Consider the following 55944-nt stretch of genomic DNA (forward strand, 5'->3'; position numbering starts at 1 on the left):
CTCACTCGGAGGTCTTCCTCATGTCATCGACCCACGCCGTCCGCCGTCACCAACGTCCGTGGTCAGTACACCTAGGCGTGGGCTTCGCGACGTCGGCGCCATCGCAGGGCCGCTAGCGTGCGAGCGTGACTTCGCCCGCCGAGGACTACGACTCCTACCTCGATGCAGTGCTCATCGGTGGGCGCGAATCGGCTTCCGTCGTCATCGCGGACCACGACGCGACCTGGCCCGAGCGGTTCGCGCAGTTGCAGCGGCGCGTCGAGCGCGCGTTGCCGACAACGGCGCTGTCCGTGGAGCACATCGGCAGCACGTCCGTCCCTGGACTGGCTGCGAAGCCCATCATCGACATGCTGCTGACCGTCCGCTCCGTCGACGACGAAGCCGCATACGTCGATGCGTTGGAGAAGGTCGGGTTCGTCCTGCGGGTACGCGAGCCGCGTCACCGCATGTTCCGGACGCCTGCGCGCGATGTGCACCTGCACGTCTACGAACCAGGCGGTCAAGCCGTCGCTGACTACCTGGACCTGCGGGACTGGCTACGGGAGTCAGGGTCGGACCGGGCGCTGTACGAGGCGACCAAGAGGGAGCTGGCGCGGCGGGAGTGGTCCGACATGAACCACTACGCGGACGCGAAGTCCGACGTCGTCCAGGTCATCCTCCGCAGGGCGAGGGCCTGGCGGAGTGGCACCGGGCGCTGAGGCCTCCCGGGCGGTCACGCCCCTCGCGACCGGCCTGCCCTCCGGTCACCGGCCGGGGTGGTCGCCGAGGATCTCGGTGCCGTGCTCGGCCGCCAGCTCGGCCAGTCGGTCCGGGTCCGCCGCCAGCCGTTCCTCGCCGGCGTCGACGACCGCCTGGAAGAACTGCTCCATCCCGGCGGGTGACACCAGCGTGAGCATCCGGACCGGGTCGTCGGTGAGCCGGCGCAGCGCGTGCGGGCGGCCGCGTGGCACCAGCAGGAAGGCGCCGGGGCCCGCCTCGGTCTCATGGCCGTCGAGCCAGACGGCCGCGCGCCCGGCCAGCACGTAGAAGGCCTCGTCCGCGGTGGTGTGGGTGTGCAGGGGTGTGGTGGCACCCCAGAACTCCTCCTCGACCAGCCAGTACGCCCCGCGGGTGGCGCCGCCGTCGGCCTTGGTGGTGTAGGTCGAGCCCAGCGCCGTCAGCCGCGCTCCGTCTCCCGGTCCCAGCAGGGTCATCGCGCACCTCCGTGCGGATCGGCGTCGTACCCACGGTCCCGGTCGGGACCGCACGGGTCAACGCCCCTCGGCACGACCGCGCAGGCATGTCGACAGGTCGACACGTCGACAGGTCGGCCTCTCGACGTGTCGACCCGTCGCTCAGGTGTGACGTCGACGAGCACCTTGCCGACGGCGCCGTCCTGCACCGCCTGGTGCGCGGCGGCGGTCTCGGCGAGGGGGTAGACGTGCAGGGGCAGGCCGGCCTCCTCGCCGACCCGGAGCGTGCCGTCGGCGACCGCGGTGGCGACGTCCTCGATGCCGAGCACCTTGGCGCGTTCGGGCTCGGTGTAGACGAGCACGAACTGCCAGCGGGCGTTGGGCCCCATCTGGAGCCGGACCGGCACGGTCACCTCCGCGCCTCCGTCGTCGGCGTACATCGCCACGGCGCCGTGCATGCCGATCACCTGCGCGTCGATGCCGGCGTTGACCGCAGCGGACACCTCGACGATGGCGTCCACGCCCTTGGGTGCGACCTTCCGGACCTCGGCGACGACGTCCTGCTGCCGGTAGTCGACGACGTGGTCGGCGCCGGCCGCGGCGGCCAGCTGGGCCTTGCGCGGGCTGCTGACCGTGGCGATCACGGTGGCGTCGGACCAGCGGGCCAGCTGGATGGCGGCGTTGCCGACGGCCCCCGCCCCGCCCTGCACCAGCACGGTGTGCCCGGTCAGCGCGCCGGGACCGAGCCGGTCGGGCAGCGACTCGGCGACGGTGAGGCAGCGGTGCGCGGTGAGGAACGGGATGCCGAGCGCGGCACCCAGCTCGAACGACGTGGCCTCGCCGAGCAGGACGACGTGCCGGGCCGGGACGACCGTGAACTCGGCGGCCGTGCCCCAGGGACGCTGCCAGGCGGCCTCCCACATCCACACCCGCTGGCCCAGCATCGCCGGCTCCACGCCCTGGCCGACGGCGTCCACGGTGCCCGCGCCGTCCTGGTTCGGCACCTGCCCGTCGGGGCCGGGCGGGGTCTTGCTGCGCGACTTCCAGTCGGTGGGGTTCACGCCGGAGAAGGCGACGCGGACGCGCACCTCGCCGGGGCCGGGCTCGGGGACGGGCCGCTCGACGAGCTGGAGGACGTCGGGACCGCCGGGGCTGCTGTAGGAGATCGCTCGCACGAAGGCCCCCTACCCGGCGCCGGTCACCTCACTCGGACGGCAGCGGGACCAGGGGAGCGCCGACGGTGACCTGGACACGGACGGCGTAGCTGCCGTCGGGCTGCGTCACAGGGGACCGGGAGGCGTCGAGGTCGAGCCACACGCCGGCCACGATCCCGGTGAACGGCTCCCCGGTGCGCCGCGCCTCGTCCACCCGTTGCTCCACGGCGGACCGGACCTCCGCGGTGAGGAAGGTGAGGCCCTGCGGAAAACCCCAGTCGGCGAGCGGTGGCATCCCGACGGCGCGGTCGACCACGCCACCGCCGATGCCGACCGAGGCGGTGAGGACGCGGTCGGTGCCGGCGAACGTCTCGTAGTCGATCTGCTGGTTGCCGGCGGGCCGGGTGCACGGCTGCTCGATATCCCCGTAGCAGTCGAAGCCGCCGGCCTCCAGCCCTGGCGCGGCCTCGACCGTGGTGCGCGCGTAGTGCTCGCTGCCGTAGGGCCAGCTGTGGTCCTCGACCAGCGGCGTGGTGACGGTGAGCTCCAGCGCCGGGTCGGCGTGCACCGCGCCGTGGCCGGGGACCTCGGCGACGACGTACTGCGCCGAATCCGTCCGGACGGTCCGCTGCTCCGGCGGTCGCGGATCGGTGGGGTCCCAGCCGGGGGAGCGGACCGCCGCCAGCTCGGCGACAGCATCACGCATGTCCTGGCCGTCCTCCGGCCACAGCCGGAACAGCGACGCGTCCAGGACGGCCAGCAACGCCTCGCCGGAGGGCTGCGGGACGACGGACGGGTCCAGCGGCTTCTCCGGCAGCTCCACGTGCGCGTACTGCAGCGCGCCCGCCGGCGTGGTCACCAGGTCCATGGTGGTCACCTCCGCGTCGGCCGCCGGCGGGGAGGCCGGGAGCCGGCGGAGGCACCGCACCTGGACGGCGGCGTCGTTGGCCCGCACCTGCGCGCAGAAGAAACCGGCCGCTGCCAGGCCGTCGGCGACCCGGGCGACGTCGCCCTTGGTCGACACCGGCCGGACGACGGAGTCCTCGTCCATCGGTGGGTGCTCGTAGGGCGCGGTCGGCGTCGCGGGCCAGGCCTGGCCGAGGACCGCCGTGCTGCAGCCGGGAAGGACCAGGCACGCGGCGAGCACGAGCGCCGCCGAGTGCCGGAAGCCAAGGGTCCTCACTCCGCGAACGGTACGGGGCGTTCCCGTATGAGCGGGTCAGCCGGGGGGTGCGTCGTCGTCGGTGGGCCACTCGGGGATCGGCAGCCCGGCGAGCAGCAGCAACCGCTCGACCGTCTGCTCGACGACCTCGTCGGTCGGCGGTACGCCGGCGGGCGGGGCCAGCAGGCCCCGGACGTCGGCCGGCTCGATCTCCGTGCCCACCGCGTCCCTGACCCACCGGGCGAAGCCCTCGGCCTCGGCGTCGGTGTCGACCGGCACGGAGGCGTCCGGCTCGTCGAAGTAGACCCGGGGCTCGTAGCCGAGGTAGAAGCGCCCGCCGCTGGCGTCCGCCGCCCGGTAGTCCACGGTGGCGATGTCGCTGTCGTGCACGTCGACCATGAGGAACGGCACCGCGGTCGGCCGTCCCGTGCGCCAGCGTCCCTCGCTGTAGACGAGCGTCCCGAAGTACCCCATGGCACCGAGGCTAGCGACGGGCTCCGACGGACCCGGCACCGCACGCTCCTTGCGGTGGTGGGTCGCCGCGGTGTCCGCGCGGACCGGCAGGCGGGATCATCGGCGGATGCTGCGCAGGGCGCTGGGAGCGGCGGTCGTCGTCGCCCTGGTGTGCACTGTCCTGGTGGGTCTGCTCTGGGTGTTGCAGCGCCACCTGATCTACCTGCCGGACTCCGGACCGGACCTGCCGGCGGCCCAGGCCGTCCCCGGCGCCCGGGACGTCACGCTCACGACGGAGGACGGGCTGCGGCTGGCCGCCTGGTTCGTCCCGGGCCGGACGTCGGACTCCCCGGCGGTGCTCGTGGCCAACGGCAACGGCGGGCACCGCGGCATGCGCGCGCCGCTGGCGCGGGCGCTGGCGGACGAGGGGCTCGCCGTCCTCCTCTTCGACTACCGCGGCTACGCCGGGAACCCGGGCAGCCCGAGCGAGGAGGGCCTGGCCCGGGACGCGCGGGCGGCCCGCGCGTTCCTGCTGGAGGAAGTCCGGGTGCCGGCGGACCGGCTCGTGTACTTCGGGGAGAGCCTCGGTGCGGCCGTGGCGACCGGGCTCGCCGCCGAGCACCCCCCGGCCGGGCTGGTGCTGCGCTCGCCCTTCGTCGACCTGGCGGCCGTGGGGAGCGAGCACTACCCGTTCCTGCCCGTTCGGGCGCTGCTGCGCGACCGCTATCCGGTGGCCGAGCAGGTCGGCACTATCGAGGTACCCACCATCGTCGTGTACGGCAGCGCCGACTCGATCGTGCCGCCGGCGCAGAGCCGGGCGGTGGCCGATGCCGCCGCCGGTCTGCACCGGGTCGTCGAGGTGCCCGGCGCCGATCACAACGACCTCGTCCTCCTCGACGGCGACGAGGTGGTCGGCGCAGTCGTCGCGCTGGCGCGGGCGGCCGGCTGAGCGCGCCCGGCCGGCCTCAGCGCGGGGTGATCGACAGGGTGAGCCGGGCGCGCCCCTCGTCGGAGCGGGCGGTGGCGATCCGCTCGGCCGACGGGGCGCCGTACTCCGTCGTCCGCTGACGGGCCGGCCGGCCGATCGCGGCGGCCATGGCCTCCAGCTCGGCGATGGTCTTGAGCGAGCCGTTCTCGCTGCCGGCCATCCGGCTGATCGTCTCCTCCATCAGCGTGCCGCCGAGGTCGTTGGCGCCGCCCTGCAGCACCGCTTTCGTCCCGGCGTCGGCGAGCTTCACCCACGAGGTCTGGATGTTGTCGATCCGGCCGTGCAGCAGCAGCCGGGCGACGGCGTGGATGGCCCGGTTCTCGCGCACCGTCGGCCCCGGGCGGGCGACGCCGGCCAGGTAGATGGGGGAGTTGTGGTGCACGAACGGCAGCAGCACGAACTCGGTGAAGCCGCCGGTCCGGTCCTGCAGCGCGGCCAGCGTCCGCAGGTGCCCGACCCAGTGCGCCGGAGTGTCCACGTGGCCGTACATCATCGTCGAGGTCGTCGGGATCCCGACCTCGTGCGCGGTGCCGATGATCTCCAGCCAGGTCGCCGTCGGCAGCTTGCCCTTGGTCAGCACCCAGCGGACGTCGTCGTCGAGGATCTCCGCCGCCGTGCCGGGGATCGAGTCCAGGCCGGCGGCCTTGAGCTCGGTGAGGAAGTCGCGGAACGACAGACCGGTGCGCGCCGCCCCGTTCACGATCTCCATGGGGCTGAACGCGTGCAGGTGGATGCCCGGCTGCCGCTTCTTCACCTCGCGGGCGAGGTCGAAGTAGGCCGTCCCGGGCAGGTCGGGGTGGATGCCGCCCTGCATGCAGATCTCGGTCGCCCCGGCCGCCCACGCCTCGTCCACGCGGTCGCCGACCTGCGCCATCGACAGCGTGTAGGCGTCGGCGTCGGTGCGCCGCTGGGCGAACGCGCAGAACCGGCAGCCGGTGTAGCAGACGTTGGTGAAGTTGATGTTCCGGTTCACGACGTAGGTGACGTCGTCACCGTTGACGTCGGCGCGCACCGCGTCGGCCAGCGCGCAGAGGTTCTCCAGGTCGGTGCCGTCCGCGCCCAGCAGGGCCAGGTACTCGGCGTCGGCCAGCCCGGCCGGGTCCTGCTCTGCGTGCAGCAGCGCGGCCAGCACCTCGCGGTCGCCGGCAGCGATCGCGGTGGAGGAACCGTCCCGCGCGGACTCGGTGCGCGAGCGGAGCTCGGACCAGTCGCCGTAGACGGCGTCGAAGTCGCTGCGCCGGTCATCCGTGCGCCCGACCGTGTCGACCTCGACGTGCAGGTCCACCCGCCCGGAGGACGTCCACGACTCGTCCGGCTCCTGCCACGGCAGGCCCACCGGCAGCCGTCCCTCGACGGCGAGCCCATCAGGTGCGGCCAGCGCCGAGACGTGCGGCCGCACCCGCGGGTCGAGCCACGGCTCCGGCTGCTGCACGTAGCCCGGCTGGGCCGCCAGCCGCTCGCGCAGCTCGAACCCCGCCTCGGCGGAGAGCGCCGCGAGCTTGTCGATGTTGGGCCACGGGCGCTCGGGGTTCACGTGGTCCGGGGTCAGCGGTGAGACGCCGCCCCAGTCGTCGACGCCGGCGCGCAGCAGCAGCCCCAGCTCGGTGGAGTCGGACAGGTTCGGCGGCGCCTGCACCCGCGCCTTGGGGCCGAGCAGCAGCCGGGTGACGGCGACGGCGGCGACGTACTCCTGCAGCTCCAGGTCGTCGTGCGCCTGCATCGCCGTCCGCGGCTTGGCCCGGAAGTTCTGGACGATGGTCTCCTGCACGTGCCCGTGCCGGAGCGCCGCGGCCCGGATCGCGCCGATGGCGTCCACCCGCTCGGCGTAGTCCTCGCCGATGCCCAGCAGCACGCCGGTGGTGAACGGGACCGCGGAGCGGCCGGCGTCCTCCAGGACCCGGAGCCGCAGCGCCGGCTCCTTGTCCGGCGAGCCGAAGTGCGGGCCGCCCGGTTCGGACCACAGCCGCGTCGCCGTCGTCTCCAGCATCATGCCCATCGAGGCCGAGACCGGCTTGAGCCGCTGGATCTCCTCCCACGACAGCACGCCGGGGTTGAGGTGGGGGAGCAGCCCCGTCTCCTCCAGCACCCGGATGGCCATCGCGCGCAGGTAGCCCAGCGTCGAGTCGAAGCCGTGCGCCTCGAGCCACTCGGCGGCGACCGGCCAGCGGTCCTCGGGCCGGTCGCCGAGGGTGAACAGCGCCTCCTTGCAGCCCATGGCGGCGCCGGCGCGGGCGATGTCGAGCACCTCGTCGGGGGAGAGGTAGGGCGCCTTGCCCTGCGCGCGCAGCTGCCCCGGCGTCGTCACGAAGGTGCAGTAGTGGCACCGGTCGCGGCACAGGTGGGTGAGCGGGATGAACACCTTGCGGCTGTAGGTCACCACGCCCGGGCGGCCGGCCGAGGCGAGGCCGGCGTCGCGCACCCGGCCGGCGGCGGTGAGCAGCCGGTCCAGCGCCTCGCCGTCGCCCAGCCCGCGGGCGTGCAGGAGCGTCTCGGCCTCGACCGCGTCGAGGCTCACCCCCCGCTCGGCTCGGGTGAGGGCTCGCCGCAGCGCGGACTCGGACGGGGCAGGCAGAGCGCTCATATCGGTATCGACGCTAGCCCCGGCCGGTCGCGCCTCGCCTTCCCACCCCGGTTCCGGGGCGCGAAGTCGCCGAAACCGGGGCATCGGCCGGTGCCGACACCGCGGTTCCCGCACACTCGCCGCTGCGGCGTCAGAGGTCCCGGCGCAGGTTCTCGGAGCGGTCCTCGACGGCGCCGTGGCGCACCAGGCTCGTGATGGCCAGTGCCAGGCCGCCCCAGATCACCAGCATCGCGACCACCATCATCACGATCGCTTCCGTGCTCATCGGGATCCTCCCTCGTCGGTCGCCGTCGCCGGGCGGGTGCCCGAGGTCTGGTCGGAGGCCGGCTGCAACGCCGGCGCCGGATCCGAGCCGGGCGGTGGCCCGTCCAGGTGGGTGCTGGTTCGCCACGGCATCCGGGCGAGCAGGAAGCCCACCACCGGAAGCCCCACGACCATGAGCCAGCCGAAGACCAGCAGGAGCCAGGTCGGGTAGTCCCCGTAGGACGCCTCGAGGTCGTCGAGCAGGCCGAACACGAGCACGAGGGCCAGGGCCAGCGGGGCGACGACGCCGACCAGCACCCGCCAGCCGGTGCCGACCCGGGGTCGGCCGTGGACGTTGAGGTGCTCGCCGAGCCGCGGCAGCGCCCGGACCGCCCAGGCGACGACGAGCATGCTGACCAGCGCGACGACGAGGATGCCGTACTGGTTGACGAAGTGGTCGACGACGTCGAGGACGTAGATGCCGCTGGTCGTGCTGAACAGCACCAGGCTGAGCACCGCGGCCGGGACGCCGACCGCCAGGGTCGCGGTCAGGCGGCTGGTGTCGAACTTGTCGCGGACCGCGGAGATGACCACCTCGATCACGCTGATCAGCGAGGTGATGCCGGCGATGACCAGCGACCCGAAGAACAGCACGCCGAGGAGGGCACCGGCCGGCGCCTCGCTGATGATCGTCGGGAAGGCGATGAAGGCCAGCCCGATCCCGCCGTCGGCGACCTCGTCGACGGTGACCCCGCCGGCCTGCGCCATGAAGCCGAGGGCCGCGAACACGCCGATGCCGGCGAGCAGCTCGAAGCTCGAGTTCGAGAAACCCACGACGAGGCCGGAGCCGACCATGTCCTCGCGCCGGCCGACGTACGAGGCGTACGTGATCATGATGCCGAAGCCGATCGACAGCGAGAAGAAGATCTGGCCGAACGCGGCGGCCCAGACCGAGGCCTCGGTGAGCGCCGACCAGTCGGGCGTGAAGAGCGCGTCGAGACCGTCGGTGGCGCCGTCGAGCAGCAGCGCCTGCACCACGAGGACGAGGAAGGCGACCACCAGCACCGGGATGAAGACCAGCGAGGTCACCCCGATCCCGCGCTGGACGCCGAGGGCCATGACCACGAGCACGGCCAGCCAGACGATCGCGAGGGGCACGAGGACCCCGGGCACCACGTCGGCGGTGACCGCGACGTCGCCGGCCTGGAGGAACTCGCCGAAGAAGAACGCCTCGGGGTTGGCGCCCCACGCCTCGTCCAGCGAGAAGAGCGTGTAGCGCAGCGCCCACGCGAGGACCGCCGCGTAGTAGACGGCGATGACGAAGCAGATGGCCACCTGCCACCAGCCGAGCCCCTCGGTGCCGCGGCGCAGCCGGGCGAACGACAGCGGCGCCGACCCGCGGTGGCGGTGGCCGATCGCGTAGTCCAGCAGCAGGAACGGGATGCCCGCGGTCAGCAGCGCGACGAGATAGGGCAGCAGGAAGGCGCCGCCGCCGTTCTCGTACGCGACGTAGGGGAACCGCCAGATGTTGCCGAGCCCGACGGCCGACCCGATCGCCGCCAGGATGAAGACCCGCCGGGAGCTGAACCCGCCGCGGCGGCGCTCCACGTCCGCCTGTCCCGCGGCGCCCTCCGCCGTCGTGCTCATGCGACCTCCTCCGTCGTGTTCCGCTGCGGAGAGGATGGCAGGACTCGGGCCCGAACGGCTCCCGGAGGCCACTGCCTCGGTGGCAACCGCGCGGCGAGGGTGCCGTCAGATGTCGCGGCGCTGGAAGGACAGCGCGGTCAGTCCCCAGACGACGGCGATCCAGACCGCGGCCCAGGCCAGGTAGGCGGGGGTGAGCGGGGCATCGCTGAGGAACGGGAAACCTGCCTCGCCCTGCCCCATCTGGGCGAGCGCGAACGGGTCCTGGAAGCCGTTCATCGCACCGCGCCACAGACCGTCGGTCGGCAGGATGACCCGGGACACCGAGCCCACCCGCTCGACGCCCTCGTTGCCCAGCGCCGCGCCGATCCCGCCGACGACGCCGGCCACCCAGGTCGCCCCGAAGAGCCCGACCGCGATGATCCCCGAGGCCATCGGCGAGACGACGCTGGACAGCAGCAGGGCCAGGGTCAGCAGCACGACGGTCTCCGCCGCGAGCAGCAGCAGCCCTATGGCGGGGTCGGGCGGCCAGTAACCGACGGCCCAGCGCACCACCAGCAGTTGCGCGAGCCCGGCCAGGATCACGTAGCCGCAGCCGAAGGTGAGCAGGCCCAGCCACTTGCCGAGCAGCACCGACGAGCGGCGGACCGGCCGGGCGAGCATCGCCAGCGCCTGCCCCGACTCCACCTCGCCGGACAGCGTCGGGCCGGCCAGGAACGCGGTGCCGATGGCCGCGATCAGGCTGAAGCCGAACATGATCAGGTTCAGCAGCACCGAGGCGATCAGCCGGGCCTCGCCGCTGGTCATCGTGCCGAGGTCGGTGTCCAGGCCGATCAGCCTGGAGAAGCCCCAGCCGCTGAGGACGAGCAGCACCACGGTCAGCACCAGCAGCGCCCAGACGACGCGGCGGCGGAAGGCCTCCCGCAGCGTCAGGCCGGCGACGGTCAGGGAGATCACGGCGTGGGCTCCTCGTGGCCGGGTTCCTCGTGACGGAGCACGGCGAGCAGACGCTCCTCGAGGCTGATCCGCACCGGCTCGACGGCGTGCACGCGCACCCCGAGCCCGACGAGGTCGCGGACCAGGTCGGGCACGGTGACGCCGTCGTCGTCGGAGGCGAGCTGCACGGTGAACCAGTCGCCGCTGCGGGTCAGCGCACCGGCCGCCCGCATGCGGTCCTCCGCCGGGCCGTCGGCGCCGGCCAGCCGCAGCCGGACCTCGCGCTGGCCGAGCAGCTCGGCCAGGGTGCCGGACGCGGCCACCCGGCCCTCGTCCAGGATCACCACCCGGTCGCAGACCCGCTCCACCTCACCGATCAGGTGCGAGTTGAGCAGGACGGCGACCCCGCGGGACTTCAGCGACAGCACGATGTCGCGGACGTCGACCCGGCCCAGGGGGTCCAGGGCGCTGGTCGGCTCGTCCAGGACGACGAGCTCGGGCCGGGCGACCAGCGCGACGGCGAGACCGAGGCGCTGCTGCATGCCCTTGGAGAACCCGCCGACCCGGTCACCGGCGCGCTCGGCCAGGCCCACCAGCGCCAGGCACTCGCGTCGCTCGGCGGGCGGGACGTCGGCACCGGCCAACTTCACGTGCAGGTCGAGCACCTCGGCGGCGGTGAGCCATGGCTGGTAGCGGAAGAGCTCGGGCAGGTACCCGACGGCGCTGCGGGACCGGGGATCGGTCGACGGCCGGCCGAGCAGCAGCACCTCGCCCGCGTCGGGCCGCACCAGGCCGAGCAGCATCTTGATGACGCTGGTCTTCCCGGCGCCGTTGGGGCCCAGCAGCCCGACCACCTCGCCGCGGCCCACGGTGAAGGAGACGTCGTCCACGGCGGTCCGGCGTCCGTACCGCTTGCGCAGTCCGGAGCACCAGACCGCCGGGGACGGCGGCAGGTCCGCGAGCCCGTCGGCGCCGGAGGTCACGCCCGCGACCGTAGCGGCGTCAGCGGAGGGCATGTCACCGGAGCCCGCGCGCCACCGACAGCAGCTCGTCGGCGCTGAGCGTGCCGGCGACACCGGTCATCACGCCGTCCTCCACCCACACCACGCCGGCGAACAGCCCGTTGCGGGAGGTGAGCACGGTGGCCTCGGTGCCGTCGACGTCGGCCGTGGAGCTGGTCACCAGCTCCGCGGGCACCGGCAGGGGCAGCGTCCCGGCGTCGGCGGAGAGGCTGCGCAGCTGCTGGGCCACCCCGTCGGGCAGCCCGGGCAGCGACAGCAGGTGGTCGCGGACCGTCTCGAACGGCACGCCCGAGGAGGCCACCGTCGGGGCGCCCACCCGGGCGACGACGAGCGTCGGCACCCCGGTCGGCTGTGCCCACATCGCCGCGACGCCCGGTCCGGCCTGGATCCGCAGGGTGCTGCCGTCCAGCCCGGCGGGCGAGGGCGGCAGGACCTCGCCCTCGGCGGCGGCGGCCTGCGCGGCCTTGTCGGCGGAGAAGGTGAAGGTGGCCTCGACGAGGCCGGCCGCCTGGTAGGTCGGGTCGCCGGTGACGCCCTCGGGCAGCTCGCCGACCTCGGGGACCTCGAGACCGGTCCGCTCCTGCGCGGCGGCGGCGTCGGCCACCTCCTCGGGCTCCGGCTCCCGGGTGATCTGCAGGTCGCCGTAGGCGGACAGATCGGGGATCTGCACCAGGTCGGCGCTGGTCACCTGGACCGGGTCGACCCGCTCGGCCTGGAAGATCGGCAGCCAGTCGTTGGCGGCGGCGACGCCGGCACCCGTCAGCAGGACCGTGGCGCCGAGTGCGGCGACCGCCGGCCGCCGGACGGCGGTGCGCCAGCGGTTGCGTGCGGCAGCGGGCGCCGGACGAAAGGCAGGGGTGCTCGCCGGCGTGGCGGGAGCCGCCGAGAACCGGGCCCAGGCGGCATCGGTGTCGACGGTGCCGGTGCCGGCCGAGGTGAGCGCGGCGCCGACGAGCTCGGCGTCGGCGCGGGCGTCGTCGAGCGCCCGCAGGCAGGAAGGGCAGGTGGCGACGTGGGCGCGGTCGGCGTCGGAGACCCCGGCGGGTTCGTCGACCAGCCGGCGCAGGACGCCCTCAGTCGGATGACGCATGGCGGTTCAGCTCCTTGCGAAGGGCGGATTCGGCGCGGCGGACGGTGGTGCCGACGCTGCCGGGGGACAGATCGAGTGCGGTGGCGACCTCGGCGTAGCTCAGGCCGCTGTGCCGGAGCACGAGCGCGGTCGCCTGCTTGGCGGGCAGCCGGGCCAGGGCGGCCCGGACACGGCTGCGGTCCTCGAGCGTGAGCACCGTGTCGGCCACGTCGGGGGTGGTGACGTCGGCGGTCGAGGCCACGGTCTCCTCGCGGGCGCTGCGGCGGCGCCCCGACCGGAGCAGGTTGAGCGCGGTGTGCGCCGCGGCAACCGACAGCCAGCCGCCGGCCTCACCGGCGGGCACCGCCGAGCGGCCGAAGGACAGGAAGACCTCCTGCGCGACGTCCTCGGCCTGGTCCCGCGAGCCGAGCACCCGGGCGGCGACGCCGACGACCCGCGCGTACTCCTGGCGGAAGACCGCCTCGAGGTCGGGCCGCACAGCGCCGCGGGTGGCTGATGCCGACACGCTGCCCTTCCCTCCGACCCGGCCCAGCGGTCCGGGCAGTGTCAGGACGGCGGCGGCTGCCGGTCGTCCGTGGCGTACGAGGTCCATGTACGGATAGCACCGCCGCGTCGCCGGATGTGACAACCGGCCCGGAGAACGTCGGAGGATCAGCCTCGTCCGGCCTGCGCACCGGTCTCGTCGACGAACCGCCCACGCAGCCGCAGCAGCGGGGGGGCCGTCGGGTTCAGCACCGGGACGTCCTCGACCCGCAGCAGGGCCAGCACGTGGTCACCGGCCTCCACCAGCCGCTCCAGCCGGCAGTCCAGGGCGACCGGGGCCTCGGCGAGGACGATGGCCCCGCTGCCCGCGGCGCGGGTCCAGGGCACCGTCTCCAGCAGGTGCCGAGCGCTCGGCCGCCCGGCCGAGGAGAACCGGGAGGCCACGATGGCGTGCGGGGCGGCCAGCACCGTCAGCGCGCAGGTGCCGACCGCCTCCAGCACCTCGGCCGGGTAGCCGTCGGCGTTCAGCCCGACGGCGACCAGCGGCGGCGCGGCCGACACGCTCATCACCGAGGTGACGGTCGTCCCGACGTCGTCGATGTCGTCCTTCACGGTGAGCAGGCAGACCCCGGCGGCGTACTGGCCCAGGGCGGCGGCGTACTCGCGGGCGTCGACCGGCATGGCGGCCAGTCGACCACACCGACAGGATGGGCCGGTGAGCCATGCGGAAGAGAAGACCTACGACGTCGTCGTCCTCGGGGCCGGGTCGACCGGGGAGAACGTGGCCGACATCGTCGTCCGCGGTGGGTTGACGGCGGTCGTCGTGGAGCCGGAGCTGGTCGGTGGCGAGTGCTCGTACTGGGCCTGCATGCCGAGCAAGGCGCTGCTGCGCGGGACCGAGGTGCTGGCCGAGGCGCGCTCGGTGGACGGCGCGAAGCAGGCCGTCACCGGCGAGCAGGACGTCGCCGCGACGCTGGCGCGCCGCGACTCCTTCACCTCGAACTGGGACGACGCCTCGCAGGTGCAGTGGCTGGACTCGGCCGGCATCGACCTGCTGCGGGGCAACGGGCGGCTGGACGGCGAGCGGACCGTCGTCGTCACCACGGCCGACGGCGGCACGGTGCGGCTGACCGCCCGGCACGCCGTCGCCGTCTGCACGGGGTCGAAGGCGTCCGTGCCGCCGGTCGACGGACTGGCCGACGTCGACCCGTGGGGCCCGCGGGAGGCGACCAGCGCCAAGGAGGCCCCGGCCCGGCTGCTGGTGCTCGGCGGTGGCTACGTCGGCTGCGAGATGGCCACCGCCTGGCAGGCGCTGGGCGCGCGGGTGACGCTGCTCCAGCGGGGCGGGCGGCTGCTGCCCGGGCTGGAGCCGCAGGCCGGTGAGGCGGTCGCCGCCGCGCTGCGCGACGCCGGGGTGGACGTGCGGCTGCACACCTCGGTCACCGGTGCCCGCCGCGACGGCGCCGAGGTCGTGCTGACCAGCGACGACGGGCAGGAGGTCCGCGGTGACGAGGTGCTGGTGGCGGTCGGCCGCGCGGCGCGCACCGACGACATCGGGGCCGAGAGCGTGGGCCTGGAGCCGGGGAAGTACCTCTCGGTCGACAGCACGCTGCGGGTCGAGGGCCTGCCCTGGATGTACGGCGTCGGCGACGTCAACGGCCGCCGCCAGCTCACGCACATGGGCAAGTACCAGGCGCGCCAGGCGGGTGCGGCGATCGTTGCCCGCGCCCGCGGCGAGGACGTGGACACCGCCGCGTGGTCGCCGTTCGTGGACACCGCCGACGACGTCGCCACCCCGTCGGTGGTGTTCACCTCCCCGCAGGTGGCCAGCGTGGGGCGCACCGCGGCGCAGGCCGAGGAGGCGGGGCTGCCGCATCGCGTCGTGGAGTACCCGATCGGCAGCGTCGCCGGCGCCTCGCTGTTCACCGACGGGTACGAGGGCACCGCGATCGCCGTCGTCGACACCGAGCGGGAGGTGCTGCTCGGGGTGACGTTCGTGGGGCCCGCCGTCGCCGAGCTGCTGCACGCGGCGACGATCGCCGTCGTGGGCGAGGTGCCGATCGGCCGGCTGTGGCATGCCGTGCCGGCCTACCCGACGATCAGCGAGATCTGGCTCCGGTTGCTGGAGACCTACCGCGGGTGAGCCCCCGTGCGGGCGGTGTCGCGCGCCGTGCTGGAGTGGTGGCGTGCAGCTCGACGCATCTCCCTGGCGCCGTTACATCGCTCTCGGCGACTCCTTCACCGAAGGGCTGAGCGACCCCGACCCGGCCCGCCCGGGCGAGTTCCGCGGCTGGGCCGACCGGCTCGCCGAGCACCTCGCCGCCGCCGTCCCGGACGGGGACGTCGAGTACGCCAACCTGGCCATCCGCGGCCGGCTGCTGCGCCAGGTCGTGGACGAGCAGGTGTCCGTCGCCCTGGACGCGAAGCCCGACCTGGTCAGCCTGGTCGCCGGCGGCAACGACCTGATGCGCCCCGGCTCCGACCCCGACGAGCTCGCCGCCGGCCTGGAGGCGGCGGTCGTCCGCTTGCGGGACGCCGGTGCGGACGTGCTGCTCGCGACCAGCGTCGACACCCGCAACACCCCGATCCTGCGCCGGGTGCGCGGCAAGATCGCGGTGTTCAACGCCAACATCTGGTCGGTCGCCGACCGCACCGGGGCCGCCGTGCTCGACCAGTGGGGCGCGGCCTGGGTGCAGGACTTCCGGCTGTGGGACACCGACCGGATCCACATGACCGACGAGGGGCACCGCCGGATGGCGCTCGCGGCCGCGGCGGCGCTGGGCCTGCCGGGTGCCGACGGCGAGGACTGGCGCACCCCGCTGCCGCCGCAGCCGCCACGGGCCGTCCGGGCGGCGCTCGCCGAGGAGGCGGCGTGGGTGCGCGGCTTCGTGGCGCCGTGGATCGGCCGGCGACTGCGCGGCCGGTCCTCGGGCGACGGACGTCAGGCCAAGCGCCCGGTTCCCCTGGTCCTGCCCCGGGCGTGAGGTGCTGGAACGGCCCTCTTGCAGGGCCCCGACGCGAGCCTGCGAACGTCGGGGGGCAGGAGGGCCCTTCAGTCGTCGTCGGCCAGGTCGTCGAAGAGCGTGCGGGAGGCGAACGGGCCGGTGTCGGCCAGGTCGTGGGCCTCGGGGCTCGAGGGGATCCGCGGCCGGGGCAGGGCCGGCGGCGCCGCCGGCTCGGGCAGCAGCTCGCCCGCGACGTCCTCGACCGGGGCCTGGGTGGCCTCGCTCATCAGCACCTCCGCCGGGCTGGGCAGCGGCGCCGGCCGGCCGAAGGCGTAGCCCTGGGCCATCGCGCAGCCGTGCCGCAGCAGCCAGTCGGCCTGGTCGAGGTCCTCGATGCCCTCGGCGATGACCTGCAGGCCCATGCCGCGGCCCAGCTGGAGCAGCCCGTGCACCAGCGCGGCGGTCGAGGGCTCGGTGACGACGTCGGCGACGAAGGACCGGTCGATCTTCACGGTGTGGATGGGCAGCCGGTGCAGCGCGGTGATCGCGGAGTAGCCGGTGCCGAAGTCGTCCAGCGCCAGGGTGACGCCGGCGTCGGTGACGACCGCGACCGCGTGCAGGGTGGCCTCGGCGGCGAACAGCGCCGTCGACTCGGTGATCTCCAGCTCCAGCCGGTGCGGGGGCAGCCCCGACTCCTCCAGCGCCGCGGCGACGAGCTCGCTGAACCCCTCCTCGGCCAGGTGGCGGGCGGAGATGTTCACGTGCACCCGCAGGTCCTCGGGCCAGGTCGCCGCGTCGAGGCAGGCCCGCCGGAGCACCCACGCGCCGAGCTTGGAGGTGAGCCGGTTGTTCTCGGCGGCGTCCAGGAAGGCGCCGGGCGGCAGCAGTCCGCGGGTGGGGTGCTGCCAGCGGATCAGCGCCTCGTAGCCCAGCAGCGTCTCGTCGGCCAGGTGCACGATCGGCTGGTAGAACAGCCGCAGCTCGTCGTGGTCGAGCGCGTGCCGGAGGTCGGTCTCCAGCTGCAGCGCGTCGACCTCGCTGTGGGTGAGCGCCCCCTCGTACACCTCGACGCGGGCGCGGCTGCCGTCGGCCTTGGCCTTGGTCAGCGCGCTCTGCGCCTGGCGCAGCAGGTCGTCGGGGGTCATCTCGGCGCCCAGGGTGAGGCCGACGCTGGCCGAGAGGGTGATCTCCCGGTCGCTGACCACGAACGGCTCGTCCAGGACGCTGAGCAGCCGGTCGGCGAGCGCGCGGAGCCCGTCGAGGTCCTCGACGTCCTCGGCCACCACGAGGAACTCGTCGGCGCCCAGGCGCACGGCGGTGTCCTCGACGCGGGTGCTCCAGCGGAGCCGGTCGGCGAACTGGCTGAGCAACAGGTCGCCGGCCTCGTGGCCGAGCGAGTCGTTGACCGCCTGGAAGCGGTCGATGTTCAGGTGCACCAGGCCGACGTGCAGCCCACGACGGCGGGAGAGTGCCACCGCGTGCCGGAGCCGGTCGGTGAGCGCGCGCCGGTTGGGCAGCCCGGTCAGCGGGTCGGTGTAGGCGCGGCGGACCGCGTCCTCCTCCGCCCGGCGGCGGTCGGTGACGTCGACCAGCGACAGGACGACGAACTGCGGCGTCCCGTTGTTCTGGCGGACCACCTCGTGGGACTGCACGACCCACAGCTCGCTGCCGTCGGAGCGGCGCAGCCGGCGCTCGCCGTCGTAGAGCAGGTTCGGGTCCAGGGGCGGCTCGCCGGGGGCGGGCTCGAGACCGAGGTCGCCGACCGGCGGGTCGTCGGGGTGGGCCAGCAGGTCGATGTGCCGGCCGGAGAGGCTCTCGGGGGTGCGGCCGGTGAGGGCGCACATGCGCGGGTTGGCGACCAGCACGTGCCCGTCGAGGTCGACGAGGGCCTTGGCGATCGGCGCGGAGAGGAACAGCGCCTGGAACAGCTGGCCCCGGTCGGCGAGCAGCGTGTCGATCGCCCGCAAGCGCTGCCCGGCTGCGCCGCCGGGCGTGCCCGGGGAGCGGGGCATGTCGGATGCGGGAAGGCTCACCGGGACAGCGTCACGCATCGCAGGCGAGAAGTGACGGAACCGGTGCACGGAGAGTCGTGATCACCCCGTCACAGTGCGTCGCAACTGGACTCACTCGTCCCACGGGTCGCGCCCGCTCCGGGTGATCTGCCATGCCGACCGGGAATCGGCGTGGTCCTCGGTGCGCTGATCCGGCAGACATCGACGAGAGGAAGAGTCGTGGAGAAGCGGATCGGGTTCCTGTCCTTCGGGCACTGGCAGCCCATCCCGGGGTCGCAGGTGCGCAGCGGCCGGGACGCCCTCGTGCAGAGCATCGAGTTGGCCGAGGCTGCCGAGGAGCTCGGCGTCGACGGCGCCTACGTGCGGGTGCACCACTTCGCCCGGCAGCTCGCGTCGCCCTTCCCGCTGCTGGCGGCGATGGCCGCCCGTACCTCGCGGATCGAGCTGGGCACCGGCGTGATCGACATGCGCTACGAGAACCCGCTCTACATGGCCGAGGAGGCCGCCGCCGCGGACCTGATCAGCGGCGGGCGGCTGCAGCTCGGCATCAGCCGGGGATCACCGGAGACGGCGCTGCGCGGTTCGGAGGCGTTCGGCTACGTGCCCGCGCCCGACGGCAGCGACGCCGACCTGGCCCGGCAGAAGGCGGGGCTGTTCCTCGCCGCGATCTCCGGTGCGCCGATGGCCGACGCCGACCCGCGGATGACCGGTGGGGCAGCGGGGAAGCTGGCGATCCAGCCGCAGTCGCCGGGTCTGGCCGACCGCATCTGGTGGGGCGCCGGGACCCGGGCCACGGGGGAGTGGGCGGCGCAGCAGAGCATGAACCTGATGAGCTCCACGCTCCTCAGCGAGGACACCGGCGTCCCCTTCGACGAGCTGCAGGCCGAGCAGATCGCCCGCTTCCGCGCGGCGTGGGACGAGGCCGGGCACCCGCGCCAGCCGCGGGTCTCGGTGAGCCGCAGCGTCGTCCCGCTCGTCAGCGACGAGGACCGTGCCTACTTCGGCAGCGAACGGTCCAGCCAGGACCAGGTGGGTCTGCTCGAGGGCGTGCGCTCGCGCTTCGGCCGGAGCTACGCCGCCGAGCCCGACGAGCTGGCCGAGCAGCTGGCCAAGGACGCCGCCGTGCGCGAGGCCGACACCCTGCTGATCACCGTGCCCAACATGCTCGGCGTCGAGTACAACGCCCGGCTGCTGGAGAACGTCGTCCGGTACGTCGCGCCGGCGATCGGCTGGGTGCACCCCGACCAGCGCGGCTGACGCCCACTGCTCTGGGGGCGTTTCCCCCGCTCTGCGGGTCCTGCAGGACTCACTGACCGCGCGGATCGCTCCCAGAGCGGTGGTCACCCGGACGGTGGAACGGGGTCGCCGCGCGGCCCCGGTCTCCCCAGGGTGGGCGCATGGACCACGACGGCGAGCGCTGGGCCGAGGCGCAGCGGATCCTCGACGGGCTGCCGTCCCAGGCGCTCGAGGCGCGGATCCGTCACCGCGTTCGGCTGAGCATCCTGCTGGGGACCGGTCTGGTCCTGCTCGCCGCCGGGGCGGCGTTCGCGCTGCTCGCCTGGCTCGGCGACGAGCCCGCCACGGCCGACGACGACCCGCGCTGGCGGACGATCGCCGGGCTCGTCCTCACCGCCGGAGCGTTCGTCCTGGTGATCGTGGGTGGGGTCACCCAGTGGCGCGCGAACCGCCGGCTGGGCGGTCTGCGGACCCCGCTGATGGTGCTCGACCGGCGCCAGCAGAAGCTGCTGCTCGACGAGTTGCGCGGCGTCGTGCCGCTCGACCAGGCGCACGTCGGCCTCGTCCGGCACCTGGCCGAACGTCAGACCGGTCAGCGGGCGCTGCTGTTGCTCCAGCTGGGCCTGCTGCTGATGTTCGTCGCGCAGTTCATCGGGTCGCCGTCGGCGTGGCGCCTCGCCATGGTTCTGGTCTTCGGCGCGGGTTTCGGCGTCCTCGCGCTGATGGTGCTCCGCAACGAGCGGCAGGCGCGTCGGTTCCTCGCCGAGCAACCTGGCTGACCCTGCTTGTCGGGTGTTCCTCGCGCTTCCCGAGTGGTGCAGCACCCCCTGAGCGCGAGAAACGCCCGAGAAGTGGTCGATCTCAGCGCAGGTCGAAGCCGAGGTCGAGCACCGGCGCGCTGTGGGTGAGGGCGCCGACGGCCAGGTAGTCGACCCCCGTCGCCGCGACCTCGGCCGCGCGCTCGAGCGAGAGCCCGCCGCTGGCCTCCAGCCGCACGCCCGTGCCGCGCACCAGGTCCACGGCGGTGCGCGTGTCGGCCAGCGAGAAGTTGTCCAGCAGCACCAGCTCGACGCCGACCGCCACCGCCTCCCGGACCTGGTCCAGGGTGTCGCACTCGACCTCGAGCGGAACCGTGGCCGAGTGCGCCCGCACGGCCTCGACCGCCGCGGTGATGCCACCGGCCGCCGCCACGTGGTTGTCCTTGACCAGCGCCGCGTCGCCGAGCGCCATCCGGTGGTTGACGCCGCCGCCGCACCGGACGGCGTACTTCTCCAGCGCCCGCAGGCCCGGGAGCGTCTTCCGGGTGTCGCGGACGGCGGCGCTGGTCCCGGCGACGGCGTCCACCCACCGGCGCGTTCCCGTGGCCACACCCGAGAGGTGGCCGATGAGGTTCAGCGCCGTGCGCTCCGCCGTCAGCAGGGACCGGGTCGGGCCCGTGACGCTCAGCACCGGTGCCTTGGGCCGAGCGGCCATGCCGTCGAGCGCGTGCAGCGTCACCTCGACGTCGGAGCCGCCGACCATCTCGAACACCGCGGCCGCGACCGGGACGCCGGCCAGCACCCCTGGCGAGCGCGGCACCACGTCACCGGTCGCGCGGGCATCGGCCGGCACCGTCGCGAGCGTCGTGACGTCGGGGCCGAAGGCGAGGTCCTCGTCGAGCGCGCGGCGGACCACCCGCTCCACGCCGACGGGGTCGAGGCCCGCAACGCGCAGCGCGTCGGTCAGCTCCGCGCGCAGCGGGAACCACTCGGTGCCGGTCATGCCACTCCCTGGGTCTGGTCGGTGCCCGGCGCGGTCAGCGGCACGGTGCGGGTGTGCAGGTGGCCCGAGGCGTCGATGCGGTGGGCGAGCCGCAGCTGCCACTCGGGACGGGTGCCGGATGCGTCTGCCCGCCGGTGGCACCCACGGCTCTCCGGCCGGGCGAGTGCCGCCGTCGCCAGCAGGGTGGCGACCGTGTGGACGGCGGTCGCCTCGACCGCGGCGAGGTCGAGGACGGTGGCCGCGTCCAGCCGCGCCGTGCCGGCGAGGGCGGCGGTGAGCTCGGTCAGCCCCGCGGCGTCGCGGACCACCCCGGCGTACCGGCTCAGCGCGACGCCCACCGTGCCCCGGGTGGCGGGATCCATCGCTCCGGCGCCGTCGACGGGCTCGGCCAGCGGGCTCGCCGGGGCGCCGGCCGGCAGCTCGGCTTCGAGCAGCGCCGCGCACCGGCGGGCGGCGACGAGGCCCTCGGTGATGGAGTTCGACGCCAGCCGGTTGGCCCCGTGCACGCCGGTGCAGGCGACCTCGCCGACGGCGTGGAGCCCGGCGACGCCGGTCCGCCCGTCGAGGTCGGCCAGCACCCCGCCGCAGGTGTAGTGCGCGCCCGGGGCGACCGGCACCGGCGCCGTCGTCAGTTCGTGCCCGGCGGCACGGCAGGCGCGGACGATGCCGGGGAAGCGCCGCTCCAGGAACTCCGCACCCAGCCCGGTCGCGTCCAGGAAGACGCAGTCCTCGCCGGTGGCGGCGAGGTGTGCGGCGATCGTGGCGGAGACGACGTCACGCGGGGCGAGGTCGGCCAGCGGGTGGGCGCCGACCATGATCCGCCGGCCCTCGGCGTCGACCAGGACCGCGCCCTCGCCGCGCACGGCCTCGCTGATCAGCACCTGCTGCCCGGTCGCGCCCGGACCCTGCCAGAGCACGGTGGGGTGGAACTGCACCATCTCGACGTCGGCGACCTCGGCGCCGGCGCGCAGCGCCAGCGCCAGCCCGTCGCCGGTGGCGCCGGCCGGGGAGGTGGCGGCGGCGTAGGCCTGGCCGTACCCGCCGGTGGCCAGGACGACGGCGTGCGCGCGGAGGTCCCCGGCGTCGGTCAGCGCGCCGTCGTCCCCGACCCGGGCCACCCGCAGGCCGACGACGTCGCCGCGGGCGGTGCGCAGCGCCTCCAGTGCGACGGTGTGCTCCAGCACCTCGACGCCGGCCCCGCGCAGGGCCCCGGCGAGGGTGCGGGTCACCTCCGCGCCGCTGGCGTCGCCGCCGGCGTGCACGATGCGGTCGCGGCTGTGCCCGCCCTCGCGGGTCAGCGCCGGACGACCGTGCGGGTCGGTGTCCAGTCGCGCCCCGAGCCGCTGGAGCAGGGTGATGGCCGCGGGTGCCTCCTCGACCAGCGTCGTCACGGCCGCCTCGTCGCAGAGCCCGGCGCCGGCGGTGAGCGTGTCCTGCACGTGCAGCGCGGCGTCGTCGTCGGCCCCGAGGACGGCGGCCAGCCCACCCTGCGCCCACCGGGTGCTGCCGTCGCCGAGCGCGCCCTTGGTGACGACGGCGACCCGGCGACCGGCGTCGGCGAGGGCGAGCGCCGTCATCAGCCCGGCGGCGCCGCTGCCCACGACGACGACGTCGACGGCGCGGGACCACCCGGCCGCGGGGAGGGGCAGCGCGGGGACGACGGCGGGGGCGACCGGCGCGGTGCGGCGGGGCCCCATGGTCACTCGCCGACCAGCGACGGGGTGCCGAGGGCGATCATCGCCTCGACGGCCGAGCGGGCCCGCGCGGCGATCTCAGGGTCGACGGTGACCTCGTCGCGGCCCTCGCGGAGCGCGCGCAGCAGCTTCTCCGGGGTCGACATCTTCATGTACGGGCACTCGGCGCGCGGGTTGACCGCCTCGAACGTCGCCGCCGGGTTGGCCTGGCGGAGCTGGTGCAGCATGCCGATCTCGGTGGCGACCAGCACCCGCTTCGCCGTGGTCCGCTTCGCCTGGTCGAGCATCGCGCCGGTGGACAGGACGTGCACCCGGTCCGACGGCAGGTCGCCCTGGCCGACCATCCAGAGGGCGCTGGTGGCGCAGCCGCACTCGGGGTGCACGAGCACCTCGGCGTCGGGGGCGTCCTCGATGCTCTGCCGCAGGTCGGTGGGGGAGATGCCGGCGTGCACGTGGCACTCGCCCATCCAGATGCGCATGTTCGTCCGGCCGGTGACCCGCTGGACGTGCGCGCCGAGGAACTGGTCGGGGAGGAAGAGCACCTCGCGGTCGGCGGGGATGGAGTCGACCACCTCGACGGCGTTGGAGGAGGTGCAGCAGATGTCGGTCTCGGCCTTCACCTCGGCGGTGGTGTTCACGTAGGAGACGACGGCGGCGCCGGGGTGCTCGGCCTTCCAGGCGCGCAGCTGGTCGGCGGTGATCGTGTCGGCCAGCGAGCACCCGGCGGCGGCGTCGGGCACCAGCACGGTCTTCTCGGGGCTGAGGATCTTCGCCGTCTCGGCCATGAAGTGGACGCCGGCGAACACGATCGTGCTCGCGGACGACGACGCGGCGATGCGGGACAGGGCCAGGGAGTCGCCCACGTGGTCGGCGACGTCCTGGATCTGCGCGGCCTGGTAGTTGTGCGCCAGGACGACGGCGTCGCGCTCGGCGGCGAGCCGGCGCACCTCGTCGCGCCAGTCCTGCCACTGCTCCGAGGTCCACGCAGCGGCGGTGGGGGCGGGGAGCGTTGCGGTCACCGTGACCTCCGGAGGAGTGGGTTTCAGACTGCGAGGCGAAAACCTCTGCCACGAAATCTAGCATGGGTTCCGTGACATCCGTGTGGTCCTCGCCCGAGCGACCGGCCTATCCGCACCAGGCCCTGGCGGTGGTGCTGCAGGTCAGGGATGCGCGGCTGCACGTGATGCTGTGGCGGCGCGCCGGGGAGCCGTTCACCGGCTGCTGGGCGCTGCCGGGTGGGCCGCTGCTCCCGGAGGAGACGCTGGGCGCGTCGGTCGGCCGTCAGCTGGCGTCCAAGGTGGAGGTGGCGCAGCTGGCGCACCTCGAGCAGCTGGAGACCCGCAGCGATCCGGACCGGGACCCGCGCAGCCGCACCGTGGCGACCGCCTACCTCGGCCTGATCCCCGGCGACCTGGACCCGGTGCTGCCGGAGGACACCGCCTGGCACCCGGTGGACGCGCTGCCGGAGACCGCGTTCGACCACGGCTCGATCGTCGGCTCGGGCCTGGAGCGGCTCCGGGCCAAGCTCTCCTACACCAACGTCGCCTTCGCCCTGGCCCCGCCGACGTTCTCCATCGCCGAGCTGCGCGAGGTCTACGTGGCGGCGCTGGGCTACGAGTTAACCGCCACCAACCTGCAGCGGGTGCTGCTGCGGCGCGGTGTGCTCGAGCCGACCGGGGAGATGGCCGCCTCCGGTCGGGCGGGCGGGCGGCCGGCGACGCTCTACCGGTTCGCCACGTCCGGCCTGGAGGTCACCGACCCGTTCGCCGTCCTCAAGCCGCCGTCCGCCCGCTGACCGCGCCGCTCACTTCGGGCAGAGCGGCAGGTCCGGCAGCAGCGGCAGTCCGAGCGCATCGGGCAGCGAGCAGGTGACGCCGGGGACCAGCTCCGCGACCGGTTCCGGCACCGACGGGACCGAACCGCTCGGCAGCTGGGGTGCCGGCAGCGGGACCTGCGGGAGCGGCACGCTGGGCACCGGGTTGGCCGGAGCCGGAGCCGGAGCGGGCTTCGGAGCCGGCGGGGGCGGCGGCGCCGGGGCGGCCGGTGCCGGCGCGGGCCGGCCTGCCTGCGCGGGCGGCTGCTGCTCGGCGGGCGCGGGCGGCGAGCCGCCGTCCTGGGCCGGCGCCGGGGGCGGCGGCTCGGCCGGCGGGGGCCCACCGAACACCGTGTCGCCGGAGGCCTGGGTCCGGTCGCCCGAGCCGATGGCGGGTCCGGGGGAGGCCGGGGCGCGGTAGAAGCCGCGCGGCTCCGGGAGCGAACCGCTGGTGTCGCCCACGAGCGGGAGGCTGTCGACCGGGATGCCCGAGGCGTACGCCCGCGCCAGGGCGAGCACCTGGTCGACGTAGCTGTTGGAGTGGTTGTAGGCCAGGACCGCCCGGCGCAGGCCGGCCTCGGTGCGCAGATTGCCCCCCGCGACGCAGAGGTAGTGCGCCGCGCCCAGGGCGGCGTCGTCGATGTCGAACGGGTCGGTGGTGCCGTTGCCGTCGCCGTCCACGGCGTAGGAGCGCCAGGTCGTCGGGATGAACTGCATCGAGCCGACGGCGCGGTCGTAGACCGTGTCGTGGTCGTACCGGCCGTCGTCGGAGTCGCCGATGTAGGCGAACTTCCCGCCGTCCAGGGCAGGGCCGCGGATCTCGGGGGAGGAGGTGCCGTCGGCGTTGAGCGTGGCGCCGCCGAAGCGCCCGTGGTTGGACTCGACCCGGCCGATGCCCGCGAGCAGCGACCAGTCGATGCCGCAGCCCGGCTTGGCGGAGCCCAGGCGTGCCGCGGCCACCCGGTAGGCGTTCAGCGCGACGTTCGGGATGCCGTTCGCCGCCAGGCCGCTGACGGCCTCGGGCGTGGCCGGCTCCGGCGCCGGCACTCGTTCCGGGGCGGCCTCCAGGGTGCGGGCCCCTTCCGGCGCTCCCGACGACAGGGCGGGGACGCCCCATGCCGGGGCCTCCTCCCGGGGTGCGTCACTGCTCTGCCCGGTCAGCACCGGGTCGGCAGGCTGTGTCATGCCGGCGATCAACCCGCTGAAGCCCACCACCGCCGCCGCGGCCAGGAGCCACGGGCGGGCCGGTCGCCGTCCGGATCCGTTCGTCGGGGAGCCGCCGTGCTGACGGCGGCCCCACAGCTTTCGCACCCCTGAACTCGTTCCCCTGCGCACTCGTCGCCTCCGACGCCCCCTGTGCCGGCACATTGCCCCCGCGCGCCGGCTGGGCGGCTCTACCCGTGACCCGCGTCACTCAATCGCGAAAGCTGTGTCCGGTCGGAACGCCTATCTGGGCGGTTGTTCGGCGGACGACCGCGCGGCCGGCAACCCGGCGTGCGGGCCGCGCGTCACCCGTCCGGCTTGCCGTGGACCTCGGACGGGTGGACCACCGCCCTCGGCGACCACGGAGGGTGAGGAGCGGCCCAGGATGCCTCCCGTGGGGGAGCTGCTGCGCAAGGTCGTGGAGTCGGTGGCCGTCGTGGCTGCGTGCGCCGGGCTGTCCGCATTCGCGACCTTCGGCGGCTTCACGGTCGAGAACACCGACTTCCCGCGCCCGTCGGCAGTCGCGGAGCCGTGACCCACGCCGGGGACGACGACCCGGAGCGCGCCCGGCAGGGATCGAACCTGCGACCAAGTGCTTAGAAGGCACCTGCTCTATCCGCTGAGCTACGGGCGCTCGCGCGCCCGATCATCGCATCGGCCGCCGCCCGGGGGTGCAGGACCGGGCGTCGCGTCGTCCACAGGTGCAGCGGTGTCCACAGATGCCGGAACCCGCCGCCCGGCGGCCCGCGCGGCGGTCAGGGTCGACGGCACACCGGCACCGCGCCGGTCGCGCCGTCCCCGGCGCAGCACATCCGAGGAGCACCGTGAACGACACGATCGTCACCGTCGTCGGCAACGTCGCCGACGCCCCGCGCCGCAACAACACGCAGAACGGCGCGGTGACCAACTTCCGCCTCGCCTCCACCGCCCGCCGCTACGACGCCGGCACCGAGCAGTTCGTCGACTCCGGCACGTTCTGGGTCGACGTCGAGTGCTGGAACGGCCTGAGCGGCAACGTGGCCGGCTCCATCAGCAAGGGCGACCCGGTCATCGTCCAGGGCGCCCTCACCACCCACAGCTGGGAGTCCGAGACCGGGCCGCGCAGCAAGCCGCGGATCAAGGCCTTCGCCGTCGGGCCCAACCTCGCCAAGGGGATGTCGGTCTTCAAGCGGTCCGGTCGCCCGGCCGACGCCGCCGGGAGCGAGTCGACCGCGGCGGGGGAGCCGGACCAGCAGGGCGGCGCCGGGCCGGTCGACGACTCCGCCTCGCCGGGCAGTCCCGCCGGCCGGGAGTACGAGGTGACCGTCGACGCGTTGCACTCCGCGGACGCAGACGACCTCGATTCCGAGCCCGCGCACGCGTAGTTGCCCCGGGCTGGGAGGATCGACAGCGAGAACGGACGGGGTGGGGCCGCGAACCGGCGGTCCCGCCCCCGCTCGCGAAGACGACGGAAGGCTCGGCACGCCAGTGGCTCAGTACATCTACACGATGGTCCGTGCGCGCAAGGCGCACGGCGACAAGGTGATCCTCGACAACGTCACCCTGTCGTTCCTGCCCGGCGCCAAGATCGGCGTGGTCGGCCCCAACGGCGCCGGCAAGTCCACCGTCCTCCAGATCATGGCCGGCATGCAGCAGCCCTCCAACGGTGAGGCGACGCTCGCGCCCGACGCGACCGTCGGGATCCTGCTGCAGGAGCCGCCGCTCAACGAGGCCCTCGACGTCCGGGGCAACGTCGAGGAGGCGGTCAAGCCGCTCCGCGACGCGCTGCGCCGCTTCGAGGAGGTCAGTGCGGCGATGGGTGAGCCCGACGCCGACTTCGACTCGCTGCTGGCCGAGCAGGGCGAGCTCATGGAGGTCATCGAGAACAACGACGGCTGGGAGCTCGACGCCCGCATCGAGCAGGCCATGGACGCGCTGCGCTGCCCGCCGGGCGACGCCGACGTCACGGTCCTCTCCGGTGGTGAGCGTCGCCGCGTCGCGCTGTGCAAGCTGCTGCTCGAGGCGCCGGACCTGCTGCTGCTCGACGAGCCCACCAACCACCTCGACGCCGAGAGCGTGGCGTGGCTGGAGCAGCACCTGGAGAAGTACGCCGGCACCGTCGTCGCCGTCACACACGACCGGTACTTCCTGGACAACGTGGCCCAGTGGATCCTCGAGCTCGACCGCGGGCGCGCCTACCCCTACGAGGGCAACTACTCCACCTACCTGGAGACCAAGGCTGCCCGCCTGCAGGTCGAGGGGGCCAAGGACGCCAAGCGCGCCAAGCGGCTCAAGGAGGAGCTGGAGTGGGTCCGCTCCGGCGCGAAGGCCCGCCAGGCCAAGAGCAAGGCGCGCCTCGCCCGGTACGAGGAGATGGCCGCGGAGGCCGACAAGTTCCGCAAGCTGGACTTCGAGGAGATCCAGATCCCGCCGGGCCCGCGCCTGGGCAGCGTCGTCGTCGAGACCAAGAACCTGACCAAGGGCTTCGGCGACCGCGTGCTGATCGACGACCTGTCGTTCACCCTGCCGCGCAACGGCATCGTCGGCGTCGTCGGCCCGAACGGCGCCGGCAAGACCACGCTGTTCAAGATGCTGGTCGGCGAGGAGAAGCCCGACGAGGGGGAGATCAAGGTCGGCGAGACCGTCAAGCTCTCCTACGTCGAGCAGAGCCGCGGCGGCATCGACCCCAAGAAGACGCTGTGGGACGTCGTCTCCGACGGCCTCGACCACATCAAGGTCGGCAACGTGGAGATGCCCTCGCGGGCCTACGTCGCGGCGTTCGGCTTCAAGGGCCCGGACCAGCAGAAGCCGGCCGGCGTGCTGTCCGGTGGTGAGCGCAACCGGCTGAACCTGGCGCTGACCCTCAAGCAGGGCGGCAACCTGCTGCTGCTCGACGAGCCGACCAACGACCTCGACGTGGAGACGCTCACCAGCCTCGAGAGCGCGCTGCTGGACTTCCCCGGCTGCGCCGTCGTGGTCAGCCACGACCGGTGGTTCCTCGACCGGGTCGCCACCCACATCCTCGCCTACGAGGGCGACTCCAAGTGGTTCTGGTTCGAGGGCAACTTCGCCGACTACGAGAAGAACAAGATCGAGCGGCTCGGCCAGGAGGCCACCCGGCCGCACCGCGCGACCTACCGCAAGCTCAGCCGGGACTGACGAAGGACCCCGCTGCCCCCCACGCTCGGCGTGGGCCCCTGCAGCGTGGCCGTGCCATCCCTCGCCGTCGGCCGGCGTGGAGCAGCTGCTCCGCGCCGGCTGACGGCGTTCCTGGCCAGGGCGCGCGGCGGGGTCTCGCCAGGCTGACGCCGACGGCCTAGCCTCGCGCCAGACCTGCCACGCACCGGTGCGGCATCGACATGGCGGGAGCCGCGATGGGCGTGATGGCACTGGCCCGAGCGGAGCGCGAGGACCTTCGGAACCTGCTGGGCGGGCTCACCCCGGAGCAGTGGCAGGCACCATCGCTGTGCACCGGCTGGTCGGTGCACGACGTGGTCGCGCACATGCTCAGCTACGAGGAGCTCGGCCCCCGGCAGCTCGTCGAACGCTTCGTCCGTGGGCGGCTCCGGATCGACGGCGTCAACGCCGTCGGACTCTTGGAGTACGCGCGCCGCAGCCCCGCCGAACTGCTCCAGCTGCTGGACGCCTACCTGACCCCGGCCGGGCTGACCGCCGGGATGGGCGGGGCGATCGCCCTGACCGACGGCATGATCCACCAGCAGGACATCCGCCGGCCGCTCGGCCTGCCCCGGTCGATCCCAGCGGAGCGGCTGGTCCCTGCCCTGCGCACCGCGCTGTTCGCGCCGACGCTGCTCGGGGTCCTCCGCGTCCGCGACGTCCGCCTGGTGGCCACCGACATCGACTGGACCTTCGGACGCGGGCCCGAGGTCACCGGACCGGGCGAGGCGATCCTCATGACGGTGGCCGGCCGCCGTGGAGTCCTCGGCGAACTCTCCGGACCGGGCCAGGAACGGCTCGCCCGCCGGCTCGGCGGCTGAGTGCCGCCGCCGCTCCGCGCTCCGTCAGGCGAGGAAGCCGGCGACGAAGCGGCGCTGCGCTCGGGTCTCCACCGCCCGCAGCCGGTAGCGCGCGCGGACGAAGTCGACGGCGTCGGCGGTCGGCACCCCGTCCAGCACCGCCAGGCACGCCAGCGCGGTGCCGGTGCGGCCGGTGCCGCCGCCGCACGCGACCTCGACCCGCTCGCCCACCGCCCGCTCCCACGCCTCCGTCAGCGCGTGCCGCAGGTCCGCCGGGTCCCGCGGCAGCCGGAAGTCCGGCCACCGCACCCACCGGCCGTCCCAGTCCAGCGGCCCGCCCGGTCGCCGGGCCAGATAGACGCCGAACCCGGGCACCGCACCGGCAGGCAGCGGCGCACGCAGGCCCCGTCCGCGCACCAGGCGGCCGGACGGCAGCGCGAGCACACCGGGTGCTGTTGCGTCCCAGGGCTCGTCCACCCACCGGAGGCTAGGCCGCGAACCGGGGCCGGTTCCCTCCCGCGCGGTCGGCGTAGGGCAGGGTGCTCGGTGTGAGGCACACCGTGCACGTCCCGATGCGCTGGTCGGACATGGACGCCTACCAGCACATCAACAACGTCGCCTTCCTCGGCTACTTCGAGATGGCCCGCGTGAACCTGTTCTTCGAGCAGCCCACGCACGACGAGAAGACCGGGATGCGTCGTGGTCTCGTCGTCGCCTCGCACGAGATCGCCTACAAGCGGTCGGTCGTCTACGACCAGGATCCGTTGGAGATCCAGCTCTGGGTGTCCGGCGTCCGCGCGGCGGCCTTCACCTGCCACTACGAGCTGTTCGATCACGGCGCGCTCGCCGTCACCGGCAGCACGCTGCTGGTCCCGTTCGACTTCTCGCTGAACCGGCCGCGCCGGCTCACCCCGGAGGAGAAGGAGTTCCTCGCCCGCTGGGCCGACGAGCCGGGCGGCTAGCGAGCAGGTCGGGAGGGCCTGCGGACAGTCCGCCTCTGCTCCCTCAGGTGAGCAGAGGGAGAGCGTGCCGGGTGAGGGTCTGCAGCCGTCGACGAGGCGCCGCGGGCGCCCGTTCAGCCGTTGACGATCCGCGGCACCGGGCGGTCGGCGCCGGCGGGAGCGCCGCGCCGGGCCGCCTCCTCGTCCGGGACCGGCCGCACGACCGCGCCCTCGGTGACCAGCCCGCCGCCGAAGACGGCCGCGTTGATCCCGCCCCGGTTCACCATCGCCTTGACCAGCTTCAGCCCGGTCAACCGCTCCAGGTGCGTGCACGGCGGGCAGCGCTTCATGCCGAACAGCAGCGCGTCACCCACCGCGAACCAGCTGCCGACCAGCGACGGCAGCTCGATCCCCGAGGTCACCAGGTTTCGCCGGGTGTCGCCGGGGGAGAGGTCGGCACCCACCTCCGCCGCGACGGCCGCGACGTCGTCCCGGTCGATGAGCGTCAGCTGCTTCTCCAGGTCCGGGTACTGCGCCCACGTCCCGCCGCCGAGGGCGTACCGGTCGCCCTCCAGACCGGCGCCGGGCAGCAGCCGGCCGCCCGGCACCCGCCGCATCGGGGAGCCGGCCGCGCCGGTCAGCCAGATCTCGCGCACGGTCCCGGTCACGAGGCCACCGCCGGGCGACGCCGTGGACGGCGGGCCGGTGCGTCGTCCGCGCCGCGGGCGTCCAGCGCCTCACCGACCGTGGCCGCCATCCGCAGCACCTGCACCAGCAGCGGGACCGCCATGCCCCACCGCAGGCGGTCCGCCCCCCGGGCGGCCTGTGCCTCCCGGATCCGGGCGGCCCGCTCGGCGACCAGCGGGATGAAGCGCAACGTCATGGCGATGACCAGCCCGATCCGCGCCGGTCGCACGCCGAACACCCGCAGCGGCGAGGCCAGCCATTCCACGACCGCCACCAGCGCGGTGACCCGGGTCGTCGCCGTCACCACGGCGGCCGCCACGAGCAGCGCGAGCAGCCGCAGCACCGCGACCGTGCCGGTCCGCAGATCGGTGACCAGCAGGTGGAAGACGAACAGCACCGCAAGCCAGAGCCAGACCGGGCGCACCTGCGCCGCCAGCGCCCGCCACGGCAACCGCGCGGCGCCCAGCCCGACGGCCAGCGCCACGACCAGCGCACCGCCCACGACCGCCGGCCGCTCGGTGAGGAAGAGCCCCACCCCGAGCGCCGCGAGCAGCCCCAGCTTGACCCCGGCCGGCGCCCGGTGGACGACGCTGTGCCCCGGCACGTAGAGCGACAGCATCAGTCCATCCTCGCCACGTACCAGGGCACCGTCTCGCCGGGGGCTCCGTCGGCCGCCACCCGCCCGTCCTCGACCACCAGCACGCGGTCGAAGCCGGCGAGCAGGTCGAGGTGGTGGGTGACGACGACGACGTCCTGCTCCAGCTCCTCGATCACCCGGGCCACCCGCCGCGTGTTGGCCAGGTCCAGCAGGGTCGTCGGCTCGTCGAACACGATCCGCTGGGGTCGCATCGCCAGCACGCCGGCGATCGCCAGCAGCTGCTTCTGCCCGCCGGAGAGCAGGTGCGCGGGATGGTCGCGGTGCCCGGCCAGCCCGTAGCGGTCGAGCATCTCCTCGACCCGCCGCTCGATCTCCTCGGCGGGCACGCCCTGGTTGTGCGGGCCGAAGGCGAGGTCCTCGGCCACGGTGGGGTGCACGATCTGCGCGTCCGGGTCCTGGAACACGAAGCCGACCCGCCGGCGTACCGCCCGCGCCTGGGTCCGGGTGTCCAGGCCGTCGACGAGCACGGTGCCCGACGTGGGTACGACCAGGCCGTTGAGCAGCCGGGCGAACGTGCTCTTCCCGGAACCGTTGGCGCCGATCACGCCCACCCGCCGCTCGGTGAGGGTGAGCGAGACGTCGGCGAGCACGGTCCGGTCGCCGTAGTCGTGCCCGACGTCGCGCAGCTCGATCCCCGAGCCGAGCGCGACCGCCGGTGTCTCGGCGTCCGCCTCCGGACGCCGTCGCCACCGCACGCCGGTCAGCTCGCGGTGGCGCGCCGGGTCGGCAGCTCGATCACCGGGTAGGCGCGACGCACCGCCACGGCCACCAGCGAGGCGACGACGGCCTTGACCAGGTCGCCCGGGATGAACGTGAGCGAGCCGGTGAACGACGCCCACAGCGGCACGTCGCCGAAGAGGCTGGTGAACGGGATGCCGATCGCGTAGATCACGAGGATCCCGCCGATCATGTTGGCCACCAGCGCCCACGCCAGGTTGAACCGTCGCCAGAACAGCTGGGTCAGCAGCCCGATGACGAAGGCGGCGATGGGCCAGCTGTACAGGTAGCCCGCGGTCGGGCCGGCGAAGACGCTCAGGCCCCCGCGGCCGCCGGACAGGAGCGGCGCGCCCATGGCCACCAGGGCCAGGAAGACGAGCAGCGCCAGGCCGCCGCGCTTGGCGCCCAGCACCGACCCGGCGAGCATCACGCCCAGGGTCTGCGCCGTGATCGGCACGGGGAGGCCGGGCACGGGCACCGGCGGAATCAGACCCAGCACCGCGACGATGGCGGCGAACAGGGCGACGTAGGCGAGATCCCTGGACTTCACGCGGCGGAAGGTACCGGAGCCGTTCCGGAGGCCCGGCCGGCGGTCATGCCTGGAGCCACACCGCCGTGTCCTCGGGCACCGTCCCGCCGTCCACCGGCCCGCTGGCGAGCAGCACCCGGCCCTCCGGCAAGGGGACCTCGGCGCCCGACAGGTTCACCAGGCAGACCAGCCCGCCGGGACGGCGGAAGGCGACACAACCGTCGGGTGCCTGTAACCACTGCACATCCGCCCCGCTGAACACGGGGGCGGAAGCGCGCAGCTCGAGCGCCTTTCGATACAGCGACAGCATCGAACCGTCGTCGTCGCGCTGGGCCGCGGCCGTCAGCGCACCCCAGCCCTCGGGCATCGGCAGCCAGGTGTCCGGGTGCGTGGAGAATCCGTAGGAGGGCTCCGTGCCCGACCAGGGCACCGGGATCCGGCACGCGTCCCGGCCGCGCTCGGCGCCCTCGGAGCGGAACCAGATCGGGTCCTGGAGCACCTCGTCGGGGAGGTCGACGTCGGGCATGCCGAGCTCGTCGCCGTTGTAGAGGTAGGCGGCCCCCGGCAGCGCCAGCTGCAGCAGCGCGGCCGCCCGGGCCCGCCGCGTCCCGAGCTCCCCGTCGCCGTAGCGGGTGACGTGCCGCGGCCGGTCGTGGTTGGACAGCACCCAGCAGGCCGGTGCGGGCGTGCCGGCGACGGCGGCCAACGAGTGGGTGATCGCGTCGCGCAGGCCCTGGGGCGTCCACTCGGCGGTCAGCAGCTTGAAGTTGAACGCCAGCTGCAGCTCGTCCTCGCGCAGGTACTGGGCCAGCCGCTCGTCGTCGGACACCCAGACCTCGCCGACGGCCATGGTCCCCGGGTACTCCTCCAGCACCGCCCGGATGCGCCGGTGCACCACGTGCACGCCGTCCTGGTCGAAGCGGTGGTCGCCGGGCCCGTGGTCGTCGAGCAGACCGGTGTCGTCCATCGGCAGCATGTCCGGCAGCCCCTCGGGCTTGGCCATGCCGTGCGCCACGTCGATGCGGAAGCCGTCGACCCCGCGGTCGAGCCAGAAGCGCATCGTCTCCTCGAGGTCGGCGACCACCTCGGGGTTGGCGAAGTCCAGGTCCGGCTGCTCGGGCGCGAAGATGTGCAGGTACCACTGCCCGTCCGGCACGCGGGTCCAGGCCGGGCCACCGAAGACCGACGGCCAGTTGTTCGGCGGCTCGGCACCGTCGGGGCCGCGGCCGTCGCGGAAGATGTAGCGCGCCCGCTCCGGGGAGCCCGGCGCGGCGGTCATCGCCGCCTGGAACCACTCGTGGTCGTGCGAGCTGTGGTTGGGCACCAGGTCGACGGTCACCCGGATGCCCAGGGCGTGCGCCTCGGCGAGCATCGCGTCGAACTCCGCCAGGTCGCCGAACACCGGCTCGACGTCGCGCGGGTCGGCCACGTCGTAGCCGTGGTCGGCCATGGGCGAGGGGTAGAACGGGGTGATCCACAGCGCGTCGACACCGAGGTCGGACAGGTAGGGCAACCGCGCCCGGATGCCGGCGAGGTCGCCGACACCGTCACCGTTGCCGTCGGCGAAGCTGCGGATGTAGATCTGGTAGAAGACCGCGTCGCGCCACCAGTCGGCGTCGGTGGGCAGGGCAGTGGTCGGCCTCGGGGTCACCGGGCTCCTCGGGGTCGTGGATGTGCGCGGGCCGCGGTCGGCTCAGGCGGGGGAGAGATCCCCGTCGGCGTCGGCCGGGAAACGGTTCTGCATGCTGCGCGCCGCCATCTCCAGGTATCCCCAGAGGGTCGCGTCCTGCTCGGGGGTGAGGTCGAGGGAGTCGACGGCGTCGCGCATGTGGGTCAGCCAGGCGTCGCGCTCGACCGGGCCGATCGCGAACGGGGCGTGCCGCATCCGCAGCCGCGGGTGCCCGCGCTGCTCGGAGTAGGTGGCCGGCCCGCCCCAGTACTGCTCGAGGAAGCCGCGCAGTCGCGTCTCGGCGCCCTCCCAGTCGTCCTGGGGGTACATCGGCTGCAGCACCGGGTCGGTGCGGACGGCGGCGTAGAAGCGCTGCACGAGCGCGCGGAAGGTGGGCTCGCCACCGACCTCGTCGTAGAAGGTCCGCGCCGACGGCAGGGACCGCCTCGACTCGCTCATACCCCGGATGCTCCCTCGACCTCGACCGCGGCGGGCGCGGAGTTCCGCGTCCGCCGATAGGCAATCAGCGCCGGAGCGACCGCGATCATTCCGACCCCACCCGCAGCGGCGACCACCACCGAGGGGTCGACGACCTCGGCGGCGACGCCCGACAGCAGCGCCCCGATGCCCTGGATGCCGGCCAGACCGCTGGCCGCGACCCCGAAGGCGCGGCCCCGGTAGGCGCTGGGGACCGCCTGCACGAAGGCCACGTTGAGCGGGATCGTCCACGCGCTCGCCAGTCCGGAGAGGAAGAGCAGGCCCACGAGCACCCAGAAGGTGGCGGCGCCCGGATCGGCCAGCACGACGACCAGGCCGCCGGCCAGCACCGGCAGCAGGGAGAGGACGACGAGGGGCGCGACCAGCTTTTCCCGCCGGTCCGGCGCCACGAGCCGGGCGATCACCAGCCCGCCGATGGTGAGACCCAGCGGGTTCGCGGCCAGCAGGACGCCGACCGCCGTCACGCCCTGACCGATCTCCTCGACCAGCGGGGCGGCGATGCCCTCGGGCGCGTACAGGAAGCCGGTGGTCAGCCAGGCCACCGCGACGATGGCGAGCAACCGGGGGCTGCGCCCGATGAAGCGCAGCCCTTCGGCGGCGTCCCGCCACAGCGAGGTCGGCCCGTCCGGCCCTCCCTCGGCCGTCGGTGCGGGGCGGCGTTGCAGGCGGCTCCACAACCAGACGGCGGAGACGAGGAACGTGGCGGCGTCGACGAGCAGGGCGGTGCTGGGCGAGAAGACCGCGAGCAGGGCACCGCCGGCCAGGAAGCCGACCACCTGGGCCAGCTGCACGGTGATCCCGGTGAGCGAGGTGGCGACGGCGTAGCGGTCCCCGTCGAGCACGTCGGCCATGAGCGCCGCGCGGGCCGCCTCGAACGGTGGCGCGCAGAGGCCGACGACGAACAGGAGGGACAGCAGCAGCCACAGCGGTACGCCCGGGATGGCCATGAGCGCGACGAGCACCGCGCGGCCGGCGTCGGTGGAGATCAGCACCTGGTGCCGGGGGAACCGGTCGGCGAGCACCGACAGCAGCGGCCCGCCGAACAGCCAAGGCAGGTAGCCGATGGCGAAGGTCAGGGCCGCGAGCAGCGGGGAGTCGGTGCGCGCGTAGACCAGCACGGTGAGGGCCACGCGGGCCAGCTCGTCCCCGGCCGCCGAGAGCAGGAAGGTGCCGAACAGGGGCCGGAACTCCGGCACCGCGAACACCTCGCGGAACGTCGCCTGCCGTACTGGCGGGGTGGCGGCCTCGCCGTCCGGCGCCGTCCCGCTCAGCAGTGCCCCGTTCCCGTGCCCGTGGAGCTTCTCGCTGGCAGCGTTCCTCCGTCGTCCGCGCACCGGTGCGAACCGGAGCGGAGCCGCGGCTGCCGGTCGGCGTGGCCGATGCCCGCTCCCTCGTCAGCCGCAGGCACGGTGGGTGATCCGCTCATTACCGGAATCTTTACAGGTCGACGTCGTCTCGTCAGCTTCGGAACAGCGCGTGTTCCGCGTCTGACGGTGCGCGATCTCAGCTGGTGAGACCGGTGTGCGCGGCGAGGAAGGCCAGCTGGTCGGCGGCGAGCCCGACCGTCCGGCTGACGGCACGCGCGCCGTGCCCCACCGACGTCTCCCGGCGCAGCACGATCGGGGCGTCCGCGGCCGTGGCGTGCTGCAGCGCGGCGGCCAGCTTCCGCCCGTGCAACGGGTCCACCCGGGTGTCGGACTCGAACGTCGTGATGAGCACCGCCGGGTACCGCGTGCCCTCGCGGACGGCGTGGTACGGGGAGTACCCGAGCAGCCAGCGCAGCTCCTCCGGGTCCTCCGCGGTGCCGTACTCGTCGTTCCACGTCCGGCCCAGGCCGAACAGCTCGTACCGGACCATGTCCAGCAGCGGAGCGCTGCAGACGACGGCGGCCGCGAGCTCCGGCCGCTGGGTGAGCGTGGCGCCGACCAGCAGCCCGCCGTTGGACCCGCCCATCACCGCCAGTTGCTCGTGCGACGTCCAGCCCTGCGCGACGAGGTGCTCGCCGGCCGCGGCGAAGTCGTCGAACACGTTCTGCTTCCGCTCGCGCATGCCGGCGCGGTGCCACTCCTCACCGTGCTCGGACCCGCCGCGCAGGTTCGCCACCACCCAGACGCCGCCGGCGGCCACCCAGGACAGGGCCTGCGCCGAGTAGCCGGGGGTCAGCGACACGTTGAAGCCGCCGTAGCCGTAGAGCACCGTCGGCCGCGGGCGGTCCGGGCCGCCGGCGCCCGAGAGCACGAAGAGGTGCACCGGGGTGCCGTCCGCGCTGGTCGCGTGCGTCTCCACGACTGTCATCGCCGGGACCTCACCGGCCACCGGCGCCTTCTCCCACTCGGGAAGCGCCTCCGGCTCGCCCGCGTCCCAGCGCAGCACCGAGGGCGGTGTCGCGTAGTCGGTGTAGCCCACCCACGCGGTGGTGCCGCCCTGCGGCGGGGCGCTGACGCCGGAGATGCTGCCCGCCCCCGGCGCCGGGATCTCGGCGAGCCGGCCGGGGGAGGCGGACGAGCCCGGGCCGGCCCAGACCGACAGCCGATCGGTCGCGTCCACGGCGTGCACGGCCAGCACCCGCAGGTCGCCGTCCGGCCCGTCGACGAGGGCGATGTCGGAGAGCACGGCGCCTTCCTGCTGCGGCACGACGTCGCGCCAGGCCTCCGGCGCCCAGGTGGCCGGGTCCGCCGGGTCGGCGACGGCCAGCCGCCAGCGCGGGGTGCCCCGGTCGCTCATCAGCCACAGCCGCCCGTCGCGGGCCACCCACGCGGCGGTCTGCGCGTCGACGCCGACCTGGAACTCGCGCAGCGCGGGGTCGCCGGCCAGGTCGGCGAGCCAGACGTCGTCGCGCGGCGCGGTGCCGGCCGAGGCCGAGACGACCAGCCAGCGGCCGTCGGCGCTGGTGCGGACGCCGTAGTAGTTGGTCGGGTCCAGGCCCTCGCCGTGGACGCAGACGTCGTCGGCAGGGTCGCCGCCGACGCGGTGACGCCACACCCGGCGGTGGTACTGCTCCTCGCCGGCCGGCACCTGGTCCGGCGCCAGCCGGCGGACGTAGAACAGCTCCTCGCCGCCGGGCAGCCAGCCGACGGGGGAGTAGCGGCACCGGTCGACCGGTCCGTCGAGCAGCTCCCCGGTGGCGACGTCGAGGACGAAGAGCTGCGACTCCTCGTCCCCGCCGGTGCTCAGCTGGTAGGCCAGCCGGTCGCCCTCCCACGACGGCGACCACGCGTCGAGCGTCGTCGTCCCCTCGGGGTCCAGGGCCATCGGGTCGAGCAGCACCCGCACGGTGCCGTCGGCCTCGCGCACCCGCAGCACGGCGTGCTCCTGGCCGGGGTCGCGGCGGGTGGAGAAGGCACGGTCCCCGCGCCACACCGGCACCCCGACTGCACCGGCGTGCACCAGCTGCTCCAGGCGCTCGGCGAACCGGGCGCGCAGCGGGAGGGCCGACAGGACCTCGCCGGCCAGCGCGTCCTGCGCCTGCGACCACTCCTGGGTGCGGGGGTCGGCCGGGTCCTCCAGCCACCGGTACGGATCGGCGACGCGGTGGCCGTGCAGGTCGTCGACGAGGTCCAGGCGCGGGGCCTCCGGGTAGCGCATGCCGGGGACCGTAGCCGTGGCCACCGACAGCCCGCCGGGTACGTCGGGCGGACCGGCGCGAATTTCCACTGCGCCGAAGGGGGTCCCTCGGGTCAGAATGGGGCTGCCCGCGGGTCGCGCAGCACCCGGTGGTCCGGGGCGTCCGGAGGTGATCCGTGCCGCGTTCCGCGCCCGGGTCGTCGACGGCGGGTCACCCAGGCCCGCGTCGCGACCCCGTCCCGCCGCTCGTCCCCGTGCCCTCGCCCGCCACCACGGCGGCCACCCTGCTGCTCAACGCCACCTACGAACCGTTGTGCGTGGTGTCCAGCAGGCGGGCCATCGTCCTGGTCCTGGCCGCCAAGGCAGAGTCGGTGGACGTCGCAACCGACGTCGTCCACTCCGAGACCGTCAGCCTGCCGGTCCCGGTCGTCGCCCGGCTGACCCGCTACGTGCGGGTGCCCTACCCGGCGTCGGTGCCGCTGTCCCGGCGGGCGGTGTTCACCCGGGACGGCCAGACGTGCGTGTACTGCGGCAGCTCGGCAACCAGCATCGACCACGTCGTGCCGCGCAGCCGCGGTGGCACGCACACGTGGGACAACGTCGTGGCCGCCTGCCGGCGCTGCAACCACACCAAGGCCGACCGCTCGCTGGCCGAGCTCGGCTGGAAGCTGCCGCACCCGCCGCACACCCCGAGCGGTGCTGCCTGGCGCCTGCTCGGCACCCGGACGGTGGATCCGCGCTGGCGGGAGTGGCTGGGGGTCCCGGAGAGCGTCAGCGCATGAGCTCGGCCGCGACCGCACGCCGGCTGTGGGTGCTGGCCGAGCCCTTCCACGCGCTGACGTACTTCGCCGACGAGGCGCGGGACGCCTTCGCGGCGGCCGGGCTGCGCGGGTTCTGGGCGGGCTACTTCGCGGGCCGCGCGTCACCCCTGGGTGCCGTCGGCGCGGAGGTGGTCAGCGCGACGTTCGTCAACTTCGCCCCGGACTTCGTCGCCCGCCGGGTGCCCGGCGTCTGGGCCGACGCATCCCCGGCCACCGCGCTCCAGGCGCGGCTGGACGGCGTCGACGCGGCGGTCCGGCGGGTGTTCGGGGACGAGTGGGTGAGCTCTCCGGGGACCATCGAGGCGATGGAGCTGGCCGCGACGGCGGCCGCCGCGGTCGACGTCCCCGGGCGCCCCCTGGCCGCCGCCAACACCGCGGTGGTCGTACCCGGTGAGCCGCACCTGGTGCTGTGGCAGGCGCTCACGACGCTCCGGGAGCACCGCGGCGACGGGCACACCACCGCGCTGGTGCAGCGAGAGGTCGACGGGGTGCAGGCGCACGTGCTGGCGGCGGCGGCCGGGCGCTCCGACCGTGCGTGGCTGCAGAAGGCGTGGGGCTGGGACGACACCGCGTGGGACGGTGCCGTCGACGGGCTGACCGAGCGCCGCTGGCTGACCGGCGGTGAGCTGACCGACGAGGGGCGCGCCGTGGTCGCCGGGATCGAGGCGGACACCGACCGGCTGGCCCGCGGGCCGTGGCGGGCCCTCGGCGACCATGGCTGCGACCGGCTCGCCGAGCTGCTGCTCCCGGTTCGCCGGGCCGTCGTGGCCGCGGGGAACTGGCCCCTCGGCAACCCGATCGGCGTTCCCGACCTCGACTGAGCCCGGCGGGCTAACGTCCGCGCCATGTCGCAGCTGCACGACCTCACCGCGCTGGAGCAGGCCGCCGCCGTGCGGGCGAAAGAGGTCAGCCCGACCGAGCTCGTGGAGCACGCGCTCGCCCGCATCGACGCGCTGGACGTCGGGCTCGGCGCGTTCCTCACCGTGACCCCCGACCGCGCCCGGGCCCAGGCAGCCGAGGCGGAGGCGCGGCTGCGGGAGGGCGGGGAGCTGCCGCCGCTGCTCGGCGTCCCCACCGCGGTCAAGGACCTGAACAACACCGCCGGCGTCCGGACGACGTTCGGCTCGACCGCGCTGGCCGACTTCGTGCCGCAGGTCGACGACGCCGTCGTCACCCGGCTGGCCGCCGCCGGGACGATCAGCGTGGGCAAGACGAACACCCCCGAGTTCGGCTTCCCCTGCTACACCGACAACGAGCTCGTCGGGCCGGCCCGCTGTCCGTGGGACCCCTCACGGCTGGCCGGCGGGTCCAGTGGTGGGGCGGCGGTCGCCGTCGCCGCCGGCTTCGTGCCGTTCGCCCAGGGCAGCGACGGCGGCGGCTCGGTCCGCATCCCGGCCAGCATCAACGGCCTGTTCGGCATCAAGCCCAGCCGCGGGCGGATCAGCAACGCCCCGTACGGCAGCGAGGTGACCGGCCTGGGCACCAGCGGCCCGCTGGCCCGGACCGTGCGGGACGCCGCCGCGCTGCTGGACGCCATGGCCGGGCCGGAGATCGGCGACCCGTTCTGGGCTCCGCCGCTGCCGCCGGGGGAGACCTTCCTCGCCCTCGCCGACCGGGAGCCCGGCCGGCTGCGGATCGGCCGGTACACCGAGTCGGCCATGCCCGGCACGGAGCTGGAGCCGGAGGTGGCCGCGGCGTTCGAGGACGCCGGCCGGCTGCTGGAGTCGCTCGGGCACGTCGTCGAGGACGTGCCGCACGGGCTGCTCGACCCCGCGGTGCTGCCGTCCTTCGAGCGGGTCTGGGCGTTGAGCGCGACCACGCTCCCGGTCCCGCCCGACCGCGTCGACCGGCTCCAGCCGCTCACCCGGTGGATGCGCGACCGCGGCCTGGCACTGTCGGCGCGGGACGCGATGGAGGCGATGTTCGCGCTGCGGGTGTTCTCCCGGCAGTTCGTGCGCGCCACCGCCGGCTTCGACGTGCTGCTGGCGCCGGTGCTCACCATGACGCCGCGGCCGATCAGCTGGTTCACCGAGGACGGCGAGGGCGCCCCGGACTTCGAGCGGCAGAAGCGCTACGCCGCGTTCACCGCGCTGTTCAACGTCACGGGCCAGCCCGCGGTGAGCGTGCCGCTGCACTGGACGGACGGCGGCCTGCCGGTGGGCACCATGCTGGTGGGCCGCCCGGCCGACGAGGCGACGCTCGTCTCGCTGTCCGCTCAACTGGAGGCGGCGCGGCCGTGGGCGGGACGCCACCCCGCCGTCTGGACCGAGAGCCGGTGAATGGGAGCGGGCACCGGTAAGTTGTCCGGCGTGAACGTCGCCGAGACCATCCTCGTATTCGCGGCCATCCCGCTGGCCATCGTCGTCGTCCTCGCGCTGCTGACCCTCAAGCCCGGCGCCGATCGGCGTCCGCGGTACAAGCCGGGTCAGGCCTGGGACCACGCGCCGGTCTGGTACGAGCCGCACCCGGCGCACGCCGGTGGGCACGGTCCGGTGGCGGCGCACGGCCCCGCAGCCGTGCCCGGGAGCGGCACCGCGGCGCTGGGCTCCTCGATGTACCCGGAGCAGCCGGGCGAGCGCGCCCTCGACAGCGGCACCGGAGCCGGCCCCGCCGTCGGCGACGGCCACGTCCACGGTGGAGCCACCGCCGCCCGCGCCATCCAGCCCGCCGGCCCGCTCGGCGGCGCCCGCGGTACCTGGTGACCCTGACCGACGTCCCGACGACCACCCCCGGAGACCGGCGATGACCCGCCCGCTCGAAGTTGACTCCCACGACACCGCGACCAACCAGACCGCCGCCGCCCGTACCGACGAGGGCCGGCTGGACGAGGTCTTCAGCTTCCGCGAGCTGGCCCGCCTCGACGAGGCGCTGACCATGTCCTCCCGGGAGACCGGGCTGCACTTCACCCTCTACGTGGGTGAGCTGCGCACGCCCACCCGGACGCACGCCGAGGAGCTGCACGCCCGCTCGGGCGCCCACCCGACGGACTCGGTGCTGATCGCCGTCTCCCCGGGCCAGCGGGTCGTCGAGGTGGTCACCGGTGCCGGTGCCGCCCGGCGGCTGCCCGACCGCGCCTGCGCGCTGGCGGTGCTGTCGATGACGAGCTCGTTCTCCTCGGGTGACCTCGTCGGCGGCATCGTGAACGGCCTCCGCCAGCTGTCCGACCAGGCCGGTCACCCCGCGGGGCTGCGCACCCACTGACGCGCTGACGACGACGAAGGCGCCGCACCCGGCCGGGTGCGGCGCCTTCGTCGTTCTCGGTCCTGTGCGCCAGGGTTCCGAGGGGCGTCAGTGGGCGGCGTCGGCGTCCCGCTCGCGGGCACGCAGCGCCCGTGCGATGCCGTCCCGGCCCTCGAAGACCAGCCGGCGCAGCGCCGGCGGCTGCTCGCCGTCGGCCAGCCAGGCGTCGGCGGCCGCGATGGTGCGCGGCTCCACCACCGGCGGGAAGAGGTACTGGACGGCGTTCTTCGCGATCTCCCCGGGGCGGCGGTCCCACACCGGCCGGATCTCGGCGAAGTAGCGGTCGACGTAGCCGGCCGTCAGCTCGCGCTGAGCCGGGTGCCAGAACCCCTGCAGCAGCGCCTCGTGCACGGCGTTCGGGATCGACTCGTCGGTGAAGGCCTGCTGCCAGGCCTGCTCCTTCGACTCCGCGGTGGGCCGCAGCGCGCGGGCCGTGGCCGCCCGGCGGATGCCGGTCGCGGTGGCGTCCCGCTCCGCCTCGGCGTCGATCTCGGCGTCAACCGCGGCGCCGATCGCCACCAGCCCGTGCAGGAACGCCCACCGGGCGTCGGTGTCCACCGCGAGGCCCTCGACGGTCCGCGACCCGTCGAGCAGCCCGCGCAGCGCCGCCGCGTGCTCGTCGGAGCGGGCGGCGCTGGCGAGCGTCCGCGACCACAGCAGCTGCAGGTCGCTGTCGGCCGGCGCCGACTCGAGCGCGGCCAGCGCGTGGTCGGCCAGCTGCGCCCATCCGGTCGGCGCCCATGCCGGGTCGGCGAAGGACGACAACGCCGTCTGCACCCGGGCCAGCAGCGACTGGATGACGCTGCTCTCGCTCTCCGTCCCGATGCCTGCCAGCACGAGCTGCACCCACTCGCGGGCGGGCAGCTCCGCGTCGCGGGTCATGTCCCACGCCGCCGACCAGCAGAGCGCCCGGGCCAGCGGGTCGGGCATCGAGCCGATGCGGGCGCGCAGCGTCGCCAGCGAGCGCTCGTCGAGGCGCAGCTTGGCGTAGGTGAGGTCGTCGTCGTTGACGAGCACGAGGTCGGCCGCCGGGTGGCCGACCAGCTCCGGCACCTCGGTGCGCGCGCCGGCGACGTCGAGCTCCACCCGGTGGCTGCGGGTCAGCCCCTCGGGGCCCTCGCTGTAGAGGCCGACGGCCAGCCGGTGGTTGCGCAGCACCGGGTGCTCCGCGACGGCGGTCTGCTCGATCGCGAACGACGAGTAGCGGCCGTCCTCGCTCAGCTCGAACACCGGGCGCAGGGTGTTCACCTGGCTGGTGCGCAGCCACTGGTCGGCCCACTCCGACAGGTCGCGCCCGGAGCTCTCCGACAGCGGGCCCAGCAGGTCGGCCAGCGTGGTGTTGCCGTACTCGTGCTTGCGGAAGTACCGCCGCACGCCGGCGAGGAACTCGTCGCGCCCGACGTAGGCCACCAGCTGCTTGAGCACCGAGGCGCCCTTGGCGTAGGTGATGCCGTCGAAGTTCACCTCGACGGCGGCGACGTCGGGGATGTCGGCGGCGATCGGGTGGGTGGAGGGAAGCTGGTCCTGCGCGTAGGCCCAGGCCTTCTCGGTGTTGGCAAACGTCGTCCACGCGGTCGTGTACTCGGTGGCCTCCGCCTGGCACAGCGTGCTGATGTAGGTGGCGAAGGACTCGTTGAGCCACAGGTCGTCCCACCAGCGCATGGTCACCAGGTCGCCGAACCACATGTGGCCCAGCTCGTGCAGGATCGTCTCCGCGCGGCGCTCGTAGCGGGCCCGGCTGACCTTCGACCGGAAGACGTAGTCCTCCAGGAACGTGACCGCCCCGGCGTTCTCCATGGCCCCGGCGTTGAACTCCGGCACGAACAGCTGGTCGTACTTGTCGAACGGGTACGGGTAGTCGAACACCCGGTGGTAGAAGTCGAAGCCCTGCTTGGTGACGCGGAAGATCTCCTCCGGGTCGAGGAACTCCGCCAGCGAGGCCCGGCAGTACAGCCCGAGCGGGATGTTGTCGTGGGAGTCGGTGACCTTGGCGTACGGGCCGGCGATCAGCGCCACCAGGTAGGTGGAGATCCGCTTGGTCGCGCCGAAGTGCGCCAGCTGCGAGCCGCCCTCGCCGGCCTCGATGGTGCGGTCACCGCTGTTGGAGATGACCTGCCAGTCGAAGGGTGCCGTCACGTGCAGCGTGAAGGTGGCCTTCAGGTCCGGCTGGTCGAAGCAGGTGAACATGCGCTTGGCGTCGGCGGGCTCGAACTGCGTGTAGAGGTACACCTGGCCGTCGACGGGGTCCAGGAAGCGGTGCAGCCCCTCGCCGCTGTTGGAGTACCGGCAGTCCGCCGTCACCACCAGGGTGTTCTTCTCCGCGAGCCCGGGCAGCGGCAGGCCGCCGTCCTCGGTGTAGCCGGTCACGTCGAGCTCGGTGCCGTTCAGCGTCGCCGAGAGCACGTTCTCGGCCACGAGGTCGATGAACGTGTCGGCGCCGGCCTGGCGGGAGGTGAACTCCACGGTGGTGGTCGAGCGGAAGGTGCGGTCACCGGGGTGCCCTGCGCCGTCGGTCACGTCCAGCTGGATGTCGTAGCTCTGGACGGCGAGCAGCTCCGCGCGGGCAGCAGCGTCGGTGCGGGTCAAGTTGGGTACAGCCACGTCGGCAGCTTGTCATGGGCCGGTGCAGGTCCGCCTGCCGCTCCCGGGGAGCGACCGCGGGGAACAAGCGCCGAGCGGCCGGACTTGGCAGCCACAGACGACGCCGGGCGCGGTCCGGCCGAACAACCGAGGAGAACGCATGACCGAGGCAGTGCAGAGCGCCCCCACCAAGGCCCGCGTGGACTTCTGGTTCGACCCGCTGTGCCCGTGGGCCTGGCTGACCAGCCGCTGGGTGCTCGAGGCCGCCAAGGTCCGCGACATCGACCTGCACTGGCACGTCATGTCCCTGGCGGTGCTCAACCGCGGGCGCGACCTGCCCGAGGAGTACCAGGAGATGATGACGAAGGCCATCGGCCCGGTGCGGGTGGCGATCGCGGCCGCGCAGCAGCACGGCGACGAGGTGCTCGGTGACCTCTACACCGCGATGGGCACGCTGCGGCACCACGAGGAGCTGGAGCTCGACGAGCTCATCGCCCCGGCCCTGGAGCGCGTCGGTCTGCCGGCCGAGCTGGCCGCCGCCGCGGAGTCGACCGAGTACGACGAGGCCCTGGAGAAGAGCCACCACGCGGGCATGGACCCGGTGGGCGACGACGTCGGCACCCCCGTCATGCACATCGACGGCGTGGCCTTCTTCGGCCCGGTGATCAGCAAGGTGCCCACGGGCGAGGACGCCGGCAAGGCGTTCGACGGCGCGGTGCTGCTGGCCAACCTCCCGGACTTCTGGGAGCTCAAGCGCTCCCGCACGGTGGGCCCGGACATGTCGTCGGTGCCGGCGGACGCCCTGGAGCTCACCCGCTCCCGCTGACGACCCTGTGCTTTTCCGCGGAAAAGCACAGGAGCTTTTCCGCGGAAAAGCTCGGCTCGAGCGCTGATGCGGGGGTGCGGCATGCTGTCGGGGTGCCGCACCCCACTCGTCAGCGCATCTTCATCTCCGGCGCCAGTGCCGGCCTCGGCGAGGGCATGGCCCGCCGCTTCGCGGCCATGGGCCGAGACCTCGCGCTCTGCGCCCGCCGGGTCGACCGGCTGGAGGCGCTGCGCGAGGAACTGCTCGCCGCGCATCCCGGCATCCGCATCGAGGTCGCCGCGATGGACGTCGACGACCCGGAGTCGGTGGCCACGGTGCTGCCGGAGCTGGCCGACCGGCTCGGTGGCCTGGACCGGGTGATCGTCAACGCCGGCATCGGCAAGGGCGCGTCGGTCGGCACCGGCAAGGCGTGGGCCAACCGGGCCACGCTGCTCACCAACGTCCTCGGCTCGCACGCCCAGTGCGAGGCCGCGATGGAGCTGTTCCGCACGCAGGGGATGGGCCACCTGGTGCTCATTTCCTCCGTCGCGTCGGTGCGCGGGATGCCCGGCAGCCGGACGGCGTACGGCGCGAGCAAGGCGGCGCTCAACGCGCTGGCCGAGGGGATGCGCTCCGACGTCTACGGCTCGCAGATCGTCGTCTCGGCGATCCTGCCCGGCTACATCGCGACCGACATCAACGTCGGCCGCCGTGGGCCCTTCACCGTCGGCCTGGACAAGGGTGTCAAGGCGCTCACCGAGACCATCGAGCGCGAGCCGGTCCGCGGCTACGTGCCCGAGTTCCCGTGGCGCCCGGTGGCCGGCCTGCTCCGACTCCTCCCGCTGTCGGTCGTCCGCCGCCTCACCGGTTCCTGACGGGTCTCACCAGCAGATCCGCATCGGCCGGCCGCGACGGTCGGTGGCGCCGTCCCCGACGCACTCGCCCGCACCAAGAGCCAGGCGCGCGGCCGACCACGCCGCCGCGCACGCGTCCATCGCGTCGATGACCGGTACGCCCGCCGGAGCGGCGGCGAGCGACTCCTCGACGTCCATGACGGTCCGCAGTGCCCTCAGCCGCTGCACCGTGCCGCGGGCGGTGCCCTTCCGGTCGCGCACCTCTGGCGAGAGCGCGCGGAACGCCAGCTCCGGGTGCACCTCGACCACGCGGTCGGTGGGCGGGTCGCCCAGGGCGTCGTCGAGGGCGCGGATCGCCTTGACCAGCTGGAACGCCTGCGCCGACGGCGCCCGCGGTGGGACGGTGTGCGCCCGGGAGATCGCGCGGGCCTCGGCGTAGTCGTCCGTCGCCAGCACGGCGCGCACCGGGGTGGGGAAGACCGAGCTGCCCAGGGGGCCGAGCAGCTTTCGGGCGAGGACATCGCAGGCCCGGACCCCGTCGTCCGACAGCCCGATGGGCATGTCGATCGCGATCAGCTCCACGTCGGGGACGGCGAGGGCGGCAGCGACGTCGTCCAGGACCAGCAGCTCCACCGTGCGGCCGGCCAGCTTCGCGCCCACCCAGCGTCCCCGCCAGCCGTCGACCCCCAGGACCGCCATGCGCCCAGCCTGTCAAACTGCTCGTCATGCGCGTCTTCGTCGGTACCGACCACGCCGGCCTCGAGTTCAAGGACCACCTGAAGAAGGTGCTCACCGAGGCCGGGCACGAGCCGGTCGACTGCGGGGCGTTCGAGTACGACGCCCAGGACGACTACCCGCCCTTCTGCTTCGAGGTGGGGGAGCGGACGGTGACCGAGCCCGGGTCGCTCGGCGTCGTCATCGGCGGCTCGGGCAACGGCGAGCAGATCGCGGCGAACAAGGTGCCCGGCGTCCGCGCCGCGCTGGTGTGGAACACCGCCACCGCCCAGCTGGCCCGCCAGCACAACGACGCGAACGTCGTCTCGATCGGCGCCCGGCAGCACTCCGTCGAGGAGGCGACCGAGCTGGTGCTGGAGTTCCTCCGGACGCCGTTCAGCGGCGACGAGCGGCACATCCGGCGGATCGGCCTGATCAGCGACTACGAGCGCGACCGGCACCGCCCGGCCGGCGGCCTCCCCACCCGCACCGAGCACCCGTGACCCCGCCCGACGGCAGCTCGGTCCGCGCCGCCGTCGGAGCGGTGCGGCAGCTGCTCGACCGGGTGCCGGACGGGAACGCCGACGTCCCGGCCATGGGCTGCTCGGTGACCGCCGTGGCCGGGCACCTCAACAGCTGCCTGGCGTTCTACGCCCACGACCTGGCCGCCGGGCCCGCCGACGTGAGCGGCATGACCGTGGAGCCCCGCCCGGACGCCTTGCTGGCCGAGCTGACCGCGGGGCTGGCCGCGTGGGCCGAGGTGCTGGCCCGCACCGTCGACGCGGCACGCCCCGACGACCGCGGCAGCCACTCCGACGGGATCGCCGACGCCGCCGGGTTCGCCGCCATCGGCTGCGCGGAGCTGCTCGTGCACGGCACCGACGTCGCCGCAGCCCTGGACCTGGCCTGGGAGCCGCCGGCGGAGGTGGCTGCCGCCGTCCGGGCCCGGCTGTTCCCCGAGGTGCCTGCCACGGACGACCCGGTCGCCGATCTGCTCTGGGCCACCGGCCGGCTGGAGCTGCCGGGGCGCCCGCGCCGGACCGGGTGGAGCTACGCGATGGCGCCGTCCGCCTAGAAGTCCTCCGAGGCCGCGGGCGCGACCGGCCAGCCGAACGCCGTGGCGGCCAGCGTCACCGCGCCGGGGCTCACCTCGGTCACCCGTCCGGCGCCCTGCAGCGTGGCCAGCGAGACGCCCCCGAGGTAGGCCGCGGACAGCGCCTCGATGCCGAGCACGAGGTCGGGGTCGCGGTCGGTCGGCCCGCAGTAGGCGCCGGCCGGGTGACCCGACAGCCGCCAGCGGCCGTCGTTCCACGGGCAGAACGCGTCGCGCACCTCCAGCACGAGGTCGATCGGGGCCGGGTAGCGCCGCGCGGCCAGCGCCCGGCCGACGTCGACCAGCCGCACCCACAGCGCGTCCACGGGGCGGGCGTGCAGCGCACGGGAGTCGTGCAGCAGGTGGCGCAGCGGGTCGTCGGCACCGGCGTTCGGCGCCTGCACCGTGCGCACCAGGTCGATGCCCAGCAGGAACTGCCACAGCGCGGCGTAGCCGGCCGTGGACGCGGCCCGCACGTCCTCGACGGTGAGCGTGCTCTCCGGCTCGCCCGCGTCGCTCCACGACGACTTGACGCGGTAGGTGGCGTACCCGGTCACCGCGCCGTCGGCCTCGGTGTGCAGGGCGTACTGCCGCGCGGTCGCGCCGTGCCGCTGCTCCGGGTCGTCGACGAGGGCGCGGGTCCACCACCGCTCGTCGCGGGCGGTGTTGCCCGGCACGAACCGGCGCACCGCCTCGTGCACCGCCGCGGCCGGCCCGCGGAACTCGTCCTCCTCGACCAGCCGCACCCGCCCGCTGCCGGTGTCGACGTCGTCGCGGAGGCGCAGCCGTTCGGTCCTGCCGGTCCAGCCGCCCTTCCAGGAGGCGGGGGCGTAGCCGAACCGGCCGTAGATCGATGCCTCCGCCGCCCACAGCGCGGCCACCGGCTCGCGCTCCTGCTCGTGCAGCTCGGTCAGCTGCCGGCGCATCATCGCCGTGAGGATGCCGCGGCGGCGGTGGGTGGGGGCGACGGTGACCCAGGTGACGCCGGCGGTCGGCACCACGGCGCCGGGCACCGTCATCTGCAGGCTGTAGATGCCCGACGTCGCGACGACCCGGCCGTCCTCGACGATGCCCAGCGACCGGTCCAGCTCGGCCACCGGGGAGGGCGACTCCTGGTACGGGCCCGAGGGCGGGTCCCCGAACGCCGCGCCGAGAGCGCGCTTGAGCGCCGGCCACTCGTCGGTGGTGAGGGGGCGCAGCCGGGCGGAGACGTCGTCGGTCACGGGTCGTGTCTACCTCCCGGGTCCGACGTCGGGCCAACCGATATCGGTCCCGCGGCGATCACGGCGGGTGCGGCCCGGGCCGACGGCGGGGTGCGCCGGCTGCCCGGGGCGTACCGCGAGCACTTCTGGGGGCGCCCGCGCGGTGTCATGCTGCGCCGATGGACCCGGAGCAGCGGCCGATCGGCTGGTGGGTGAAGCGGCTGGGCACCCTGCTCGACGAGGCCGTGGACGCCGTCGTCGCCGGTGAGGAACTGACCCGGCAGCATGTCGTGGACGGGCTGTCCCGGCAGGAGTACGAGCGGACCGTGCTGGTGCTCAGCAGGATGGTCGGGAACGTCGAGCGCGCGCTCGGGCGCGGGTGAGCCGCGTGCCCGCCACCTCCGCCGACGTCCGGGCCGCCGGGCTCGCCCTGCCCGAGGCCACCGAGCGCCCGGCCTGGGACATGGCCTGCCTGCGGGTGCGGGACAAGATCTTCGCCTCGATGCCCCCGGACGGGACCTGGGTGGCGATCAGGCTGGCCGAGGGCGAGAACCACGGGCTGGCCGCCGAGCGCCCGGCCGTATTCTCGGTGCCGCAGCACTACCGGAACTCCTCGATGGTCGTCGTCGACCTGGCCGTGGTCGACCGGGACGAGCTGACCGAGCTGCTCATCGAGGCGTGGCGGCTGCGGGCACCGGCCCGGCTGCGGGCCGCCTTCGACGCGGCGCCGGGCGCTCAGCCGCGCAGGTAGGCCAGCGTGGCCAGCACCCGGCGGTGCTGGTCCTCGTCGGGGGCCAGGCCGAGCTTGGCGAAGATGTGCTGGGTGTGCTTCTCCACCGCGCCGGGGGTGACCACCAGGGTCCGGGCGATCGCGGTGTTGGAGTGCCCCTCCGCGATCAGCCCCAGCACCTCCCGTTCGCGTGGGGTCAGCCGGCGCACCGGGTCGTCGGAGCGGCGGCGGGCGAACAGCTGGGACACCACCTGCGGGTCGAGCGCCGTGCCGCCGCCGACGACGTCCTCCAGCGCGGTGAGGAACGCGTCGACGTCGGCCACCCGGTCCTTGAGCAGGTAGCCGACGCCGCCGGCGCCGTCGGCCAGCAGCTCGTCGGCGTAGGCCACCTCGACGTACTGGGAGAGGACCAGGACCGCGGTGCCGGGCACCGAGCGGCGCGCCTCGACCGCCGCCCGCAGCCCCTCGTCGGTGTGGGTCGGGGGCATCCGGACGTCGACGACGGCGACGTCCGGCCGGAGCTCGGTGACCGCGCGGACCAGCGATTCGCCATCACCCACCGCGGCCACCACCTCGGTGCCGGCCTCCTCGAGCAGCCGGACCAGGCCCTCCCGCAGCAGCACCGAGTCGTCGGCCAGGACCACCCGCAGCGGCCGGCCCGGCGGTCGGCTCACGTGCACGGGAGGTCCGCGGTGAGCCGGGTGGGGCCGCCTCGGGGGCTGTCGACGCCGAGTGTGCCGTCCACGGCCTGCAGCCGGTCGGCCAGCCCGGCGAGGCCGTGCCCGGGGGCGAGGACCGCGCCGCCGGAGCCGTCGTCCTCCACCACGACGCGCAGCCGGTCGCCGGAGCAGCTCAGCGCCACCCGGCAGATGCCGGCGTCGCTGTGCTTGGCGACGTTGGCCAGCGCCTCGCTGACGACGAAGTAGGCGGTGTTCTCGGTGACCGGCGCCAGCCGCTCCGCGGGCAGGTCGACGGCGAGGTCGACCGGCACGGGGGAGCGGGCGGCCAGCGCCGCGAGGGCGGCGGCGAGACCGCGGTCGGCGAGCACCGGCGGGGCGATGCCGCGGGAGAGGGCACGCAGCTCCTCCAGCGTCTCCCGGGCCAGGCCGGCCGCCTCGCCCAGCGTGGCGCGGGCGGCGTCGGGGTCGCGGTCGAGCTGCCGCTGGGCGCGCGAGAGGTCCATGCCGAGGCGGACCAGGCGCTGCTGCGGACCGTCGTGGATGTCGCGCTCGAGCCGGCGCAGCGCGACCGCCTCGGCGGCGACGGCGGCGTCGCGACCCTCGGCCAGCCGGCCGATCTCGGCCTGCGTGGCGGCGCGGGAGGTGAGCATCACGCGGGCGAGGTGGGCCTGCAGCAGGGCGACGCCGCGGACGGCGAGCGGCAGCAGGACGGCGAAGAGCAGGCCGACGCCGACGTACGCCACGACGCGGCGGCCGGCGGTCGACTCGAAGCCGAGCAGCTCCAGCAGGTCGTAGTTCTGCGGATCGCGGGAGGCGTCGGGCAGCGCCCAGTCCCACGCCCAGTAGGTCAGGCCGCCGAGCGCGCCGGCCCACATCGTCACCGTGACGACGAACCCGAGGATCGCCAGCGGGAACCGGAGCAGCGCGTGCAGGGCGTCCAGCCAGGTCTGCGGGTCCCGCAGCGGGGTGAGGAGCCTGCCGACAGCCGAGCCCTGCGGCACCCGGTACGCGGGGGAGGGCACCGGACGGCCCAGGACGGCGGGCAGCCAGGCCCGCTCGACGGTGGCGAACCCGCGGGCGGCCATCAGCGTGGCGGCCAGCACGGCCACGCCCACCCAGATGACCAGCAGGCCGGCCCCGAGCGCGAGCCCGGTGAGGACGACGACGAAGGCGGCGACGCCCACCGGGAAGTTCGTCAGGGTGTAGCCGGTGTCGATGCCGAGTTGGCGGACGCGGCCGCGCACCCCGGTCGGGGCGGGTGCGGTGGCCGGCAGAGCGGGCTGGACGAGCGTGTCCGTGGTCATGACGTCGAGCCTGCTGGCCGGGCCGCCGGGATCCCATCCCGCTGACTGGCCTCCTCGTGGTCGGGCCGGCCCGACTCCTGGTGCACCGTCATCTCGACGTAGATGCTCCTGGCCGGGCGCGGGCGGTGTCCAGCAGCGCGCGCCGGGTGTCCCTCTCGCTAGGGTCGAACGCTGACCGCGCCGTCGTCGCCGTGCTCCCTGCACCAGCGCCGCGCGGGGAACGGAGGACGCCCTCGTGCGCTCCCGCACGCTGCCCCTGGTCCTGTGTGCCGTCCTGGTCTCCGGCTGCACCGGCGACGGTGACGACGAACCCGGCGGCGAGGAGTCCGCCGTCGTCGGCGCGTCCGCACCGGAGGAGCGGCTGACCGTGGTCGCCGATCCGGATCCGGTGGCCGCCGCCGTCGGCACCAGCCGCGCGCTCTTCGAGCGGTCCGACGTCGTGGTGGTCGCCCGTGCGGTCGACAGCGCGGGAGTGCTGCTGGGCTCGTCGGCCGCCGTGGGCCTCGGGGTGCCGCTGCTGGTGGTCGACGGGGCGGACGACGGCGCCGTGACCGAAGAGCTGGACCGGCTGGGTGCCACCGACGTCCTCGTCGTGGGCGACGCGGAGCTGCCGGCCGGCGACGGCGGGCCCGAGGTCCTGGCGGTGCCGGCCACGGTCGCCGCCGTCGGCGAGGCGACCGGCCTGGACCTGGGCGACGCCGATCCCGTGCCGGCCGACGGCGACAACGCCGCCGCCGCGGTGGCCGCGCTGGACCGCGACGATCCGGTCGCCCTGCTGCCGGAGGGTGCGGAGCCGTCCGGGGAACCCGTCGACGGCTCGCTGCCCGCGGTGGAGCCGGCCGAGCCGCTGGAGGACGTCGTCGTGCTGGCCACCGGCGACTCGCCGGCCGGGATCGCCACCGCCCGTGCGGCCGGGGCCCGGGTGGTGCTCACCGGCGGGGCGACCGACCCGCGGGCGTCGGCCGACCTGGTCGATGCCCTGGCCGAGCAGCCGGAGGCCTCGGTGGTCGCGCTCGGAGGCGGCTTCGCCGACGAGGACGGGCTGGAGTGGAAGACGGCGACGGCGGCCACCGGCGAGCAGCTGCCGGGCGGCGGGCAGCTGGTGTTCCCCGGGCGGCTGCTCATCGCGCTCTACGGGCACCCCGGCACCGGGGCGCTCGGCCTGATGGGCGAGCAGCCGCTGGACGCGGCGATCGAGCGGGCCCGTGCGTACGCCGCTGAGTACGAGCCGCTGGTGGAGGAGACGGTGGTGCCGACCTTCGAGATCATCGCGACGGTCGCGTCGTCGTCGGCCGGGGACGACGGCGACTACTCGGCCGAGGCCGACGTGGAGTTCCTGCGGCCCTGGGTCGAGGCGGCCGGCGAGGCCGGGATGTACGTGGTGCTGGACCTGCAGCCGGGGCGCACCGACTTCGTCACCCAGGCCGAGCTGTACCGCTCCCTGCTGGAGCTGCCGCACGTCGGCCTGGCCCTGGACCCGGAGTGGCGGCTCGGTCCCGGCGAGGTGCACCTGGAGCAGATCGGCTCGGTCGAGGTCGAGGAGGTCAACCGGGTCGTGACCTGGCTGGCCGACCTGACCCGGGAGAACGAGCTGCCGCAGAAGCTGCTGGTCCTGCACCAGTTCCGGCTGGACATGCTGCCGGGGCGGGAGCGGGTGGACCTGAGCCGCGACGAACTGGCCGTGATGGTGCACGCCGACGGCCAGGGCGGTCAGCCCGACAAGCAGGCCACCTGGGCGGCGCTGCGCCGGGAGGCCCCCGAAGGGCTGTGGTGGGGCTGGAAGAACTTCATCGACGAGGACCTGCCGATGCTCACGCCGGAGCAGACGATCAGCGGTGTGGAGCCCGATCCTCAGCTGATCAGCTACCAGTAGGGCCCGACCCCTCCCGTTCTGTCGGCGGGCTGTGGTGTGCTGGCTTCCACATCGATCCCGGAGGTGGTGCAGGTGACCAGCGTCGCGCTCGGCCCGACCGATCAGCTCGACCCACGGCTGCTGGAGCACCGGCGCGAGCTCACCGGTTACTGCTACCGGATGCTCGGCTCGATCTTCGACGCCGAGGACGCGGTGCAGGAGACGATGGTCCGCGCGTGGCGGGGGATCGCCGACTTCGAGGGCCGGTCGGCGGTGCGCTCCTGGCTCTACCGGATCGCCACCAACGTCTGCCTCGACCAGCTCTCCGGTCGGCAGCGGCGGGCGCTGCCGATGGACCTGTCGGGCTCGCCGTACCCGCCGGTGGAGGCGTCGCTGGCCGGCCGGCTCCCGGCCTCGGCCTGGGTCGAGCCGGTGCTCGACCGCCAGGTGATCCCGGAGGACGGCGACCCCGCCGAGCAGGCGGTGGCACGCGAGTCGATCCGGCTGGCCTTCGTCGCGGCGCTGCAGCACCTGCCCCCGCGCCAGCGGGCGGTGCTGATCCTCCGGGAGGTGCTGCGCTGGAAGGCCGAGGAGGTCGCCCAGCTGCTGGACACCACGGTGGCGTCGGTGAACAGCGCGTTGCAGCGGGCACGCGCGACGCTGGCCGACCTCGAGGGGCGTCCGGCGCCGCGGTCGCTGGACTCCGAGGACAAGGCCTTGCTGGCGCGTTACCTCGACGCCTTCGAGCGCTACGACATCGACGCGTTCGTGCAGCTGCTGCACGAGGACGCCACCCAGCACATGCCGCCGTTCGAGATGTGGCTCCAGGGCCGGGAGGACATCGGCGCCTGGATGGTGACGCCTCCGGCGAGCAGCTGCCGCGGCTCGAAGCTGATCCAGACGTCGGCGAACGGGACGCCGGCCTTCGCCCAGTACCGCCCCGCGGAGGGTGGTGGTCACCTGCCCTGGGGTCTGCACGTGCTGGAGATCGAGGACGGCCGGATCGCCCACATCTCCAGCTTCCTGAACCTCGACTGCGAGCTGTTCGCCGCGCTGGGCCTGCCGACGTCGCTGTAGCGGCTGACCTCCGTGTCCGTCGCCAGCCCGGCGGTGCGGCCGCGGTCAGCGCCCAGGGCCGAACGACAGATGGAAGCCCGTATGCGCCCGGATGAAGCTCTCCATCGCGGCGACGGTGCGAGAGTCCTCGAACTGGTCGTCCGGTAGGTGCCGACGCCTGAGCGGACCCGTGCCGCTCAGG

At 74.4% G+C, this 55944-nt stretch carries 57 protein-coding genes and 1 tRNA gene (1 of these 58 only partly in view); 25 read left to right on the plus strand and 33 right to left on the minus strand.

The window, feature by feature from the left end:
- The first annotated feature begins 125 nt into the window (after window positions 1–125).
- The gene (locus GCU60_RS15655) at window positions 126–698 is read left to right on the plus strand and encodes a GrpB family protein (protein WP_163206895.1); all 573 of its coding nucleotides are present in this window, start codon (window positions 126–128) and stop codon (window positions 696–698) included.
- 45 nt (window positions 699–743) lie between these two features.
- On the opposite strand, the gene GCU60_RS15660 is transcribed toward GCU60_RS15655, so the two are convergent.
- From GCU60_RS15660 to GCU60_RS15675, 4 genes are read right to left on the minus strand one after another with little or no spacing between them, the layout of a single operon-like run.
- Window positions 744–1193, minus strand: a complete 450-nt coding sequence (locus GCU60_RS15660; RefSeq protein WP_163206897.1) for a cupin domain-containing protein — start codon at window positions 1191–1193, stop codon at window positions 744–746.
- Window positions 1190–2347, minus strand: coding sequence for a zinc-binding dehydrogenase (locus tag GCU60_RS15665; RefSeq protein WP_163206899.1), 1158 nt, complete (start codon window positions 2345–2347; stop codon window positions 1190–1192). Before GCU60_RS15665 ends, GCU60_RS15660 begins: the two co-directional genes overlap by 4 nt.
- A 28-nt stretch (window positions 2348–2375) precedes the next feature.
- Complete coding sequence (locus tag GCU60_RS15670) at window positions 2376–3509, minus strand: hypothetical protein (RefSeq protein WP_163206901.1); 1134 nt, start codon at window positions 3507–3509, stop codon at window positions 2376–2378.
- A 36-nt stretch (window positions 3510–3545) separates the two neighbouring features.
- Window positions 3546–3962, minus strand: a complete 417-nt coding sequence (locus GCU60_RS15675) for a hypothetical protein (RefSeq protein ID WP_163206903.1) — start codon at window positions 3960–3962, stop codon at window positions 3546–3548.
- Window positions 3963–4068: 106 nt separating this feature from the next.
- On the opposite strand from GCU60_RS15675, the gene GCU60_RS15680 reads away from it, so the two are divergent.
- Entirely contained in the window at window positions 4069–4890 is an 822-nt protein-coding gene (locus tag GCU60_RS15680; RefSeq protein ID WP_163206905.1) for an alpha/beta hydrolase, read from the plus strand.
- Window positions 4891–4906: 16 nt separating this feature from the next.
- Here the strand turns inward: GCU60_RS15680 and GCU60_RS15685 are convergent, their stop codons facing one another.
- The 8 genes from GCU60_RS15685 to GCU60_RS15720 all read right to left on the minus strand — a co-directional run bounded on the left by GCU60_RS15685 (window position 4907) and on the right by GCU60_RS15720 (window position 13609).
- Complete coding sequence (locus tag GCU60_RS15685; protein WP_163206907.1) at window positions 4907–7510, minus strand: bifunctional FO biosynthesis protein CofGH; 2604 nt, start codon at window positions 7508–7510, stop codon at window positions 4907–4909.
- 130 nt (window positions 7511–7640) lie between these two features.
- On the minus strand, window positions 7641–7775 hold the full coding sequence (locus tag GCU60_RS15690) for a methionine/alanine import family NSS transporter small subunit (protein ID WP_163206909.1): 135 nt from the start codon (window positions 7773–7775) through the stop codon (window positions 7641–7643).
- A complete protein-coding gene (locus GCU60_RS15695; protein ID WP_163206911.1) occupies window positions 7772–9400 on the minus strand; it encodes a sodium-dependent transporter in 1629 nt (542 codons plus the stop codon). Before GCU60_RS15695 ends, GCU60_RS15690 begins: the two co-directional genes overlap by 4 nt.
- A 105-nt stretch (window positions 9401–9505) precedes the next feature.
- Window positions 9506–10354, minus strand: a complete 849-nt coding sequence (locus tag GCU60_RS15700; protein WP_163206913.1) for an ABC transporter permease subunit — start codon at window positions 10352–10354, stop codon at window positions 9506–9508.
- Window positions 10351–11316 carry an ABC transporter ATP-binding protein gene (locus GCU60_RS15705; RefSeq protein ID WP_345770632.1) on the minus strand — a complete coding sequence of 322 codons (966 nt, stop codon included), beginning with the start codon at window positions 11314–11316 and terminating at the stop codon, window positions 10351–10353. The genes GCU60_RS15700 and GCU60_RS15705 overlap by 4 nt, the downstream gene beginning before the upstream one ends.
- Window positions 11317–11350: 34 nt before the next feature.
- Window positions 11351–12445: a hypothetical protein gene (locus GCU60_RS21175; RefSeq protein ID WP_163206917.1), complete on the minus strand. Its 1095-nt coding sequence runs from the start codon at window positions 12443–12445 to the stop codon at window positions 11351–11353.
- Complete coding sequence (locus tag GCU60_RS15715) at window positions 12429–12950, minus strand: sigma-70 family RNA polymerase sigma factor (RefSeq protein WP_345770633.1); 522 nt, start codon at window positions 12948–12950, stop codon at window positions 12429–12431. The genes GCU60_RS21175 and GCU60_RS15715 overlap by 17 nt, the downstream gene beginning before the upstream one ends.
- A 146-nt stretch (window positions 12951–13096) precedes the next feature.
- Window positions 13097–13609: a flavin reductase family protein gene (locus GCU60_RS15720; RefSeq protein WP_163206921.1), complete on the minus strand. Its 513-nt coding sequence runs from the start codon at window positions 13607–13609 to the stop codon at window positions 13097–13099.
- A 34-nt stretch (window positions 13610–13643) separates the two neighbouring features.
- Between GCU60_RS15720 and GCU60_RS15725 the strand changes: the two genes are divergently transcribed.
- Both GCU60_RS15725 and GCU60_RS15730 read left to right on the plus strand, forming a co-directional pair.
- Entirely contained in the window at window positions 13644–15071 is a 1428-nt protein-coding gene (locus tag GCU60_RS15725; RefSeq protein WP_345770634.1) for a dihydrolipoyl dehydrogenase family protein, read from the plus strand.
- Between the two features lie 43 nt (window positions 15072–15114).
- Window positions 15115–15912 (plus strand): SGNH/GDSL hydrolase family protein, encoded by a 798-nt coding sequence (locus GCU60_RS15730; RefSeq protein WP_345770635.1) that lies wholly within the window; start codon window positions 15115–15117, stop codon window positions 15910–15912.
- 68 nt (window positions 15913–15980) lie between these two features.
- On the opposite strand, the gene GCU60_RS15735 is transcribed toward GCU60_RS15730, so the two are convergent.
- On the minus strand, window positions 15981–17906 hold the full coding sequence (locus GCU60_RS15735) for a putative bifunctional diguanylate cyclase/phosphodiesterase (RefSeq protein ID WP_345770636.1): 1926 nt from the start codon (window positions 17904–17906) through the stop codon (window positions 15981–15983).
- 198 nt (window positions 17907–18104) lie between these two features.
- Here GCU60_RS15735 and GCU60_RS15740 point away from each other — a divergent pair, with 198 nt between their 5' ends.
- Together GCU60_RS15740 and GCU60_RS15745 are read left to right on the plus strand one after the other, a co-directional pair.
- Complete coding sequence (locus GCU60_RS15740; RefSeq protein WP_163206927.1) at window positions 18105–19142, plus strand: LLM class flavin-dependent oxidoreductase; 1038 nt, start codon at window positions 18105–18107, stop codon at window positions 19140–19142.
- 140 nt (window positions 19143–19282) lie between these two features.
- Window positions 19283–19900: a hypothetical protein gene (locus GCU60_RS15745; protein WP_163206929.1), complete on the plus strand. Its 618-nt coding sequence runs from the start codon at window positions 19283–19285 to the stop codon at window positions 19898–19900.
- An 82-nt stretch (window positions 19901–19982) separates the two neighbouring features.
- Here GCU60_RS15745 and nadC read toward each other — a convergent pair whose 3' ends face one another.
- From nadC to nadA, 3 genes are read right to left on the minus strand one after another with little or no spacing between them, the layout of a single operon-like run.
- A complete protein-coding gene (nadC, locus tag GCU60_RS15750) occupies window positions 19983–20882 on the minus strand; it encodes a carboxylating nicotinate-nucleotide diphosphorylase (protein WP_163206931.1) in 900 nt (299 codons plus the stop codon).
- Entirely contained in the window at window positions 20879–22579 is a 1701-nt protein-coding gene (locus tag GCU60_RS15755) for an L-aspartate oxidase (protein WP_204262151.1), read from the minus strand. The genes nadC and GCU60_RS15755 overlap by 4 nt, the downstream gene beginning before the upstream one ends.
- A gap of 2 nt (window positions 22580–22581) precedes the next feature.
- On the minus strand, window positions 22582–23595 hold the full coding sequence (gene nadA, locus GCU60_RS15760; protein WP_163206935.1) for a quinolinate synthase NadA: 1014 nt from the start codon (window positions 23593–23595) through the stop codon (window positions 22582–22584).
- Window positions 23596–23666: 71 nt separating this feature from the next.
- On the opposite strand from nadA, the gene GCU60_RS15765 reads away from it, so the two are divergent.
- Window positions 23667–24371 (plus strand): NrtR DNA-binding winged helix domain-containing protein, encoded by a 705-nt coding sequence (locus GCU60_RS15765; RefSeq protein WP_163206937.1) that lies wholly within the window; start codon window positions 23667–23669, stop codon window positions 24369–24371.
- 9 nt (window positions 24372–24380) lie between these two features.
- On the opposite strand, the gene GCU60_RS15770 is transcribed toward GCU60_RS15765, so the two are convergent.
- Window positions 24381–25574: a lytic transglycosylase domain-containing protein gene (locus tag GCU60_RS15770; protein WP_163206939.1), complete on the minus strand. Its 1194-nt coding sequence runs from the start codon at window positions 25572–25574 to the stop codon at window positions 24381–24383.
- Window positions 25575–25977: 403 nt separating this feature from the next.
- Between GCU60_RS15770 and GCU60_RS15775 the strand changes: the two genes are divergently transcribed.
- Complete coding sequence (locus GCU60_RS15775; RefSeq protein WP_163206941.1) at window positions 25978–26127, plus strand: hypothetical protein; 150 nt, start codon at window positions 25978–25980, stop codon at window positions 26125–26127.
- 26 nt (window positions 26128–26153) lie between these two features.
- On the opposite strand, the gene GCU60_RS15780 is transcribed toward GCU60_RS15775, so the two are convergent.
- Window positions 26154–26226: transfer RNA gene (locus GCU60_RS15780), tRNA-Arg, on the minus strand.
- A gap of 190 nt (window positions 26227–26416) precedes the next feature.
- On the opposite strand from GCU60_RS15780, the gene GCU60_RS15785 reads away from it, so the two are divergent.
- From GCU60_RS15785 to GCU60_RS15795, 3 genes are all read left to right on the plus strand, one after another.
- Window positions 26417–26956, plus strand: coding sequence for a single-stranded DNA-binding protein (locus tag GCU60_RS15785; RefSeq protein WP_163206943.1), 540 nt, complete (start codon window positions 26417–26419; stop codon window positions 26954–26956).
- 103 nt (window positions 26957–27059) lie between these two features.
- Window positions 27060–28730, plus strand: a complete 1671-nt coding sequence (ettA, locus tag GCU60_RS15790; protein ID WP_163206945.1) for an energy-dependent translational throttle protein EttA — start codon at window positions 27060–27062, stop codon at window positions 28728–28730.
- A 200-nt stretch (window positions 28731–28930) separates the two neighbouring features.
- Complete coding sequence (locus GCU60_RS15795) at window positions 28931–29569, plus strand: maleylpyruvate isomerase family mycothiol-dependent enzyme (RefSeq protein WP_204262146.1); 639 nt, start codon at window positions 28931–28933, stop codon at window positions 29567–29569.
- Between the two features lie 24 nt (window positions 29570–29593).
- Here the strand turns inward: GCU60_RS15795 and GCU60_RS15800 are convergent, their stop codons facing one another.
- The gene (locus GCU60_RS15800; RefSeq protein WP_163206947.1) at window positions 29594–30025 is read right to left on the minus strand and encodes a protein-tyrosine phosphatase family protein; all 432 of its coding nucleotides are present in this window, start codon (window positions 30023–30025) and stop codon (window positions 29594–29596) included.
- Between the two features lie 71 nt (window positions 30026–30096).
- Between GCU60_RS15800 and GCU60_RS15805 the strand changes: the two genes are divergently transcribed.
- The gene (locus GCU60_RS15805) at window positions 30097–30510 is read left to right on the plus strand and encodes an acyl-CoA thioesterase (protein ID WP_345770637.1); all 414 of its coding nucleotides are present in this window, start codon (window positions 30097–30099) and stop codon (window positions 30508–30510) included.
- A gap of 113 nt (window positions 30511–30623) precedes the next feature.
- On the opposite strand, the gene GCU60_RS15810 is transcribed toward GCU60_RS15805, so the two are convergent.
- The 8 genes from GCU60_RS15810 to GCU60_RS15845 all read right to left on the minus strand — a co-directional run bounded on the left by GCU60_RS15810 (window position 30624) and on the right by GCU60_RS15845 (window position 38832).
- Complete coding sequence (locus tag GCU60_RS15810; protein ID WP_345770638.1) at window positions 30624–31157, minus strand: MOSC domain-containing protein; 534 nt, start codon at window positions 31155–31157, stop codon at window positions 30624–30626.
- On the minus strand, window positions 31154–31795 hold the full coding sequence (locus tag GCU60_RS15815) for an energy-coupling factor transporter transmembrane component T family protein (protein WP_163206950.1): 642 nt from the start codon (window positions 31793–31795) through the stop codon (window positions 31154–31156). Before GCU60_RS15815 ends, GCU60_RS15810 begins: the two co-directional genes overlap by 4 nt.
- A complete protein-coding gene (locus tag GCU60_RS15820; protein ID WP_163206952.1) occupies window positions 31795–32529 on the minus strand; it encodes an ATP-binding cassette domain-containing protein in 735 nt (244 codons plus the stop codon). Before GCU60_RS15820 ends, GCU60_RS15815 begins: the two co-directional genes overlap by 1 nt.
- 5 nt (window positions 32530–32534) lie before the next feature.
- Window positions 32535–33101: a biotin transporter BioY gene (locus GCU60_RS15825; protein WP_163206954.1), complete on the minus strand. Its 567-nt coding sequence runs from the start codon at window positions 33099–33101 to the stop codon at window positions 32535–32537.
- Between the two features lie 43 nt (window positions 33102–33144).
- Window positions 33145–34731, minus strand: coding sequence for a glycoside hydrolase family 13 protein (locus GCU60_RS15830; RefSeq protein WP_345770639.1), 1587 nt, complete (start codon window positions 34729–34731; stop codon window positions 33145–33147).
- A 42-nt stretch (window positions 34732–34773) separates the two neighbouring features.
- Complete coding sequence (locus tag GCU60_RS15835; RefSeq protein WP_163206956.1) at window positions 34774–35208, minus strand: globin; 435 nt, start codon at window positions 35206–35208, stop codon at window positions 34774–34776.
- The gene (locus GCU60_RS15840) at window positions 35205–36581 is read right to left on the minus strand and encodes an MFS transporter (protein ID WP_345770640.1); all 1377 of its coding nucleotides are present in this window, start codon (window positions 36579–36581) and stop codon (window positions 35205–35207) included. The genes GCU60_RS15835 and GCU60_RS15840 overlap by 4 nt, the downstream gene beginning before the upstream one ends.
- A gap of 169 nt (window positions 36582–36750) precedes the next feature.
- Window positions 36751–38832, minus strand: a complete 2082-nt coding sequence (locus tag GCU60_RS15845; protein ID WP_163206958.1) for a prolyl oligopeptidase family serine peptidase — start codon at window positions 38830–38832, stop codon at window positions 36751–36753.
- 233 nt (window positions 38833–39065) lie between these two features.
- On the opposite strand from GCU60_RS15845, the gene GCU60_RS15850 reads away from it, so the two are divergent.
- From GCU60_RS15850 to GCU60_RS15870, 5 genes are read left to right on the plus strand one after another with little or no spacing between them, the layout of a single operon-like run.
- Window positions 39066–39593 (plus strand): HNH endonuclease, encoded by a 528-nt coding sequence (locus GCU60_RS15850; protein ID WP_163206959.1) that lies wholly within the window; start codon window positions 39066–39068, stop codon window positions 39591–39593.
- Window positions 39590–40453 (plus strand): SCO6745 family protein, encoded by an 864-nt coding sequence (locus GCU60_RS15855; protein WP_163206961.1) that lies wholly within the window; start codon window positions 39590–39592, stop codon window positions 40451–40453. Before GCU60_RS15850 ends, GCU60_RS15855 begins: the two co-directional genes overlap by 4 nt.
- 24 nt (window positions 40454–40477) lie before the next feature.
- Window positions 40478–41911 (plus strand): amidase, encoded by a 1434-nt coding sequence (locus tag GCU60_RS15860; RefSeq protein WP_163206962.1) that lies wholly within the window; start codon window positions 40478–40480, stop codon window positions 41909–41911.
- A 30-nt stretch (window positions 41912–41941) separates the two neighbouring features.
- The gene (ctaJ, locus tag GCU60_RS15865; protein WP_163206964.1) at window positions 41942–42334 is read left to right on the plus strand and encodes an aa3-type cytochrome oxidase subunit CtaJ; all 393 of its coding nucleotides are present in this window, start codon (window positions 41942–41944) and stop codon (window positions 42332–42334) included.
- A gap of 40 nt (window positions 42335–42374) precedes the next feature.
- On the plus strand, window positions 42375–42833 hold the full coding sequence (locus tag GCU60_RS15870) for a DUF5130 family protein (protein ID WP_163206966.1): 459 nt from the start codon (window positions 42375–42377) through the stop codon (window positions 42831–42833).
- A gap of 87 nt (window positions 42834–42920) precedes the next feature.
- On the opposite strand, the gene pepN is transcribed toward GCU60_RS15870, so the two are convergent.
- Window positions 42921–45473: an aminopeptidase N gene (gene pepN / locus GCU60_RS15875; protein WP_163206968.1), complete on the minus strand. Its 2553-nt coding sequence runs from the start codon at window positions 45471–45473 to the stop codon at window positions 42921–42923.
- A 139-nt stretch (window positions 45474–45612) separates the two neighbouring features.
- Here pepN and GCU60_RS15880 point away from each other — a divergent pair, with 139 nt between their 5' ends.
- Together GCU60_RS15880 and GCU60_RS15885 are read left to right on the plus strand one after the other, a co-directional pair.
- Window positions 45613–46278, plus strand: coding sequence for a DsbA family protein (locus GCU60_RS15880; RefSeq protein ID WP_163206970.1), 666 nt, complete (start codon window positions 45613–45615; stop codon window positions 46276–46278).
- A 92-nt stretch (window positions 46279–46370) separates the two neighbouring features.
- Window positions 46371–47132, plus strand: a complete 762-nt coding sequence (locus GCU60_RS15885; RefSeq protein ID WP_163206972.1) for an SDR family oxidoreductase — start codon at window positions 46371–46373, stop codon at window positions 47130–47132.
- 6 nt (window positions 47133–47138) lie between these two features.
- Here GCU60_RS15885 and GCU60_RS15890 read toward each other — a convergent pair whose 3' ends face one another.
- On the minus strand, window positions 47139–47810 hold the full coding sequence (locus GCU60_RS15890) for a DUF429 domain-containing protein (protein ID WP_163206974.1): 672 nt from the start codon (window positions 47808–47810) through the stop codon (window positions 47139–47141).
- Between the two features lie 26 nt (window positions 47811–47836).
- Here GCU60_RS15890 and GCU60_RS15895 point away from each other — a divergent pair, with 26 nt between their 5' ends.
- Together GCU60_RS15895 and GCU60_RS15900 are read left to right on the plus strand one after the other, a co-directional pair.
- Entirely contained in the window at window positions 47837–48328 is a 492-nt protein-coding gene (locus GCU60_RS15895) for a ribose-5-phosphate isomerase (RefSeq protein WP_163206976.1), read from the plus strand.
- Window positions 48325–48900 carry a hypothetical protein gene (locus GCU60_RS15900; protein WP_163206978.1) on the plus strand — a complete coding sequence of 192 codons (576 nt, stop codon included), beginning with the start codon at window positions 48325–48327 and terminating at the stop codon, window positions 48898–48900. The genes GCU60_RS15895 and GCU60_RS15900 overlap by 4 nt, the downstream gene beginning before the upstream one ends.
- Here the strand turns inward: GCU60_RS15900 and GCU60_RS15905 are convergent.
- Window positions 48897–50141 carry a GNAT family N-acetyltransferase gene (locus tag GCU60_RS15905; RefSeq protein WP_163206980.1) on the minus strand — a complete coding sequence of 415 codons (1245 nt, stop codon included), beginning with the start codon at window positions 50139–50141 and terminating at the stop codon, window positions 48897–48899. The two genes, GCU60_RS15900 and GCU60_RS15905, sit on opposite strands and share 4 nt — an antisense overlap.
- Window positions 50142–50299: 158 nt before the next feature.
- On the opposite strand from GCU60_RS15905, the gene GCU60_RS15910 reads away from it, so the two are divergent.
- Window positions 50300–50503, plus strand: a complete 204-nt coding sequence (locus tag GCU60_RS15910; RefSeq protein ID WP_163206982.1) for a hypothetical protein — start codon at window positions 50300–50302, stop codon at window positions 50501–50503.
- A 5-nt stretch (window positions 50504–50508) separates the two neighbouring features.
- Window positions 50509–50871 carry an MmcQ/YjbR family DNA-binding protein gene (locus GCU60_RS15915; RefSeq protein WP_163206984.1) on the plus strand — a complete coding sequence of 121 codons (363 nt, stop codon included), beginning with the start codon at window positions 50509–50511 and terminating at the stop codon, window positions 50869–50871.
- Here the strand turns inward: GCU60_RS15915 and GCU60_RS15920 are convergent.
- Both GCU60_RS15920 and GCU60_RS15925 read right to left on the minus strand, forming a co-directional pair.
- Window positions 50856–51524: a response regulator gene (locus GCU60_RS15920; protein ID WP_430537426.1), complete on the minus strand. Its 669-nt coding sequence runs from the start codon at window positions 51522–51524 to the stop codon at window positions 50856–50858. The genes GCU60_RS15915 and GCU60_RS15920 overlap by 16 nt on opposite strands.
- Entirely contained in the window at window positions 51521–52834 is a 1314-nt protein-coding gene (locus GCU60_RS15925) for a sensor histidine kinase (RefSeq protein WP_163206986.1), read from the minus strand. Before GCU60_RS15925 ends, GCU60_RS15920 begins: the two co-directional genes overlap by 4 nt.
- 235 nt (window positions 52835–53069) lie before the next feature.
- Here GCU60_RS15925 and GCU60_RS15930 point away from each other — a divergent pair, with 235 nt between their 5' ends.
- Together GCU60_RS15930 and GCU60_RS15935 are read left to right on the plus strand one after the other, a co-directional pair.
- Entirely contained in the window at window positions 53070–54707 is a 1638-nt protein-coding gene (locus GCU60_RS15930; protein WP_163206988.1) for a hypothetical protein, read from the plus strand.
- A 72-nt stretch (window positions 54708–54779) separates the two neighbouring features.
- The gene (locus tag GCU60_RS15935; protein WP_163206990.1) at window positions 54780–55763 is read left to right on the plus strand and encodes an RNA polymerase subunit sigma-70; all 984 of its coding nucleotides are present in this window, start codon (window positions 54780–54782) and stop codon (window positions 55761–55763) included.
- A 45-nt stretch (window positions 55764–55808) separates the two neighbouring features.
- Here GCU60_RS15935 and GCU60_RS15940 read toward each other — a convergent pair whose 3' ends face one another.
- On the minus strand, window positions 55809–55944 hold the 3' end of the coding sequence (locus tag GCU60_RS15940; RefSeq protein WP_163206992.1) for a hypothetical protein. It continues 1256 nt past the right edge of the window; only the last 136 of its 1392 coding nucleotides appear in the window; its start codon lies off the right edge, out of view; its stop codon occupies window positions 55809–55811.

It is taken from the genome of Blastococcus saxobsidens, from assembly GCF_010682065.1.
In the GTDB taxonomy this organism is placed as follows: Bacteria; Actinomycetota; Actinomycetes; order Mycobacteriales; family Geodermatophilaceae; genus Blastococcus; species Blastococcus saxobsidens_B.

Bases quoted from the DNA above. Each gene is read 5' to 3' on its own strand.
- GCU60_RS15815 (WP_163206950.1), bottom strand. From the start codon at position 31,795: ATGCTGTCGCTCTACGTGCCGGGGCACAGCGTCGTCCACCGGGCGCCG.
- GCU60_RS15675 (WP_163206903.1), bottom strand. From the start codon at position 3,962: ATGGGGTACTTCGGGACGCTCGTCTACAGCGAGGGACGCTGGCGCACG.
- GCU60_RS15695 (WP_163206911.1), bottom strand. From the start codon at position 9,400: ATGAGCACGACGGCGGAGGGCGCCGCGGGACAGGCGGACGTGGAGCGC.
- GCU60_RS15870 (WP_163206966.1), top strand. From the start codon at position 42,375: ATGACCCGCCCGCTCGAAGTTGACTCCCACGACACCGCGACCAACCAG.
- GCU60_RS15795 (WP_204262146.1), top strand. From the start codon at position 28,931: ATGGCGGGAGCCGCGATGGGCGTGATGGCACTGGCCCGAGCGGAGCGC.
- GCU60_RS15855 (WP_163206961.1), top strand. From the start codon at position 39,590: ATGAGCTCGGCCGCGACCGCACGCCGGCTGTGGGTGCTGGCCGAGCCC.
- GCU60_RS15690 (WP_163206909.1), bottom strand. From the start codon at position 7,775: ATGAGCACGGAAGCGATCGTGATGATGGTGGTCGCGATGCTGGTGATC.
- GCU60_RS15685 (WP_163206907.1), bottom strand. From the start codon at position 7,510: ATGAGCGCTCTGCCTGCCCCGTCCGAGTCCGCGCTGCGGCGAGCCCTC.
- GCU60_RS15880 (WP_163206970.1), top strand. From the start codon at position 45,613: ATGACCGAGGCAGTGCAGAGCGCCCCCACCAAGGCCCGCGTGGACTTC.
- GCU60_RS15755 (WP_204262151.1), bottom strand. From the start codon at position 22,579: ATGGGGCCCCGCCGCACCGCGCCGGTCGCCCCCGCCGTCGTCCCCGCG.
- GCU60_RS15925 (WP_163206986.1), bottom strand. From the start codon at position 52,834: ATGACCACGGACACGCTCGTCCAGCCCGCTCTGCCGGCCACCGCACCC.
- GCU60_RS15745 (WP_163206929.1), top strand. From the start codon at position 19,283: ATGGACCACGACGGCGAGCGCTGGGCCGAGGCGCAGCGGATCCTCGAC.
- GCU60_RS15660 (WP_163206897.1), bottom strand. From the start codon at position 1,193: ATGACCCTGCTGGGACCGGGAGACGGAGCGCGGCTGACGGCGCTGGGC.
- GCU60_RS15845 (WP_163206958.1), bottom strand. From the start codon at position 38,832: ATGCGCTACCCGGAGGCCCCGCGCCTGGACCTCGTCGACGACCTGCAC.
- GCU60_RS15770 (WP_163206939.1), bottom strand. From the start codon at position 25,574: ATGACACAGCCTGCCGACCCGGTGCTGACCGGGCAGAGCAGTGACGCA.
- GCU60_RS15680 (WP_163206905.1), top strand. From the start codon at position 4,069: ATGCTGCGCAGGGCGCTGGGAGCGGCGGTCGTCGTCGCCCTGGTGTGC.
- GCU60_RS15775 (WP_163206941.1), top strand. From the start codon at position 25,978: ATGCCTCCCGTGGGGGAGCTGCTGCGCAAGGTCGTGGAGTCGGTGGCC.
- GCU60_RS15890 (WP_163206974.1), bottom strand. From the start codon at position 47,810: ATGGCGGTCCTGGGGGTCGACGGCTGGCGGGGACGCTGGGTGGGCGCG.
- GCU60_RS15910 (WP_163206982.1), top strand. From the start codon at position 50,300: ATGGACCCGGAGCAGCGGCCGATCGGCTGGTGGGTGAAGCGGCTGGGC.
- GCU60_RS21175 (WP_163206917.1), bottom strand. From the start codon at position 12,445: ATGCGTCATCCGACTGAGGGCGTCCTGCGCCGGCTGGTCGACGAACCC.
- GCU60_RS15860 (WP_163206962.1), top strand. From the start codon at position 40,478: ATGTCGCAGCTGCACGACCTCACCGCGCTGGAGCAGGCCGCCGCCGTG.
- GCU60_RS15835 (WP_163206956.1), bottom strand. From the start codon at position 35,208: ATGAGCGAGTCGAGGCGGTCCCTGCCGTCGGCGCGGACCTTCTACGAC.
- GCU60_RS15720 (WP_163206921.1), bottom strand. From the start codon at position 13,609: ATGCCGGTCGACGCCCGCGAGTACGCCGCCGCCCTGGGCCAGTACGCC.
- GCU60_RS15895 (WP_163206976.1), top strand. From the start codon at position 47,837: ATGCGCGTCTTCGTCGGTACCGACCACGCCGGCCTCGAGTTCAAGGAC.
- nadC (WP_163206931.1), bottom strand. From the start codon at position 20,882: ATGACCGGCACCGAGTGGTTCCCGCTGCGCGCGGAGCTGACCGACGCG.